Raw genomic sequence first — 57671 nt, 5'->3', positions numbered from 1 at the left:
AATACCTGCTGTAGTTTGTTGCGCACGTTAGACGTTTCCCATGTAATGCCGGGCGTCATCAAAAGCGGGGCAAAACAAACGTAGGTGGTTTCTAAGGGGGAAAAATGGGCGTCAATGGGAATGGTTTTAAGTTCGATACCAAGTTCAGGAAAGTCCTGTTGAGGCTTCGAACCTGCACTCGCGCCCAGCCACTTCTCTATCAGCATGCCTGGCCACCCCTTGTGACGTTGTAAATTGGCCGGAATGGCTACATTTGCCATGTCCGCAAGCTCTCCAAGCGTCAAGCCTGCTATCGCATGACAACGGGCTAAAAGGCTATCTGGAGATGACGGGGGAGACGCTGGAGGCTGCATAAATATGGCTAATTTCCTGTTTGAAAAGCGGGTACGAATATTAAGACTATGATTGGAGCATAGTTTGTGGAAGAATGAAAACATATAACAGTATAGTGTGCCCGGGAGTCTATGTGATAGATGCCGATGGATTCCGTGCGAATGTGGGCATAGTGATTTGCAACAAAATGGGTCAAGTATTTTGGGCAAGACGTTATGGTCAACATTCATGGCAGTTCCCTCAAGGCGGAATTGATGAAGGGGAATCTGCTGAACAAGCTATGTACCGCGAGCTTCACGAAGAAGTAGGGCTGACACCGAAAGATGTCACTATTTTAAGTGTTACCCGTAACTGGCTTAGATATAAGCTGCCGAAGCGATTAATTCGACAAGGCAGTAACCCTGTTTGTATAGGGCAAAAACAAAAATGGTTCTTGTTGCAGCTCGATTGTAACGAGCGAGACGTTAATGTACTTAAAACAGGTCATCCTGAATTCGATGACTGGAGGTGGGTAAGTTACTGGTATCCAATAAGAAACGTTGTATCGTTTAAGCGCGATGTATACAGACGAGTAATGAAAGAGTTCTCGCCTGTAGTTATGTCTGCGCAGCATCGGCCTCAACAGCGCCAAAACGCAGCGCCACATAAACGTGGCAAGAAACGCAGGCGTGGATAAGCGTATGCGAAGTTCAGGTACGCAAGAAAGAGGTGTGCAATATTGCGGTGTGCGGAGTAAGCAGCGAGTAAACTGCGAGTAAAAAAGGAAAAACCGGTGAGCCCTCAGAGCCAGCAAGGAACAATGTTAACCACGTTAAAGCGTATCGTGCAGGAAATGAATCAAATTCCTGCTCTCGATACGGCGTTGTTTAGGCTAGCCTCACGGGTTAAACAGACCCTAGATGTCGATTCATGCTCTATTTACCTTGCCGATTACGACACCCAAGAATTTATCCTTAAAGCCACTGACGGACTACATCCCGATGCAGTCGAGCAGGTACGCATTGGCTTCTCAGAAGGGCTTATCGGGCTAGTAGGTCAGCGGGAAGAGCCTCTTAATATCGTTAATGCTCATAGCCATCCTCGATTCAAACATTACCCCGAAGTTCAGGAAGAAAACTATAACGCCTTTTTAGGTACGCCTATTATCAACCAACGGCGTGTGCTTGGTGTTATTACCCTTCAGCAATCACAAATGCGCCGCTTCAGTGAAGACGAAGAAGCATTCTTAGTCACCCTTGCTGCGCAGCTCGCGTTAGAAATAACCAATGCTGATATTCGCGGGGCTTTGACGCTGTCAAATTCGAACGACAATACTGCGCGGCAAAAAAATGTGCGTGGTATTGCGGGTTCTCCAGGTCTTGCTATTGGCAAGGGAGTGTCTCCAGACAAATCTATTAACCTTAAAAACTGGGTCGTAAAGCGCACGCAATCTCCTCAAGATCAAATTCAACTCTATCGCAAAGGGGTTGAAGTTACGCGAGGTCATGTCGATGCGTTATCGAAGCGGTTAGATGACGGCATTCCCGACGATGTTAAATCCATTTTTCAGCTGTATCATCATCTGCTAGATGCCAACAGCCTTGGGCGGGAAGTAGAAGAAAAAATTCGCCAAGGTTGGGATGCGGCGTCTTCATTGAAAATGGTTGTAGAAAGCTATGCCGCGCGCTTTCAGGCAATGGACGACCCTTACATGCAAGAGCGCGCCATTGATATTGTCGATTTATCCGACCGTATTCTTGCCAACATTTTGTATGAAGCGAATGGCAAAAAGGTTACTGAAAAAACGATAACCGAAGCCAGTATTCTCGTAGCTGATGAAGTCTCAGCGCCTATGCTTGCCGAATTTCCAAGAGGTAAGCTAAAAGGCATTATTTCTATTCGCGGTTCAAATAACTCTCACGCGGCAATATTGGCTAGAGCCATGGGCGTGCCTGCAGTGATGGGCTGTCAAAACGTCACGCCAGCACTACTCGAAGACAAAGAGATTTTGCTTGATGGGTATTCAGGCGAGGTCATTGTATCGCCTGAACGTAACATCAAGTCTGAATTTATACAGCTCATTGAAGAAGAGTCGGCCATCGCAGAGAAAATTGACGCCGAGGCTGATAAACCTTGCGAAAGTGTTGATGGCTGTAGAATGTCTCTTTATATCAACGCTGGCCTTTCAGCTGAAGTCGAGCTAAACGCTGAACAAATTGGTGCGGGTGTAGGGCTTTATCGCACCGAGATCCCCTTTATGTTACGCGAGCGTTTTCCTTCAGAACAAGAGCAAGTAAAGCTGTACCGCCAAGTGCTTGAGGCCGCGCCTTCATTGCCTATCACTATGCGTACTCTCGACGTAGGAGGCGATAAGCCACTACCGTACTTCCCAATTAATGAAGAAAACCCATTTTTGGGGTGGCGAGGCATCCGCCTAACCCTTGATCATCCAGAAATTTTCTTGGTTCAGGTTCGCGCCATGCTGCGTGCAAGTGTAGGCCTAAGCAATTTGCAAATTATGCTGCCAATGATCTCCACCGTATCTGAAGTGCAGGAGTCTAAGCGACTAATTAATCAGGCATATTATGAAATTTGTGATGAGATTGCAGAGTCAGGACAAACGTTAACCAAGCCTAAGTTAGGTATTATGCTAGAAGTCCCGTCGGTACTTTATCAGCTACCTCAATTAGCAAAGCACGTGGATTTCTTTTCGGTAGGCAGTAACGACCTGACCCAATATCTGCTCGCGGTGGATAGAAACAATACGCGGGTGGCAGGGCTCTACAACAGCTATCATCCTGCGGTATTAGGGGCGCTTTACGATGTGGTTCAAAAAGCCAATCAAAATCAAGTGCCCGTGACTATCTGCGGTGAAATTGCAGGTGAGCCAGCTGGAGCATTACTGCTAATGGGAATGGGTTATCGCCGCCTAAGTATGAACGGCTTTAACTTAAGAAAAATAAACTGGCTTATTAGAAAAGTCACGCTGGATGAATGTAAGCAGTTACTGTCATTGGCGCTCACCTCTGTTAGCCAAGAAGAAGTTTTTGTGCACTTGAATCAATATCTTGAAACCAAGGGCCTGGGAGGCCTTATCCGAGCAGGTGCTTAAGGAATGGATCCGTTAGTTGTAATAGTTCTCAGCTGCCTTATTTTAGGTTCTGTGGTAGGTGTTCTGGCGGGTATGCTGGGCATTGGCGGTGGGCTTATCATCGTTCCTGTGTTGTCGTATTTGCTTATACATTTCATGGGAATGACCACTGAAACCGTAATGCCTGTCGCTATCGCTACCTCATTATCTACCATCATCTTCACAGGAATGTCGTCGGCCTTCGCGCATTACAAGCTGGGTAATATTCAAAGGCATGTTGTGCTTTACACAGGCTTAGGTATTGCTTTTGGCGCATTTGCCGGAGCTCAGGTAGCAAGCCATATTTCTGGTGAACTGCTTAAAGATGTGTTTGCGGTGCTGGTTATTTTAATTGCGATGCAGATGATATTTGGTAAGCAAAAAGCCTCAGAAAATGACGCATCAAAAGGTACGCTTGCGACTGTTGGTGGTGGAGCTGGCTTACTAAGTGCACTTATGGGGATTGGTGGCGGTGCATTATTGGTACCTGCGCTGGTATGGTTTCGTGTTAATGTACGCACGGCAATTGGCTGTGCTGCCTTTTGCGGACTTATTATTGCCGTTTTTGGTACCACGAGTTTTATTGTGGCCGGTTACAATGCGATAGATGTACCAGAACATAGTTTAGGTTATGTGTATTTACCTGCAACAGCTGGTATTGTTGCCACCTCTATGTTTACCGCAAACATAGGTGCAAAGCTTGGGCAGCGAGTAAATGTTCGTGTGTTAAAAGCGATGTTGGCGTGCTTACTCGTGTTGGTGAGCATTAGAATGATTTTAGGAATTGAATAAAGTAATGGAACAGAGCAGTTATCTGGTATTTCCCAGTATCGACCCCGTTATCTTCAGTGTCGGTCCGTTAAGTGTCCGCTGGTACGGCCTTATGTATTTGGTGGGCTTTATCGCCGCGTACCTATTGGCACAAAAGCGTCTTTCACAAACCAACTGGAGCCGTGAGCAGTTAAGCGACCTGCTTTTCTGGAGCTTCGTTGGCGTAATATTAGGCGGTCGAATAGGCTATGTGCTTTTCTACCAGTTTGGTATGTTTCTCGACGATCCCTTGTACTTATTCAAAATTTGGGCTGGTGGAATGTCCTTCCACGGCGGGCTTTTAGGGGTGCTAACAGCCTTATTCTGGCGCGCCAAGTGTATGAACACGACCTTCCTTCGACTAGGGGACTTTGTTGCCCCGTTAGTACCCATCGGCTTGGGTGCTGGACGCATAGGTAACTTCTTAAACGCTGAACTTTGGGGGCGTAGCACCGATGTGCCTTGGGCGGTCATTTTCCCCAACGCGGGTAATATCCCCCGTCACCCATCACAGCTTTACGAGTTTGCGCTTGAAGGCGTACTACTCTTTATTATCCTATGGCTATATTCTGCCAAAAAGCGTCCAGTAGGGGCGGTCAGCGGCTTGTTCTTACTTGGTTACGGCACCTTCCGATTTATCGTAGAATACTTCAGGGAACCCGACGCACATATTGGCTTATATCAAATGGGACTAAGCCAAGGGCAACTTCTTTGTTTACCTATGATAGCTTTAGGAATAGGATTAATAGCCCGTGCTTACATGCGCGGAAAAGACCATGTTGAACAGCAAAAAATATAAGAATAACGATGAAAGAATATCTCGCTCTAATGCGCCATGTACGTGATACGGGTGTGAAAAAGGAAGATCGAACTGGTACAGGTACGTTAAGTGTATTCGGCTATCAGATGCGTTTTAATTTACAGGAAGGTTTCCCCTTGGTGACAACAAAGAAGTGTCACCTTAAATCCATTATTCACGAATTGCTTTGGTTTCTTAAAGGCGAGACAAACATCGCTTATTTGAAAGAGCACGGGGTGAGTATTTGGGACGAGTGGGCTACCGAAGAAGGCGAACTTGGTCCGGTTTATGGACACCAGTGGCGCAGTTGGGATCGCGGTGATGGCACATCGGTGGACCAAATTGCCGAGGTAGTTGAGCAAATCAAAAACAACCCAGACTCCCGTCGTCTTATCGTTAGCGGCTGGAACCCTGCGGTACTCCCTGATACCAGTTATTCTCCTAAAGAAAATGCAGCGATGGGCAAGCAAGCACTGCCACCCTGCCATACACTTTTCCAGTTTTATGTATTAGACGGTAAGCTTAGCTGCCAGCTTTACCAGCGAAGCGGCGATATTTTCTTGGGCGTTCCGTTCAATATCGCAAGTTATGCTTTACTGACCATGATGATGGCGCAAGTGTGTGATTTAGAGCCCGGCGATTTTATTCATACGCTAGGCGATGCGCATTTGTATTCAAACCATCTTGAACAGGTAGAGCTACAGCTTAGTCGCGAACCGTTTGCGCGTCCAACTATGGAAATTAACCCAGAGGTTAAAGACATTTTTGGGTTCTCTTTCGACGATTTTACGCTTAAAAACTATCAGTCACACCCACACATTAAAGCCCCTGTAGCTATTTAAGGAGTTACCATGAGTACTCCGATATTGATTTGCGATGACTCAGGCTTCGCAAGGCGCCAGATGGCGCGCAGTTTACCTGATGGGTGGGACGTGGATATTTCGTTTGCCGAGAATGGTGAGCAAGCCCTCGCGCTTGTTCGCGAAGGCAAAGGCGATGTGGTGTTTCTCGACTTAAACATGCCGGTAATGGACGGTTATCAAACCATGGAAGCCATTCGCCAACAGGATCTTCCTTGCTTGGTGGTTGTCGTTTCCGGTGATGTACAAGCGCAAGCGCGAGAAAAAATGCTCGCTCTTGGTGCCCTGGATTTCATAAGAAAGCCAATTGATAACGAAAAACTCAGCCACATCCTAGCCTCTTACGGGATTTACAGTGGCGAGAGGCATTCTTCTGGCGCGAGCTTACAAAAAGCGCAAGACGATAGCGACTCAAATGCCGTTTTAGCCAAGCGCCAGATGAGTAAAGAAGATCAATTAGACGCATGCCGTGAAATGGTCAATATTGCCATGGGGCGTGCGGGTGAGAATCTTGCTCAACTGCTAGGTGAATTTATTGATTTGCCTATCCCAAACGTCAACTTAATTGAAAGCAACGAACTGTCTATGGCGGTTGCGGAAATTAATCGTAACGACAGTGTGTCGGCAGTTTCAAAAGGCTTTATTAGTGAAGGTATAAGCGGCGAAGCGCTGGTCATTTTTACCGACACAAATTCTCAAAACATCGTTGAACTATTAAAGTATCCGCCGTCAGCTTCCTCAGACCAACTAGCGCTAGAAGCACTAATGGATGTTTCCAATATTCTTATCGGGGCCTGTTTAAACGGTTTGTCAGAGCAGTTAAATGTCGCCTTTAGCCACACGCATCCGGTGCTACTGGGGCAGCACCAAGGACTATCAACGCTTTTAAGTGATAACGTGCAGCGATGGGGCAAGCTCATGGCTATCGAAATAGGTTATGCCATTAAGGCCAGAGATATTTCCTTTGACCTGCTGTTGCTATTTCCTGGTGACGCCATGAACCATATCTATTCTCGGCTGCTCGATGATGACGCTGTCACACAAGACAAGGAAAGTATATGAATGCATCAACAGACGCACTTTCCACCGGTGCTTTAGCTAATTCTTCTCAAGTACCCGCAGAGCTTCTCGATTCCATTGAAGTGGGCATTGCAGTGCTAGACCGCAACTTCAACGTTCAAGTGTGGAACAAGTTTCTTGAAAACCATGGTGCAAAGAAAGCGGAAGCAATCATTGGAGACAGTCTTTTTTCTCATTTCCCGGAAATAGAGGAAAAGTGGTTGAGAACCAAAGTCGACCCTGTGTTCAATTTGAAGAGCCCGGTGTTTATTATTTGGGAACAGCGCCCTTACTTGTTTAAGTTTGGTTGTAATCGTCCTGTAACCAGCGCTGCAGAGTTCATGTACCAAAATGTGACCATGTTCCCTATTGTTGATAAGCGCGGCAACGTAGAGCGGTTTTGTATGCTTGTTTACGATGTCACTGAGCAGGCGCTTGGTAAGCGTGGAATGGAGCATCTTAACGAAGAGTTGAAAACAGCGAGCCGCGTGGACGGTTTAACTGGGCTATATAATCGTCGCTACTGGCAGGAACGCTTTGATGAGATGCACAAACTTTGTGTGCGCCGAGAAAAGCCAAGTACTGCGCTTATGCTCGATATCGACCATTTTAAACGTATTAACGATACTTATGGTCATCAGGCTGGGGATAAGGTGATTAAGATGTTAGCAGCGCTAATTAAGCGCTGTGTGCGAGAAACCGACCTTGCAGGGCGCTACGGCGGAGAGGAATTTGCCATTATTCTGAATGACTCTTCGGTTGAAGATGCCAAGATAGTTGCCGAACGCATCAGACAATTAGCAAAGCGTTTAGTGGTAGAACACGAAGGTGAGTCAATAAGTTTCACTGTTAGTTTAGGTCTTGCACAATTCTCTCCTGACTTTAAAGGAGCGATGGCATGGCTTGAGTGTGCTGATCAGGCGCTTTATGAAGCAAAAGAAAACGGCCGAAATCAATATCGCATTTATGCAGCGCCTAGCGCATTATAGCGCTAGGCGTAGGGTGTTTTTGAGCTCTTGAAAGGTAACAGGCTTCACTAAGTGGTATCGAATACCTGCCTGCAGCGACGCTTCTTTATCGCTTCTGTGAGCATTCGCCGTAAGGGCGATGATTGGAAGGTCAGGGTGACCTTCTTTCATTATTTTAGCGACTTCCAAGCCATTGATATCTGGTAAGTTGATATCCAGCAGTACACAGTCAAACGCATTTTCACTCACTCTAATAATAGCGTCGTCACCGGTGTAACTCACGGTAACTTCGTGACCCATACATTGCAGCATATACCCCACCATTTCTGCATTAATGGGCTCGTCTTCTACCAGTAACACGTTGGCCTTTTTCGTTGTTTCAACAACTCTTGCGTTACTTGCTGTGAGGTGATGGAGCGCATCTACAAACCGGTTTCTATCTATGGGTTTTACAAAGCTTTGATAGATGGGGAGTTCACTGTTTGCAATAATGTTGGCAATATCTGGGGTTGCTGACAGCACAATAACGGGCGGTACCCGTTCACCAAAAATCGCCTTGAGCGTCCTCACTAGCTCAAGACCATTCATGCCCGGCATGTACAAATCTGCAATAATGCCTGAAAACTGAAGTATTTCTTCGTGCAGATTGAGCAAGTTCGCACCAGATGAAAACGTGCGTGCGCTAAAGCCCTCTTTGGTAATAATTGATTGTAAATGCAGCCTAGATATCTCTAAATCGTCAACTACGGCGAAGGTCGCATTAGACGGTGCTGAATTTGTAGCGGGAAGGTCCTCAATAGGTTTCAGAGGCAGTAAAATTTTAAACTCTGTACCAACTCCAACTGTACTGGTTACCTGTAGTGCACCGCCCAGCTTATCAACGCTGCGTTTAGCTACAGACAAGCCAATTCCTGCCCCCGGGAAGCGCTGACCAGTTGAGTGTTCACCGCGATAGAAGCGTTCAAACATGCGCTTTTGCGTCGCCTCATCAATTCCTATTCCAGTATCACTAATTATAATAACGAGAAAAATCCCTTGGTTTTTCACCAAGGTTGTAACGGTGACGTCGATCAGTCCATTAGCCGTAAATTTAACGGCGTTATCAAGAATGTTAACTACTACTTTAGAAAGGACGACAGGATCCGTTTCTGCGTAATGGGGCACACTGTGACTACAGTGCATATTAAATTCGATTTTTTTGTCTTTTACGCGTACAGAAAACGGCGAGATACATTCGTCGAGCAAGCTGATTAGGTCGACATCTGAAAAGTGCAAGTCGTCTTCAGTGTTATTGGTTAATACATCGGTAAGGTTGTTGGTAAGATTAAGAAGTCGATAGCTGGATTGTTCAGCCTGCTGAATTAGTCTGGTGCGCTCTTCTTCCATGTTAGGAATAAGTTCAAGAGCACTGATAATTGCACTTATTGGCGCTCTGAATTCATGACTAATCAGTTGCAAAAACTCTTTGTTTTGCAAATCTCTATCGTCATCCACAACGGCAAGTCTCAACTTCGATTTACCAAACTTTTTAGGCGACTTGTTTGCGTTACTTTTGTAAAAAAAACATGCAATAAAATACCAAAGTACAATGACGACTGCGCCCAAAATAGTAGTGAGAAGCATCTTATTGCGCAACGCCTGAATACGCAGTAACAACGCGTTTTCTTCCGCCTGCATGGCATTGACCATAGGCAGCAGGCTAAATTGCTGCTGAATACGTTGAGTTGCATCGTCTGTCGGCAACTCAATAAGAGTATAAAGTAAATCTAGTGTGGTTTGCGCGACCTGCCGTGCAGACGCGCTATTCAATCCTTCTTTTGCTATTGCAAAGTCTCTCTCGGATAAGACGGTGGGCGAGATAGCTTGACCTGCACTACTGCGAAGGTATTCTGATATACCTTGAACGGTGACCTGTAGCTCGCGCTTTAAAATAGTATAATTCGCGGGGCCAGAAAACGCGCTGCTCTCCACCTGAAACGTAAACTGATTGATACTAGACTCAGTGGCAAGAATATTGTCCTCTAAATAACTCTGCTGCTTTAAGGCTGCTATGAGAGCTTGTTGTTTGCTCATCAGCGCGATTAAAACCGCAATGACAACCATAGCGATCAACAGTGCTGTAACACTCACTTTTGAAAAAGTGAATGTCCGCGAAATTGATGATGATTTGCGCTGCGACTGGCCAGCCTGGTTTGAGCTCACGTTCATCCTTGCAAGTAATATGCGGTAGAGATACCTACCTTAAATGTAGGCAACTAACGCTAACTTGCAAGGAAGTAGAATAAAATTACGGTGACTCAACGCGCTTTATGTGGTGCCTAATTGAATACAAAAAGCAAAGGCTGGGAATTACCATGACTGCTGTGAGAATAAAGAACAAGCTCCAATTGCCTTCAAGACTATCTACAACAAAGCCGCTGCTAGAAGCGACCAAAGTTCTGCCTGCAACACTCAGGGAGGCCATGAGTGCGTATTGGGTTGCACTAAACGCCCGATTACACAATAGTGAGATAAACGCGACCATGGCAACGGTGCTCCAAGCCCCTGTAAAACCATCGACAATAACGGTTATGGCTAAAAGAGATGTGGAAGGGCCTGTTTGCGCGATCAGTGCAAATAATAAATTAGACGCGGCCATGGCCACACCCGCAATCATTAATCCGCGGTAAATACCGTAGCGAATGTTAACCAATCCACCTAACAGTGAAAACACGATGGTTACCCACCAGTTGAGCAATTTTGAGTAAGTAGCGATATCGCTATTAGAAAAGCCAATTTCTTTATAAAACACGATACTCATGCGGCCTAGAAAGGCTTCACCGATTTTAAATAGAAAGATAAACAGTAAAAACGACGCCGCTAATTTAACGCCATTTCGATTGAAAAATTCGGCGAATGGCGTGACCAGAGTAGTTTGTATCCAGTGAAAAACGGGAGACTGCTTTGTATCTTTGGCTGTTATCTTTTCAAGCAAGGCTTCGCGGTCAATTTGTGGCTCGTTCGCTAAATACGTGGCGCACATTAATAAAGCCATGAGAGCACCGAGTAAAAGATAAATGTTTGGCCAAGTCCAAGATGTCATGTCAGCCAAGAAGAACGGGATAGCACCAAGCCCGCCATAACCTGTCCACCAGCCAGCGGTGGCTACTGAAGACGCAGCTGACATGCCGTCTTTGTCGTCTTGGGCAATACAGTCAATGCGAAAACCATCGATGGCGATATCTTGCGTGGCTGAGGCAATAGCAATAAGCAAACCGACTAATGCAACATAAAACAAATCTTGGTCTGCAGTGAGTTGAGACATCACTAAACACAGCAAAACTACACAGCCTTGCATAGCGAAAATCCAACCTCGTCGTTGACCTAATAGTGGGGGCTTGATTTTGTCGACAAGCGGAGACCAGAGGAAATTAAAAGAGTATGTCGCGAAAATAATGCCGAATAAGCCGATGGCCGAGCGAGACAAACCTTCATCTTTGAGCCAAGCAGATAGCACTGAACCAATCATGATCCAAGGGAAGCCACTGGAAATGCCGAAAAGAAATATACTGAGGTATCGTTTGTCGTTAAACGTTTTTAAAGCGTTGAGCAAAACTGCGGCCTTAGGCAAGAATACAAAAGCATATTGAGCCATGAACCACAGTGAGAAGCAATAACGCGTTGAAGTGAAAGTTTTACTATGGACGAATGCCTACGCAGTCGAGTGGGCAATGACCCAAACCTTCAAGGAAATTCACGCAGTTATTTAGTTCATCTACAAGAAACTGGTCGTTAATTAGCTTATCTTCATTCCAATAATGCACTTGGTGAAGTAAATGCCAAAAAACTCGTTCTTTTTGTGTGTAGGGCTGCGTTAAGGTGTAATCAATTTGCCCCCATTCTTCCATACTATCCCAAAAGAATAGCTCGATCTCCTCGATAGGAAGCTCTCCTTGCCAAAATGCTCTCAAATAGAAACACAGCTGCTTTGCTTTGTTATCTACGAAATCTTGAACACTCACAAGTAACTCAACCGTTTATGTTTGCTAAAAGTATTATAGTTCATAACAATCTTACTGCTTAGGACAGAGGCTTGCTATTTACACCATTAAATTTAGGTAATTGTTTTGGATACTAATTTAGCGTAATCGGTAAATTATCGAATTACCAGCCTAGGTGGCGAGTCCAACCAATAGTACTATTTGCAACTATCTGAATATGAGGGGGTTTCTGAAACTCCTTTATACTAAAGGCTAATAAATTGCTGGGGATAATTATTTGCCGATAGTGCATTTTTAGTGCGTTTTTTGCGCTAATCTTTCGTTTTTGCGTGGTACTGTTCGCCCAATCGTTAAATCCACTTAGTGACAGATCCAATATTGGAAAGCTGGACTGCGCTATATTATCTATAACTAATGTATTCGTTGATTCTTCTGGCCAAAAAGGTGAAATGGCTACGAAAGTGTCTGGATGAAGTTGAGGCTGTTGCTCTACGACGGACAAGTAAGTTGTGGCCAGCATGCCTTGTGCAATGACCATACGGTAGCCTGAATTGTCTTGTAAATAATTATTCAATGCATTGAGTTGTAAACTCAGTGCTGAAGTTGCTGATTCGAAATTGAGATACTGCGTAAGTTGATTACTTCTGGGGTGGATATTTTGGGCTGACATAGACGTAGTTTCAGAGTCTGATATGTCGGTGTTTGTAGATTCAGCAGGTAGGTTCTGCTGGGAAGTGACATTGACCGGCAAATTAAACGGACTTATCACTACATTCCAGCCTTTTTCTGCAAGCATGTTGGCAAGGCTATTTCCCTGCGCGAGCGTAAGGCTAGAGGGAAAAGGCTCGGTGAGTATGATAGCCACACCCAAAGGTAATGGTGTTTGCGCTTCAATTTCAATAATTGGGGATTCAACTTCTCCAATCATCAAAGGTTTCACTTCTCCAGGCAGATAGGCGTGACTAACATCTGTGAAAAAGTCACAGTGAGCTGTCATAGGCAATAGCGAAACAATAACAGCAAATGTTAAAAGGAGAGCGTGCCTTTTCATAAAATGTGGTTTGCCTTTACCTTAATCTGGATCTATTCAGCTTTGACAGCATCAAATTAATTCGTACATCAAGCGTATACGAAGGTTATCGGCAGGGTGCGTTAAAACTAAAATGGAGTCTATTGATAAAGTTGAGTAGCGTTAGAACGCTACTCAATACTTTCTGAGAGCGGCTTTGGGCAAAACGGACTAAAAGGGATGGCGACATTAAAGTGCAGCCAATGCCCAAGTGTCGGGTGCGAAAGACTCAAGCTTTCAGCATGAAGCTGTAAACGAGGCGCCATGGATAACGCTTCTTCATGGGCATAGAGTCTATCTCCCAAAATAGGGTGACCCAAAGCAAGCATATGTACTCGCAGTTGGTGAGAGCGACCGGTAATAGGATAAAGGGCAACGAGAGAATAGGGTCGCTCTTTTTCATCCAGTGTGCGCTCAATGACGTCAAAGTGCGTTACGGCTTTTTTACCGCGCTCGAAGTCTACCATTTGCTTTGGCCTGTTTGGCCAGTCGCAAATAAGGGGAAGGTTAACCTCTCCGCTGTCTTGTTCTACATGCCCATGAACACGTGCGAAGTAGCGCTTTTTAGTTTGACGTAACTCAAACTGTTTCGAGATATGGCGATGGCTATCTTTATTAAGCGCCAGCACCAAAATACCCGAAGTCGCCATGTCTAAGCGATGCACTACTGTGGCGGTGGGGTACACACGGTTCACCCGGCTAATCAGCGAGTCGCGGTGCTCTAATGCTTTGCCCGGAACGCTCAATAGCCCGCTAGGTTTATGCGCAACCACCATGTCCTCATCTTGATACAAAATATCAAGATAAGGTGTCATCGGTGGGTTATAAACAAAACTTGGGTTCGCCATTATGTACTCGTTACTTCACAGTCGCTTTTGAATGTTTAACCTTTCGAGGTTACGGGTTATTTACCACAATACGAATGGCGTCCAGCTGAACATCTGCATCCTGAATTACTTTATCAAGGGCGCTCATTTGCGTTTCAATAAACTCTATTTCGCTGTCACGTACTGCAGGGTTACGTTTTTGAAGATCGCGTAAGCGCTGTATTTCTTCGTTAAGCGTGCTGTGCATGCTGTTAAGTGCGTCGTGTTGCTTTTGGTTGGCTTGCTGATGGGCAAGCTTACGCGCCTTTTCAATGGCAAGCTCAAGCGGCTGTTGCAAGGCTTTTAGAAGTTGAGCCGAGATCTTACGTCCAATTTTACGCTTAACGTCGAAGCTCAATTCAGACGGGTTTCCTTGCGCATCTAAACACACTCGCACGGGCGTTTGAGGTAAGAAGCGACCCAACTGAAGCGCTTTAGGCGCTTGCGCTTGCAGCACAAACAACGCCTCAACCCAATAAGCGCCTTTTGGCAAAGACGGCTCGGCAATGAAGCCCATGCTGCTCTTTCCGTGTACGTCGGTGAGTACTACGTCCATGGCGGTATGCACAAGTGGATGATCCCAGCTTAAAAACTGCACGTTTTCTAGCGTGGTGGCAACACGGCGCTTGTAAGTGACTGTCATGCCTTCTGGGTCAAGACCTGGAAGCTGGCTCACCATCGACTCGGTTGGCATAAGAATAAAGCAGTCATTGCCTTTTTCATCCTGCTGAACACCGATAGCATCGAAAACGCGACCCATAAAGCGCGACAAATCTTGTTCGCTATCAAGGGTAATAATGTCTTCAAGCAGTTGTTCTACGCGGCCTTCACCCGAGGCATTAAGCTCAAGAAGACGATCGCGACCGGCTTCAAGCTGCGCTACGAGCTGGCTATTAAGCGTAACACTCATGTTCACTAGCTCGTCACGCGCGCTCATATCGTCAGGGTGTAAGCACGCACCAATAAGCAGAGGCTTAACGTCGTCGAATACACCAGAGCCCGTGGGGCAGGTCTTTTCGAAGGCATTCAGCCCTTCGTGATACCAATCTAGTAATACGTGCTGCGCGGTTTTCGCTAAATACGGCACGTGAATTTGTACGGTTTGGGTTTGGCCAATACGGTCAAGACGACCAATACGTTGTTCAAGCAGATCTGGCGTGATAGGCAAATCGAACAGCACCAAATGATGAGCGAACTGGAAGTTACGACCTTCGCTACCAATTTCACTACACAGTAGAATTTGTGCGCCGTCTTCCTCATCAGCAAAATAATGAGCCGCTTTGTCGCGCTCCACAATGCTCATGCCTTCGTGGAATACACTGTGGCGAATACCGGTTTGCGTGCGAATAACCTCACCTAACTCTTGCGCTGTACGGGCGCTTGCGCAAATAAGCAGAATCTTTTCTGGCTTAACGCTTTGCATGAAATCAAGCAGCCATTCAACGCGCGGGTCTTGCTTGGTCCAGCTGTTAACCACGCTTGCCATACGTTCAGGATACAGTGAATAGGTTAAGTCGCCGCCGCTCACTGCATCTGAATAAACCTCAGGCAAAGCCAGTTCGTAAGCGCTTAATTTACGCATCGGAAAGCCTTCGATATTGGCGCGGCGGTTTCTAAACAGCATACGACCTGTGCCGTGACAGTCAATAAGTTGATGCAGCAACGCATGGCGATTGTCCGGCGAGCTTAAATCACCCGCATGTTCCATTACGTCAGGCGCGAACTCTGCGAGTTTGCTGCGTTGTTTGTCGTTAGGCTCGGCGTCTGAAAGTAATGGCGCTACCGCATCGGCCAGTTGGCTGTATTTCGATTCTTCATCTAAGAATGCATCGTAGCTATGGAAGCGAGCCGGGTCGAGCAGGCGCAAGCGGGCAAAGTGGCTTTCGTGACCAAGTTGATCAGGCGTTGCGGTAAGCAGTAATACGCCTGGCGTTTGGTTTGCCAGCGCTTCCACACACAAGTATTCGGCAGAGGGAGCCTCACTTGACCACGCAAGGTGATGGGCTTCATCGACAACCATTAAATCCCATCCTGCAGCTTGAATTTGCTGCTGGCGTTTTTCGCTCTTGCTTAGGAAGTCGATACTACAAAGTACTAGCTGGTCGTTTTCAAATGGATTCACAGCGCTCGCGTCAGATGTTTCGTCATCTTGTAAGCCTTCGCTCTTCTCTATAGCCTCGCAACGACTTTCATCGTAAATGGCAAAAGGAAGGTTAACGCGACGAAGCATTTCAACTAACCATTGGTGCATGAGCGAGTCTGGAACCAAAATAAGCACGCGCTCTGCGCGGCCTGTTTTAAGCTGCTGGTGAATAATCAACGCGGCTTCAATGGTTTTACCAAGACCTACTTCATCGGCAAGTAATACGCGAGGTGCGTGTCTGCCGCCTACCTCTGACGCAATGTGGAGTTGGTGCGGAATAAGCGATATGCGCGCACCTGCAAGACCAATGGTGTTTGAACGTAAGTAATCGTATTGATGATCTAAAGCACGCTCGCGCAAATCGAACCATTTAGGGTTGTCTAATTGCTGACTGAACAGGCGCTTTTCAGGTTGGTTCAAGCGAATATGGCTGTCTAGCATGGTTTCAGGTAATCGCGCTTGCGCTTTGGTGTCTTCGCGAAGCCCGTGATAGATGAAAAGATCTTGGCTTTCTTCTTTTTCAGTAATGGTCATTTCCCAGCCGTCTTGGCTTTTGACCGTTTCGCCAATTTCAAAAATTAGTCGCGTAAGCGGCGCATCTTGCTTAGTATACTTTCGCGCTTCGCCTGTTGCTGGATACAACACTTCGACAGAACGGAAGTCGCTACCAATAACGACACCTAACCCCAGCTCTATTTCTGTGTTGCTTAACCAACGCTGACCAACTGAAAATTGACTATCTGAACTCATAAATCACCAACCTATTTTTCGGGGGGCGGTATTGTACGCATTGCGTTGTGATAAGTCATTAATACTAGCTCATTTGATTTGCGGTTGCAGGTGGGGGGATTGAGTACCTATGCCCTGCGTTAACAAGACGATTAGCACTAGTAGGCCTTCTTTGCTTCACAACGAGAATGCTGGTAGCAAAAGAATAAGAACGTTAACGTGCCCATCAGGCTTGCTTTGTCACAGGGTTGGCGTAAAACTGTCGTATCACTGACCATGGATATTTCTTACTGTTAACCGCGTTACGTTTTTAACGTATGTGAAGCGCAGCTAACAGGAGGAAGCGCGAGATGGATATGAAAGTAGACAGTCAAAAGCTTATACAACTTCGCAATGCTAGGGCATGGAGTCAGCAGCATCTGGCAGATGTGTCTGGATTGAGTTTGCGTACTATTCAGCGAATTGAGAAAACACAATCTGCTTCACACGATTCAATAGGCGCACTTGCTTCAGTTTTCGAAACGACGCCCGATGCGCTTTTAATGGGTGAAACCCATGCCACTACAAGTCATGCTCAAGGGCAGCCAACCTCGCAAACTTCTACTGCGGGCGAGAATGCCGCAGCTCATCATTCAATTAAGCTGCAGGGTGACCGGCGAACGTCGTTGAATCCCCAACATGTTCTTTGGATCACGCTAGCGCTCGCCATCAGTTTGTTTGCTGCTATTTATTATGCGCAAACGGTCAATGCGAACAATGGTAGCAACCAAGTAATTGAAGCTGGCAAGCCAGTTAATGTCAGTAGCGAAGTCCTTGAAGGTGCAACAAGCTGGCTGGAACTTATCGACAGCGGAGAATATGAACAAAGCTGGAAAGAGAGTGGGGCTATTTTTAGAAGCGGTATTTCAATAGCTAAATGGACCGAGGCGATGCAGCTAGTCAGGGAGCCATTGGGGGCAGCCAAGTCGAGGGAAATTGCGTTAGCACAAGCGCCAACTTCACTGCCGGGATTGCCTAAAGGAAACTACTTAATTTTGTCGTTCACCACTGACTTTGATTCCCAGACCACAATGAAAGTAGAGACCCTTTCTATGGTGGAAGTTGATGGCGAATATAAAGCAATAGGCTACTTCATTAAGTAGCCTACTCAGGTAACTGGTACAAAGTTTCAATTCCTTGAATGGCTTTGAAAGCATGATCGCTCGTTGCATTGTTGATGGCTTTGATAAGTTCAGGTGCATTGTAGGGCTCTAACAAGGTTAGGAACGTCGCTGTGCCAGGTGGCATGCCACTATTCACTGCTTTTTGAAGTCGCTTCCATACGGTGAACAGCGACTCCTCACCTAACGTTTTTTGTTGCACCACGCTATCGATGGCGCGGTGCATTATCATCCCGCATGAATAATAAAGATTGAAGTGTCCGTTTTTATAAGCACGAGCCAGCGTTGTCTGCGCCAGCCCTTCAGTACAGCTCTCGAAAGCGCGGGTCATTCGGCTTTCAACATAGCTATTGGCGTCTTCGTAGAGGAAGTTCATGGCGATTGCCGCAAAGTAGTCGGCGTTGCCCTCGTGCAGCCAAGACTGCTCCTCGTTTTCTGATACACCTTCGGTACTGCCGGGCTGATATAAATGGGCGACTTCGTGAGCAAAGAACCAAAGTGTTTGGTTAACAAAGCTGCTGTTATTGGCCTGCTCATTTAAGTCTTGTCTGTTCCAATGCATAAATATCTGGTTAGGTAGTGTTCCACCTTGTGTAGAGTGATCGTCTACGTTTGCGTAAGAGGCAAATAACATGGGCTTTTCGCCCTTAAGAGGATTAAGAGAATGGGAGAAAAACGCCATCATGTTGGGTATATCTTCTTCTAGCGAAGCTTTAATGCTTTCAGGAAGCCCGGGATCAATTAGGGCAACCACATCATCGGTAATAATTGGCTGTTGCTTACCCACATACACGACTCTTCCATCATTGTTATCTGTCCACGACACGCTGCTTTTCATTACTTTGCCATTCAACACTATGTGTTCATCACTGGGAACATTGAGTGTCAGGTGCCATTTATTATCTTCTTCAGTACAGGCATTAGCACAAGCAAACAGTCGCCCAGAGTGAAAGGTATTTCCACCATCAGAAAAAGGAGAAAATGGTGCGTAATCTTTACCCAGATGTTTATAGGTGGGCGTCAGTAAAAATGACACGGTAGAGAGGGACTTGCCTGACTTCGAGCGCACAAGTTCTTGGTGTTTGGTGTCATCAAAGACGATTTCTATGTCGTTGTCTTGCGCGAACCAACGTGTTGTTCTTGATGTATCTGGGTTTCTAACAAAAGCCAGCGTTTTGGCTGGCGTAGTTAATGTGTAAGTGACTACCCATTTTTCAGACGTATCAGCCGTGCTTTTCTCAACCTTGATTAGAATAGTAGAAGGGGAAGAATCATTGAGCGCTTGGCTATTCGCCCATGCAATTTCAGCGTTAAAGCACGCCAGTAGCGCTAACGTCACGCTTATGGCCGTTTTTATTTTTGTGATGTTAAGCCAATTCATAGCTGATCTTTCCCTGAGTGTTATTAATTTAAACGCATCCACTTTATTGAGGTGTTGTGGCATTGGGTTAGCACCCGTGTTTAATTCACCGCTTCAACAAATACACCTTAGCCTATTTGGGTATTAAAAACGCAACTAAAGCTGCGCTAACTGTAGTTAAAGTGTGAGCATTTGTTACGAACCAAGTATGCCAGTTTCTTGTTAATGCAGAATGGGAGCGCTGTGCTATCTCATATTACGTGAAGGGACTGCTCTTCGCTTATCACTTGCTCTAACGAAAAATAAAAAAGAAAAAACAGTGCTAAATCTCAAAAACTGGATTATGGTGGAATTAAGGGTTCGCTAATTTAACAAACGAACCTTTGAGGCAGAAAGAGTAGTACTGCTTCTCAGTCGACGCGAGTAGGGGAAGAAGTCCTGTTTCGAGCGGCATTCTCCTACAACCGTAACTGTAGCTTGTTAGCGCGTGCGTTCATAAATGAACAATACGTCTAACCTGGCTTTATTTACCGGAGTGAAGGATGCCAAGAAAAAATTCTACCGATACTAAGATTTACGTCCTCGATACCAATATTCTGCTGCACGAACCTCACGCTTTTCTCTCCTTTAAAGAACATGACGTTGTTATTCCAATGACCGTATTGGAAGAGCTCGACTACATCAAAGACAGCAAAAAAGACGTGGCGCGTGATGCACGGGTATCCATTCGGGCTATGGAGGATTTACTCCACGACGCAACGCCAGAAGATATGCTAGCGGGTGTATCGATGGAAGGGTTGGGCGCGGGTCAAACGGCACCTACAGGGAGTCTATCTATATTCGCCGACCTCAACATGGTTGAGGCTCAGCAAGTGTTTACCAGCAACGAGAATGACAACCGCATTATTAACGTAGCGCTGCACTTGCAAAAGACGTTCGCGCCGCAAAAAGTGGTGTTGGTTACCAAAGACTTAAACATGCGCCTTAAAGCGAAAGGGGCAGGCCTCGCTCATGTTGAAGACTACCGCACCGACCAGCTAATTACTGACATCAAATATCTATCTCGCGGGTTTCATACCTTTGAAGGTAATTTTTGGGACAGCGTAAAAAGCGTGGATAGCCGCAGCGAAGGGCGCGACACCATTCACACTATCCCCAAGTCTATGTTGCCAGAAGCGTATGTAAACGAGTTTTTGCTCGACGAAACGAAACAGTTTGCAGGTTTAGTAGAAGAGATCACCGACGATCATTTAGAGGTGTTGGATTTAGGCTATGAACGCTTGATGGGTCGTCATGCCTGGGGCATCACACCCAAAAATATAGGGCAGGCCATGGCGCTTCATGCGCTGCTAGACCCACACATTGATATGGTTATTCTCACTGGCCCTGCCGGTAGTGGTAAAACGTTACTTGCGTTAGCGGCAGCCCTTGAAATGGTGGTAGAGCGTAACATGTATGACAAAATCATTGTCACGCGAAGCACGCCGGAAATTGCTGAGTCGATTGGTTTTTTACCGGGGACGGAAGAAGAAAAAATGTTGCCTTGGTTGGCAGCAATTACCGATTCTTTGGAAGTACTCCACAAGCACGACGAAAATACCAAAGGGTCTATGAATTACATCATGGAAAAAGCCAACATTCAGTATAAGTCGGTAAACTTTATGCGAGGCCGAAGTATTCAAAATGCGATTGTGATTTTGGATGAGTCGCAGAACTTAACCGCGTCACAGCTTAAAACGATCATCACACGTTGTGGTGAAGGAACGAAGCTGATAGTGGGCGGTAACTTGGCGCAGATAGACAGTAACTACCTGAGCGCAGTGACATCGGGGCTTACTTACTTGGTTGAGAAGTTTAAAGACTTCTCGGGCAGTGCCACCATAAACTTAGACGGCGTGGTAAGAAGTCGTCTTGCGAGTTTTGCTGAAGAGAATCTTTAACCTAAGATAACGCGTAAATTGGTAGTATTGTTTTTATAACAGAATACTGTCCTCACTGTTATACTCCGCTGGTGGGAACTATCGGAGTATAACGTGGCTAAATACGAAGTTTTAGCTCACCAACTTAAAGAGCAGATTGAGCGCGGCGTGTGGGTAGAAAATGAAAAGCTCCCATCGCTTCGCAAACAGGCAGCACAAACAGGCTTCAGCCTAATGACAGTGCTGCACGCCTATCAGATGTTAGAAAGCCAAGGCATAGTCAGCTCCCAAGAACGTTCTGGCTTTCTGGTAACAGCTAAAGCGAGCAATGCCTCAAAAGAGCGTGTACAGGCCACAGAAGCCGTCAGCATTAACGACTTTGTGTATGAAGTGCTGCAGGCCTCTCGCGACCCCCACATGTTCAGTTTAGGATTTGCTTACCCCGACCCAAGCCTTTATCCAAGGCAACATTTAAATAAGTCTATTGCAGCTGCCGCCCAGCAAATTTCCTTGACCAGCGCCATGGATAATTTGCCTCCAGGTAACCTGGACCTCAGAAAAATCATCGCTAAGCGCTATGCCGCCAAAGGCGTGAATATATCGCCTGATGAAATCATTATTACCGCTGGTGCGTTAGAGGCGCTGAACTTGAGTTTGCAGGCATGCACCACACCAGGAGACTGGGTGGTTGTCGAGTCGCCGGTGTTTTACGGAACGCTGCAGGCGCTTCAACGTTTAGGTCTAAAAGCGATTACTGTAACGGTATCACCCAACACTGGATTGGATGTAGCTGCACTTGAGCGCGCATTTAAAAATCATAATGTGAAAGCCTGCTGGCTTATGAGCAACTTTCAAAATCCTGTTGGATACTCATTGAGTGACGTTCAAAAACAGCAGGTGGCCGCGTTACTGGATAAGTATAATGTTGCCCTTATTGAAGATGATGTGTATGCCGAGCTCTATGCTGATAAGCGTCCACCTCTGCCAATTAAGCATTTTATGAAAGAGGGAGATAGTATGTTGTGTTCATCGTTCTCCAAGTCTTTAGTGGCAGGGTACAGAATAGGGTGGGTCGCCGCAGGTAAGCGTGCCCTTGAAATACAAAAACAGCAGCTTATGAGTACATTGGCAACCAGTGCGCCGATACAGCTTGCGCTTGTAGACTATTTATCCACAAAAAATTACGAGTCTCATTTAAAGCAGCTGCGAAAAAAACTCATCGCTCGTAAGAAGACGATAACGGCGCTGCTTACCGACCTTCTATCAGACGTTGCGACTATTCATACACATAGTGGCGGCTATTTTTTGTGGGTGGAAAGCCGGGGGCATGTTGATGCAATGGCTATTTATAAAGAAGCGTTGCGTTTACACATCACCATTGCGCCTGGAAAACTGTTTAGCTTAACCAATGAGTTTAACCATTGTTTTCGTTTAAATGCATCGTTTGCTCTGAATGAAGCGAAGCGCAATCAACTGCTTAAGCTTTCGTTATTTATAAAAAGTCTTTCATAAATAACGTGTTATCAATCTGCGTAACGCAAACCGTAGTTTTTGCACATTATGTATAGGGTGCAGGTTTGAAACAAGAAAAACATTCACCTTAAAAATCTGCGACTTCAAAGCCTACGCCTTAAATATCTGCGCCTTAAAATCTATTGCAACTGATCTATAAAGAAACCCCTAATCTGTTTCTATTTTAACGGCCTTAAATCCCTACCATTAGCGCAAAATTTTCGGAGAAAGCTAATGACGGCAGTTAAAATTCGGCAAGAAGACATCATTGCTTGTACACCCGTAGAAAGCAAAAAAATCTATATCCGTGAGGAAACCGGGCACTTTCAAAAAATACGTCGATACTTGAATGTAGTATTAGTGACGCTGTTTGTTGCGCTCCCCTTTATTCAATACCAAGGACAGCAGGCGATTTTGTTTGACGTGGGGCGTCAAACCCTCACGCTTTTTACATGGGTGTTGTATCCACAAGACCTCATGATTTTTGCCTTTCTGTTTATTCTTGCGGCTTTTGTTTTGTTTTTAGTCACCCGTCATTACGGGCGAGTATGGTGTGGCTTTACTTGCCCTCAAACCGTATGGACTCTCGCTTTCAATTGGGTAGAGCGCCGTATTGAAGGTACGCACAATCAAAGCAAGGCTTTAGATAAGCAGCCTAGCTCACTAACAAAAGTAGTCGTAAAGGGGGCAAAACACAGTGCATGGTTGGCATTAAGCCTTATTACTGCGCTGGTTTTTATGTCTTACTTCTATCCGGCATCTCGTCTATATACGGAGTTTTTCACTTTCTCTGCGCCTGCGTTAATTTCAGGCTGGACAATGTTCTTTGCCGTTTGCACTTATGCCAATGCCGGTTGGCTTCGAGAGAAAATGTGCACGCACATGTGCCCCTATTCTCGCTTTCAAGCTGCGATGTTTGATAACAGTACGTCATTGGTTACTTACAACGAAACCAGAGGAGAAAGTCGCGGACCAAGGAAGCGTTTTTCACAGCACAAAGACTTGGGCGATTGTGTCGATTGTAATTTATGCGTTCAAGTCTGCCCAGCAGGCATCGATATTCGTGAAGGAATTCAGTACGAGTGCATTAACTGTGGCCTGTGTATTGACGCATGCGACAAGGTCATGGCCAAATTTGGCTATCCGCTCAAACTTATCAATTTTTCGCGAGCCGGCAGGAATTCTGGGCGTAAAATCACTAACTATCTTTACGGCGCCGCAATCATTGCCATACTGCTCGCAATGGGCGAGTGGGCTATCGACAGGCAGGACTTCGAAGCTTCAATTAGCCGTGACCGCAACGCGCTTTACAGAGAGAACAACGCGGGACACATTGAAAACACTTATACGTTAACCGTTTTAAATAAATCCCGCGTGGCCAAAACCTATGAAATTGCTATAGAAACGCCATCAGATATGCAGCTTATTAACGTACCGACTATAAACGTAGCACCAGGCGAAAAGCGAAATGTGCCGTTTTCAGTTGAAGCATTGTCGCCAATGGCTAATACCATGCAATCTGTTAGCTTTGTTATTATCGATAAATCTACCAACAGTGTGATTGGCAATGAAGTGATGTTCTATTCAGGGAATAACAGGCAAATGTAGATGAAACTTAATCTACTACTTCCACTTGGTAGCGCCCGGTCACAATGTTGCGCTCTGTATCTTCGGATACTTGCCCGAAAGGAATGAGTGCCGGACCCGTAGGATCATAGAGCACGTAAACGTCGCCATCGTGCTCTATGGTTCGGTCATCTGCCATGGGGGTTAATGCAATTCCAAGCAAGGCATGGTTGGGCAGATAAAGCACAATCATCTTTGTAGTAGGTAAAAAAGCTCTTACCATTGAAGACGCTAATACTGCTTTACTGTCACAGTCCCCTAGGTTCTGCATAAGCACACTTATGGGCGGCGCATACCCAGAGCCATTACTCACTACTCTATCTTCTAACGTGTCGTAAGGGATGCTTTGCAGCCAACTGAGAATTAAAGAAAAATAGGCTCTAGAATCTGACTCAGACGCGACTTTCTCGTAAAACGCTTGAGAAACGGACACCAAAGGTTTTACTGACTCAGAGATGTAACGCAGGTGATCTGGCTTTATGGCACTTTGGTTAAATATGGTCGTAAAGCGCGTGAAGTAATGTTCACGCAAGTAGCTATCGTAAGCGTTTTGCTGTACGTCACGTAAATGCGCTTGAACGTCTTCTATTTTCTCTTCGTCAGTCCCCGACACTTTAATATTAATGGCTTCTCTCAAGGGCTTGATTGTTATTTTTGCGTCCTTGGGGTCGATAGCCTTTGCTGCTTTGGTCAATGCAACAGTCACGTGTCGCTGTGCTATTTTGGGCTTGTAATTTGTCTGCCTGAGCGGCAAATCTTCAATTGACTCAAAGGGAATTTCAAACCTGAGGTTATGTCGCTGCTTCGCACCGTCAATCCATTCGTAATAGAACTGAATGCCGGTATCAGTCTTCTTTCTTTTGAACTCGAGTTGTTCAGAGAGCGCATGCTGAACATGGAAAACCACTAGGATCGTAGCGAGACCAAGGTATCTCGTTACCTTACTAATAAAGCGCCAAATGTTCTTTTTTTTCGAGTTAGTGTGAAGCTTCATTGTTATCGTTGGGGTAACTCAATAATTGATCACTCATTTTGTGAGTATGCGCGTGAAAATGAAAAAAACAAGGTAAAGGCTATTTTGAAGCCTTTGCCTTGGGTCGTGCCAGCCCATTACCCTAGCAAAGGGCAGTGGCCGTTAATAATGCATTGAGAGACCTTGGGATTGTGCTACTTGATTCAAAAACTGTCGATTAGTGGGTAAACCACTGAGTTGTTGCTGAATACTTTGTACATGTTTTGCGTAGGCCTGCCGACGTTCTTAAGCGGAAAGCTGGTACAGAGCCCCTTTATTTACACAAAGGGGCAGGAAGGGATTATTGGTACCAGTTTAGTTCGTCACGTAAACTAACAACTGAACCGACGATAATAAGTGTAGGAGGCTGTAATTGCGCCTCTTCTTGCTTAGCCACAATATTACTCAGCGTGCCTGTTAGTACCGCCTGCTTTTCGGTAGTCGCCGATTGAACTAAAGCGATAGGCGTATTGGCATCAAGACCGTGTTCAATGAGCTTTTCGCAGATAATCGGCAAGCCTGTCAAACCCATATAAAACACAGCGGTTTGATTCTTCTGTGCAAGGGCAGGCCAGTTGAGGTCGATAGTGCCATTTTTTAGGTGACCAGTGGCGAATACCACAGACTGGGCGTGATCGCGATGAGTAAGTGGAATGCCAGCATAGCTAGACGCCCCGCTTGCGGCGGTAATGCCGGGAACTACCTGAAAGTCGATGCCGTGCTTAATGAGGGTTTGAATTTCTTCTCCACCGCGTCCAAATATGAATGGGTCGCCGCCTTTTAGGCGCACTACGCGATTGCCTTTTTTGGCCTCATCAACCATTAGCTGGTTAATGTCGTCTTGAGGAAGCGTGTGATTGCTTTTGGCCTTACCCACGTAGATTTTCTCAGCGTCACGGCGTACAAGCTCAAGAATTTGCGGCGATACTAAGCGATCATAGACTACCACGTCGGCCTTTTGCATTAAGCGCAAGGCGCGAAAGGTAAGAAGATCGGGGTCGCCAGGACCTGCTCCCACCAAATACACTTGCCCTTCTACTTTTTTGTCCTGAGCCGCGGCTTGCAGTGCTAATTCGAATGCATCATCGGCTTTGCTGTCTTGGCCCTTTTCTACCATTTCAGCAATGTCACCATCGAGCACGTCTTCCCAAAAGTATCGACGAGCGGTAACGCCATTAAGCGTTTGTTTTACTTTTTCGCGGAATTTTTCAGAAAATGCGCCAAGTCGACTTAAGTTAGCAGGCAGTACAGTTTCTAACTTTTGACGTAAATATCGAAGCAAAACAGGCGCTACACCACCACTACTCATAGCAATAACGATAGGAGAGCGGTCAACAATAGAGGGGGTGATGAATTGGCAAAGCGGCGTATTGTCCACCACGTTCACCAACACTTTGTTAGCGCGCGCTAAGTCGTGAATATGTTGATTAACATCGCCTTTATCGGTGGCAATGAAGACCATATCTTTATGGGTGAGATCACTATTTTCAAACTCGCGTTCAATAAGTGTCACTTTCTCATTTTGCACCAATTGCTTCACCGTATCGCAAACCCAAGGCGCCACTACAGTGATGGTCGCAGGTGTCTTCATAATAAGCTCTAGCTTACGGGCAGCAACTTCACCAGCCCCAACAATTAGAACATTGAGTTTTCTGGCGTCTAGGAATAACGGAAAGTAATCCATAAAGGTTTTCTTAGCTTCAAATACAAAAAAAGAACTGACACTATTTTGCGCCAATTCTTTTTAATTAGAAAACAACGAAAACAGCCTTTATATTGCTATTAGTTATATAAAGGCTGAATGTATTGCTATTTAGTTCTTACGCTTACGGTTTTCGCGATCTCCGCGATTAGGACGGTCTTCACGATTGCCGCGAGGCGCTCTGTCACCACGGTTACCACGATCGCCACGACCTTTAGCCGGCGGTGTATCTGACCATTCGCGAATATTCAAACGCTGACCAGCAACACGGGTGCCCTGTAGCGTATCGCGCGTTTCCTTAGGCATACCTTCAGGAAGGTCTACCGTGCTGAAGTTGTCATAAATTTCGATAGCGCCAATGTGCTTCGAATTTATGTTTGCTTCATTAGCAATAGCGCCAACGATATTTCCAGGCTTCGCACCATGTACGTGACCTACTTCAATGCGGAAGCGCTGCATGCCTTCTTCAGGCTTGCGGTTTCCACGAGGTATTCTTGGCTTTCTCTCACGACCATCACGGTCACGAGAGTTTCTCTCGCGGCTGTCGCGCTGAGGCTTGCTGTTAATATCTGGACGATCTGATTCTTTAAGTATTAACGGTTCGTCGCCCTGCGCAATTTTAAGCAGGGCTGCCATCAATACTTCAGGAGACGCTTCGTTTTCTTCTTTAATCATCTCAACAATAGGCATTAGTGATTCAATGCTATCGTCTTGGGTTGCTTCGGCAACTGATTGTTTGAAGCGGCTTAAACGTGTTTCATTAATTTCGCTAATTGAAGGAATTGGCATTGCTTCAATAGGCTGCTTGGTGGTTTTCTCAATAGAGAACAACAAGCGCTTTTCGCGATGAGAGATAAATAGGATCGCATCACCTTGACGACCAGCACGACCTGTACGACCAATACGGTGTACGTAAGATTCGCTGTCGTACGGGATATCGTAGTTGATAACGTGGCTTACACGCTCAACGTCAAGACCACGGGCTACAACGTCAGTAGCGACAAGGATATCAATTTTACCCTGTTTAAGTTTTTCAACAGTGCGCTCACGAGCAGCCTGAGGAATATCACCGTTTAGTGGTTCTACGTCGTAACCACGAGCAGAGAGTTTATCTGCTAGTTCAACCGTAGCGGTTTTCGTACGTACGAATATGATCATACCGTCGAACACTTCCACTTCCATGATACGCGTTAGCGCTTCAAGCTTGTGGTGTGGTGCAATTTGGCAATAGCGCTGGCGAATAGTGCTAGCCGTACTTACCTTAGACGCAATTTTAACGTGCTTAGGGTCTTTCAAATAACGCTGAGTAATTTTCTTAATTGGGCCAGGCATAGTAGCCGAGAACAGTGCGGTTTGACGCTCTTCTGGTGCGTGGCTAAGAATAAGTTCAACGTCATCGATAAAGCCCATACGAAGCATTTCGTCAGCTTCGTCTAGCACTAGGAACTTAAGTTCGCTTAAGTCTAGCGTTTTGCGCTTAATGTGGTCGATGATACGGCCTGGTGTACCTACAACAACCTGAACGCCGCGCTTAAGCTGGCGAATTTGGTTGTCGTACGACTGACCGCCGTATACTGGAAGTACTTTAATTTTTTGACTAAAGCTCGCATAAACCTGAAACGCCTCTGCAACCTGAATAGCTAGTTCACGGGTTGGGGCCAATACCAGTAATTGCGGCTTACGTTCTTCAGGATCGATATTTGCCAACATGGGCAGGGCAAACGCAGCGGTTTTTCCTGTCCCTGTCTGTGCCTGACCGAGTAAATCGTGCCCTTCAAGTAAAAGAGGAATACTCTCAGCTTGAATAGGAGACGGTTTCTCGTAGCCAACTTTTTCAAGGGCTTGTAAGATAGGTTCTGGTAAATTGAGGTCTTTAAATGTCATGTCGACAGTTGTGGTCATTAAGGATCCTGGTGCATTAAGTAAGGAGGGTGCGGCATACGATTAAACCGTACTTTTTCGGTTTATTATCGCAAGACGCTATACAGCGATGAACTGGCCTTTCGGGCGAGTTTATGAAGCGTATTCGTAGCGTATTTCGCGATATGCTTGCCAGCAGTGTTGCAAAAAACCATATTATATTCGAATAATGGCAAGGTTGCCACGAAATTGCACAGTTTAGATGAAATAATAGACAGTACACCATGCGCTATTTTCAATGTGTAGCGATGTGACAATAAAAAGTTGAGGTAGGGCAAGGAATTACAATGACAAAAATGAAACCCAATACATTACTTAAAAGCACAACGTTAGCGGTGATGCTGACCAGCGCGCTTTTATCTGGATGTAGTGAAAAATCAATGGAAAGCCATTTAGCAGATGCAAGGAACTACGCCTCTTCTCAACAAATCGACGCCGCCATTGTTGAATATAAAAATGCCATTCAAAAAGCGCCCGATGCCGCAGCACCGCGCTTCGAACTTGGCAAGCTGTACTTGCAGGAAAGTAATTTTTCAGCTGCTGAAAAAGAACTCAACAAGGCAATGGAACTTGGGCATCCTGTTAGCCAAGTCATTCCTCTATTGTCGGTCGCTTACCAACAGTCAGGCGCAGAAAATGCGCTGGCCGAAGTAGATTATCGCGCAGAAGGGATGTCAGCAGTTGAATCAGCCGAGGTGGGTTTTTATAAGCTACAGGCTTTAATGCAGCTAGGTAAAAACGAAGAAGCTCAAACGCTACTGGCTGATTTATCAACCCTAGATACGAGCTCAGTCTATAAAGGCCTTATTGACAGTTATGCCTTTGTTTTAGAGAACGACATGGATGGAGCGCTAGCCGCCACCGAGAAGCTGCGAGAACAAGCCCCCACCAATAAAGACGTGCTACAACAGTTAGCAAAAATTTATCTTCAAAAAGGTGAGCCGAGTAAAGCTGCCGAAGTCTACGGCGTGTATGTGAGTCAGTATCCTGACGACGTAACCAGCAAATTTGCCTATGCAGCGCTACTGATTGAAATAAGAGAGCTCGACAAAGCAGAACCTATTGTAGATGACTTGTTGACCTTAAATGAAAACCATCCGCTGCTTAATACCTTTAAAGGCATCATTGAGTCGGCCAACGAAAATTATGCTAAGGCCCTCGAGCACTTGGAAATTGCCGTTCAAAATGGAAGAAGTGATCAGGTCGTGCGTTTGGTTGCGGGCTTCAGTGCATATCAAATTCAAGACTTTGAAGCGGCACAGCGTCACCTGACAATGGTGGCTTCTAGTCTTCCTGATAATCACCCTGGTCTTCGTATGCTGGCAGACAGCATGCTGCAGCTCGGTGAAAATGATGAAGCGCTTGAAGTATTAGCGAGGGTAGAAGGCGAGCAAGGTATTGATGCCGCACTATTCTCTAAGGCAAGTTATCAGCTTTTAAAAGACGGTAACGTAGTCGGTGCACAGCAAATGGTGGCAAAGTCTGAAGCGGTGAGTACCACGGCAGAAGACTTATCTCGCTTAGGTGTTTTGCAGTTATCACTAAATGATATTGATGGCTTAGTTAATCTTGAACAAGCCGTAGAGCAGTCGCCAGAGTCTGTGACGTCACAGGCTACATTACTTCGCGCCTACATTGCTACTAGTCAGCTTGAAAAAGCAAAAAGTGCGGCGAAAGAGTGGCATGAACAGTCACCTGAAACTGCAGCTCCGCTTATTTACCTAGGGAATATTGCGACGGCAGAGGGAGCCTACCAAGAGGCCGCCCAATATCTAGATAAAGCTAGCGAGTTAGAAGGTGCAAAGAATGAGGTGTTTTACTCTCGCGCTAAATTACTGGTAGCCGAAGGTAAAAACGATAACGCGATTTCCTTTGTTCGCGCCTTTATTGATAAGAACCCCGCCGATGTACAGGCGCTAGCGCTATGGTTTGCCCTCGCAATGGAAAAGGGGAACGCACAGGACGTTATCAAGCATACTCAAACACAGTTCAACACCAATAAAACAAATCTGAACTTAAGACTTCTTCTTGCAAGAATGTACTCGTTGAACAGTCAGCTTGATAAAACGGTTTCGCTTTTGTCAGATGTCGAAGGTAATGAAGCGTCGCCACAAGCGTTTTGGAACTTAAAGGGTCAAGCGCTTATTGCCACCAACAATGTAGAAGACGCGACAGCGTTTTTTGATCGTTGGCTATCGTTTTACCCGCAAGATAAAAATGCGGTATTGGGTAAGTTGTTGATTGTCGACTCTCAAAAGCAATTTGATCAGGGGCTGACGTTAACCAATAAGGTGTTGGCTAAACGTCCAGATGCACAGTTAACCTTATTGAAAGCTTACTTTCACAGCCGACTTGGGCAGGCTAAACCTGCATGGGAAATCATTAATAGCACGGCCGATGATGTTAAGGCTCTGCCTTTCGTTAGAGGCGTAATAGCGCGCTTACATCTTATCGATAAAGCGCCTGAGCAAGCTGTAGAGCATGCCAAAGCCGCCTATGACGCTACGCCTAACTCAGACAACGCTTTGTTGTTGATAGCGGCGCTTGAGATGTCGGGTAAAAAAGCTCAGGCATTTACGTTTCTTGAAAAACACGTTCAGGCGCACAGTAACGACATTCCAAGTGCCATGCTGTTAGCAGAGCGTCAAATCGGCAAAGACAGAGCAGCAGCCATTAAAACCTATGAGCAGGTGCTAACTAAAACACCGGATAACTTTGTTGTCTTAAACAACTTAGCGTATTTGGCGTTTGAAGATAAAAACCTTACTCGAGCTGAAGAACTCGCTAAAAAAGCCGTATCACTGCAACGTGAGAACGCTGACGCAGTAGATACGCTAGCGCAAATTTATGTGGCTAAAGGTGATAAAGCCGCAGCCCTGAAACTGTATGAAGAAGTTTCTGCACGTCCTATTGCGAACGACGATGTGTATTTAAATCACGTGAGTGTGTTGCTTGAACTCGATAAAAAAGCGCTTGCCTCGCGCAAGCTAGCAAGTCGAGAGTTTAAATCTGAAGCTGCAAAACAAAGGGCTGAGTCGCTTAAGCAGCAGTACGGGCTTTAGGCTCGTATAGCTTACTTATACCTTAGCTTAAATCTAAACATTCCATTTGCGAGAAACGAAAAAGGCCACATCAATGTGGCCTTTTTCAATCATGCTATTGGAGCAAAACGCGCCTAGCTGGTTTTGCTTACCGTGCTATGCTCGTTATTAGCAGTAATCTGCGCCTTTAGCTCTCGTAGTTCTTTCATTACATCTTGAAGGGTTGGCTCTACGTTTCCTTGTGCAATTTGCTCTTCAAGTAAAGCGGCTTCTTTTTCTGCTCGTGCTTTTTCGTTTTCTCTTTCCATCACGTTAACCACGATCCCAATCACCATGTTCAAGAACGCGAACGCAGTAAAGAAAATAAAGGTAAGGTAGAAAATCCAGCTTAGCGAGTAAACCTCCTGAGTCTCGTACATTACATCGGTCCAATCTTCGAATGTCATAATTCTAAAGAGCGTTAGCATCGAGATAGTGATATCGCCCCACAGCACGGGATTGATGGTTTCGAATAAAGTACTACCTATAGCTGCGTATATGTAGAAAATGATAAACATCAACAGCATGACATATGCTAATTGGGGCAGTGCTTTAACCAAAGAAACTAATAAGATCCTGAGCTCGGGAATGATCGAAATCATACGCAATACGCGGAACACACGCACCAAACGGGCGATGAGTGCCAGTTCGGTATCGTCTGCCGGAATGAGACTAATAACCACAATCAGTGTGTCAAACCAGTTCCAAAAGCTCTTGAAAAAGTAGCGTTTACGTTTTTCAGCCAAAAATCGTATGGTGATCTCTGTCAGGAAGAATGCACTGATAAACCAATCTAAGAATAACGTGACGGATGACATGCCTGCTGGCAATTCATAGGTTTTGGCACCTACGAGAAGCGCTGAAATAACGATAACGCTAATTACAAAGGCTTCGAACCATTTATTGGCTCGAATGCGCTCAAATTTATTTTGAAGTTCAGAGGCTTGCATTTCTATTTATCACTCAAAGAAAAACCATATAACCAAAGGGCTTGTGGTAAGCGCGATTGGCGGTATACTAAATAATCAGTAGTGCTGAATAAAGGCACTTATTGCTTACAAATGTAGGGGCACAAAAGGCGTTTTAAAACCTGTGTCGCCACACGTGACCTAAACGTTTATCTAGCCAAATACATAGGCTTAAAAATAAAGGGCATAATCATGGATGATGAATTACAGTTGTTGCAAGAGAAATTGCATATCGTGGCTGAACGCCTATCTAATTTCGCGCCAACAAAACAAAATGCTGAAGCCTTGCGCGCAGAATATCGCCAACTGCTCAGTGCACTAAAAAGATTTACGCCCGCGGCGTAGCATTCCTTTCTCATCACCGTTTGGATAGAGCCTGCTTTTGCTATTAACTAAGTAAAACTAGTAGGCATAAAAAAGGGCAGCATAGGCTACCCTTTCATTCTTTTGACAGCGCTTGGCGCAATCAACTACTCAATGTTAGCCATTGGTTTTGGTTTCTGCTGGCTTAAGACCACGGTTGATCATAGCCACATCTTCACCTGTCAATGTACCTGCCGCTTGCTTAAGCGTAACCACTGACTGAATAAAGTCATAGCGTGCGCCCGCAAGGTTACGACGTGCATCAAACAAGTTACGGGTGCTGTCCAATACGTCAACAATAGTACGAGTACCTACATCAAAGCCCGCTTCTGTGGCCTTAAGTGCGCTATCTGCAGACACCACTGACTGCTCAAGAGCGCGAATAGTAGAGATAGACGCTTTTACGTTATTAAACGAGCTGCGAACTGACTGTACCGTTTGACGATACGTCTGCTCTGCAGCTTGGCTGGCCGCTACGTAGTTGTACTTCGCTTGCGACGTTTGCGCGCTTACGCTACCGCCTTGATAGATTGGAACGCTGAGCGTTACACCTATTGACTTACTATCAAGGTACGGTGTGTCGTAAGCAATGGGTGCGGTTTGACCATCATCAGTAATAAACTCACCTTCAACATCGTCTTTCGAGCGGCCATATCGACCCGACAATGCCAAGGTTGGTAAGTGGCCTGAACGTGCAATGGCGATGTCCTCTTTTGCCACGTCCATGGCCAAACGGTCAACTAATAATGCAAGGTTTTTGTCTTGTGCGGTTTCTAACCAGCTGTCAACGGTTGCTGGAACCGGCATAGTCGCAGAAAAGTTTTCTGTATTTAAGCCGAATAGACGATCGTGGTATTTTCCGGTAATTACACGAAGTGCTTCAAGGGCAAACTCAAGCTGATTTTTTGCCTGTATTTCCTGTGCTACTGTACTGTCGTAATTTGCTTGTGCTTCATGCACGTCAGTAATGGCTGTTAAACCCACTTCGAAGCGCTGGCGTGTTTGTTCAAGCTGTCGCTCAATAGCGCGTTTCTCTGACCCTACGAACTCCACATTGTCACGGGCGCGTAATACGTCAAAGTAAGCTGTAACGGTACGCACTATGACGTCTTGCATACTAGCGGCAAGTTGTGCGTCGCTTTGCTCTGCCACTTTCTCTGCTCGGTCTAAACCCAACCAGTTCGCGTGGTCATACAAAGACATTGATAAGGAAATTCCGTAATCAATAGTGTCGACAGTGGTATCAGTTGTAAAGATTGTATCTGGCCCAAGTTGCTGAAAACGTTCAGACTCCGAGTGCGTATAACCCACTGAGCCAGAAATTTGGGGTAGTAGGCTTGCGCGGCTAAGACTGATTCCTTCGAACGCAGCATCACGTTGCGCTTTCGCCTGGTTTACCAATGGATCGTTCGCCAGTGCTTGTTGATATACCTGCATTAGGTCATCGGCTAGTGCACCAGTTGTCATCGAAACACCGATAACTAGCGACAGAAGTGTTCGTTTCATGCTTACGTCTTCCTGTTGTGTTCAAGTTGCGTCGTCGTTTATTCGTTGAGACGACTTATTAAAACCAAGTGTATGAAAATTCAACCACAAACCGAAAGTCCAAACTCGTAACAGTATTCGATTAACTGTAACAGAATATGTGATCTACCCACGCAATTATTATAGTAATAGACGACTTGTAATATGAGTTTTCTGTTATTCGCTCACACGCCGTATCGCATTTTTCATGCGTATACATGGTTGGTGTGTAAATGTACTATGTATGATAAATCTATTTGAACCATAAGTGTCAGCAAATGAGCAAGGAATTCCTTTCATTTACCTCAAATGACGTCGAAATCACCGACATTAAGCCAGTGTATCGTGGTTTCTTTACCATGAATCAGTATCAATTTAAGCACAAGTGTTTTAATGGAGAATGGAGCGATACGGTCACGCGAGAAATATTTGAACGTGGTCATGCGGTGGGGGTCTTACCCTACGATCCTGAACTCCAAGAGTTTGTGCTCATTGAGCAAGTTAGAATTGGGGCATTAGCCACATCTTCAAGCCCTTGGTTAATAGAAATTATCGCGGGCATGATCGACCAAGGAGAAACACCGGAGTCCGTATGTCATAGAGAGTCGATGGAAGAGGCAGGTATTACCCTAGATAAATTAACCAAAGCGCTGAGTTATTTATCGAGCCCGGGCGGCACGACCGAAAGATTACACATTTTTATAGCAAAGACTGATGCTAGCCAAGCGCAAGGCATTCACGGCTTAGAAAGCGAGTCTGAAGACATTAAAGTACACCGAATAAAAGAAAACACCGCCCTTGAATGGTTGGAAAATGGCCATATTGACAACGCCGCAGCGGTAATTGCGCTACAATGGTTCTTTATGCACAAAACACAACTTCTGGAGCAGTGGCAGACATCGTGACACAACGTAATCAACGAAAATACGTACCTCATCTTCCTTCAATGCAGGCGCTTTGCGAACTGAACTACTCCCATGTTCTGAGAATTTTGCCTGATTGCGATACGGAAGATTTGAGCTATGAATTTTCGGTTGGTGTCGGTCTGTCCTATGAAATACGTATTGTGGAGTCTGCTCGCTACACCAGTACGTTAAGCATTAAGCAAACCACTAAAGACATGCCCTCATATTTAACGCCCAGCATGACGGTGCGCTTATATCACGATGCGCGTATGGCAGAGGTTATTAATAGCCAAAATACGGGAGCGCTTGAACCGTCTTACGAGTATCCGAATTTAAAAATGCGCCAGCGTAATGAAAAGCACATGGTGAATATCTTTTTAGCTGAATGGCTAAACTTCTGTTTGCAACATTCCTCAAGCGTTACCTCTGAAGCGTGATAACACTCATACAGTTAAGTGACTGCCACTTACTAAAAGACAAAGATAAGACGGGCTATGCGGGCATCGCGCCCTATGATTCACTAGCACGCGTGCTTTCTGATATCCAAAATTACATTGCTCAAGATGTTGGCAGTCAGCCAGAACAGTGCGCAAAGCACCAAGTAGTTGTGCTGGTTACTGGGGATATTAGCGGCGATAGTTCCCCTGAGAGCTATCAGCATTTTATTGCATTGATGGAGCAACATATTGAGCCAGCAAATATAGAATGGTTTGTGCTGGCAGGAAACCATGACAATAACCCGTACTTCGAAAAGTACATTGGCGGTCGGCACCTACAAAGCAATGACTCGTTAAGCTTGTGCAATTGGCAAATACACGGCATGGATACCCGCGCTACAAGTAACATGCATACGGCAGCGGGAGAAGTAAAAGAAAGCGATATACAGGCGCTAGAGCAATCGTTAAGGATGTCGCAGCAGACAAATCATCTTGTTGCGCTTCATCATCACATATTGCCTTCAAACAGTTGGATGGATAAGCACTCTTTGGTTGATGCTCAGCGGTTAGTATCGCTTACAGATGAATATCCGCAAATAAAAGCCTTACTACACGGACACGTACATTCGCCGTTGCGCCAGCAGATAGGAGTGAACAAAACGCTTTCTTACGCAAGCCCATCTACCTGTTGGCAATGGGAAATGCGTCCCGAATTCGGTGTTAGCAATGAAGCGCCAGGGTATCAGGTGATGAGCTTAATGGATGGTGGCTCGGTGGGCGTTAAGGTTGTTCGGGTTTAGCTTTCGCGCTCTTTGCTTAAGCGTGGCTGTTTTGGAAGTATTTGGCGTTAAGAACAGTTTTGAACTCTCATCGAGTCCATATTAAATATAGAAACAGAGAACACAGAATAGAGAAAAACATGCAGCACATTTTATATCTTCACGGCTTTTTAAGTTCGCCGAAATCCATTAAGGCGCAAGCCACAAAAGCGTATTTTGAGCAGCATCACGCAAACGTTACCCTACATATTCCAGAGCTGTCTAATTTCCCCAGTAAAGTAGAAGGCCAGCTAATTTCACTTATTGAGAACACTCCAGCTCTGCTTGAAAACGGGCTGAAGCTTATAGGTAGTTCAATGGGGGGCTATCTCTCTACGTTTTTGCTTGAAAAATTTGGAGGCAAAGCGGTGTTAATTAACCCTGCAGTTCGCCCCTACGAGCTGTTGCAAGGCTTTATCGGCACTCATGAAAATCCTTACAGCAAGGAAAAGTTTGAAATAGTTGAAAGCGATATAGGGGTAATTCAAGCGTTAGAGGCAGCGTCAATCAAAGAACCAAACAGTTACAAAGTGTTGCTTCAGACAGAAGATGAAACGTTGGATTACCGTTTGGCTGAAGAAAAGTACGCGCAAAGTCACCTGGTTATTGAAGAGGGTGGCGATCACAGCTTTGTAGGCTACGAAAATCACTTGCCTGCTATTGCCGAGTTTTTGCTGAAATAAGCGCATTGCCAGTCTTTACTAGCCCTGCTAACATCAAACATATTGCTGTGCGGCGCTATACTATATAGCTAACCTTAGTGCTGCGTATCTCTTTCTTTGTCGCTGGCTTAAATAACAACCATAACTATGTCAAATCAATACAATTCAGATGCTATCGAGGTTTTAAACGGCCTCGACCCCGTAAAACGCCGCCCTGGTATGTATACCGACACTACCCGCCCGAATCATTTGGGTCAGGAAGTCATCGATAACAGTGTGGATGAAGCGCTTGCTGGGCATGCCTCTAATATCAAAGTAATTTTGCATGAAGACCAATCGTTAGAAGTTATCGACGATGGTCGTGGTATGCCGGTAGATATTCACCCTGAAGAGGGAATATCAGGCGTAGAGCTTATTCTATGTAAACTTCACGCAGGTGGTAAGTTTTCAAACAAAAACTATGCCTTTTCTGGTGGTCTTCACGGGGTAGGGATCTCGGTAGTTAACGCGCTTTCAACCCGCGTAGAAGTGACTATTCGACGAGACAGTAACGTATACCAAATTGCCTTTGAAAACGGCGACAAAGTCGAAGACTTACAAGTAATCGATACCTGCGGTAAACGCAATACAGGAACCCGTGTTCACTTCTGGCCTGACCCGCAATATTTCGACTCGGCAAAATTCTCAGCCAGCCGACTTGTGCACAACTTGCGCGCTAAAGCGGTGTTAAGCCCGGGTCTGCGCATTCGTTTCGACAACAAGATTACCAAAGAAAGCCAAGAGTGGTATTACGAAGATGGCCTTAAAGACTACCTCTACCAAGCGGTAGAAGAGTTTGAAACCTTACCGTCTGACACGCCGTTTGTGGGTACATTCAGCGGCAATACAGAAGCCGCCGATTGGGCTGTAATGTGGTTGCCTGAAGGTGGAGATTTGGTAACGGAAAGCTACGTTAACCTTATTCCTACAGCGCAAGGCGGTACACACGTCAATGGGTTGCGCCAAGGCTTACTGGAGTCAATGCGCGAATTCTGCGAATTTAGAAACTTAATGCCCCGTGGTGTTAAATTATCGCCTGATGATATTTGGGACCGCTGTGCCTATATCCTGTCGACCAAGATGCAGGACCCACAGTTTGCCGGGCAGACTAAAGAACGCCTGTCTTCACGTCAGGCCAGCGCGTTTGTGTCAGGCGTGGTGAAAGACGCATTCAGCCTTTGGTTAAATCAGCATACGGAAATTGCTGAAGCGCTTGCTGAAATGTGTATCAACAATGCACAGCGCCGCCTTCGTCAAACCAAAAAGGTTGCGCGTAAAAAGGTCACTCAAGGGCCGGCACTACCAGGTAAACTGACCGACTGCTCATCACAAGATATTTCTTACTCTGAACTGTTTTTAGTAGAGGGTGACTCGGCGGGGGGCTCGGCCAAGCAAGCGCGAGACCGAGAGTTTCAGGCAATTATGCCGCTGCGCGGTAAAATCTTAAATAGCTGGGAAGTTGACTCTTCTCAGGTACTGGCATCCCAGGAGATTCACGATATTTCAGTTGCGCTGGGTATCGACCCAGACTCGACGGACCTATCTGGTTTGCGCTACGGTAAAATATGTATTCTTGCCGATGCTGACTCCGATGGGCTACACATTGCAACGTTGCTATGTGCGCTCTTTGTTCGTCACTTCAGAACCTTGGTAGAACAAGGTCATGTGTATGTCGCTATGCCGCCGCTTTTTAGAATAGATGTAGGCAAAGAGGTGTATTACGCGCTAGATGAAGGCGAGAAGCAGGGCATTCTTGACCGAATTGAAGCGGAAAAGAAACGCGGTAAAGTCAACGTACAGCGCTTTAAAGGCTTGGGTGAAATGAACCCGCTACAGCTTCGCGAAACAACCATGGACCCGAACACCCGTCGCCTTGTTCAGTTGACCATTGAAGACGCGGAAGAAATGATGGAGTTGATGGACATGCTACTTGCTAAGAAGCGTTCTGGCGACCGTAAAACATGGCTTGAAAGCAAAGGTAATATGGCCGAAGTGGCGTTGTAGATTGCAGAAACGCGCCGCTTTTGTGCTTATTTATAGAAGCTTGTATCGATAACGCTGTTCAAACAAGCGACCGCTAGACAAGCAACCTTAACGCTACACTAAACAACGTAGAAACGCCGAGAAACTATCCTGATACGGAAATTTCTCGGCGTTTTAGTTTGTGCATCTGCAATAAAATACTGCCACGCATAATTACGCTGGTGCCGTTTAGGATAAGTAGCGGCCAGCTTTGGCTTAATGGCATTGTTAGGCCAAACAATAAAGTGCTAACGTCTTTTATCAATATATTGCGAAACAGCGCAAATGACAGCGATCCCACTTTTTGTCTGCGCTGCAGTACAAACCACTGGTGCAGTGAACCTTGAAATAAGATAACGGTAACGACCAGCATTAAGGTATTTGCGCCAAGCTGTGCAAGCGTTGGGAATGGCCGAAAAGCAATGGAAAGTGTGCCACCAATAAGGGCTAGCAAGGCAATAGCGGCAACATAGCCTGAAATTGAAGTGCGCCTGTGTTGCCATATTTTCCAAATGATAATGAGCGTAAGTACGAGCGCGCCAAATCGTGTCCACACCAAGTAATGGTTGAAAGGCTCTACCGAAATGCCAAAGAGGAAAATTGAGAAAAAGGCAAAATAGCTAGAGCCAAACTGGTTAAGTGACAGACTGTGGTTAGCATCGTCACTTTCGCTAGAAACGGGCACTTGAAAGCGCGTCATGGCCTTAATTTGTGACCATAATCCTAACCATGTCAGTAAAAACAGCGCGGCACTGGCAAAGCCTAAAATGTGGTAAAGCACCCAATTTGCTCCACGTTGAAAATGTCCTAGCTCGTGAAAGCCACAGTGTACCACAGCACTGGCACTGTTCTGGCATGTTCTGACATATGGCATGAAAACAATCACCATTAACAAAGCACTGCACCAGGATCTAAAGGTGTTATCGTTTTTTCGGTATCGATGACACCCAATATATTTTCACAACCGGTATTGAACTAGCAAGGAGGTTTATTTTGGCATTGCACTCATTTTCTTCATCAACCCGCCAGTTAGCGGTAAGCGATAAAACCACAACGCTGTTATTTGATCACGACGGTACCCTTATTGACTCAGAATCCGTACATTTTGACCTGTGGAAAGACATTTTGCTGGGGTACGATGTTGAATTAAGCGAGGATTTTTATTGTGAAGTGATGGCGGGTATTCCAGTAAAGCAAAATGCTGTCGATCTCGTCGAACATTTTAATATTGATATAGCGCCGCAGCAGCTAGCAGAGCAAAAACACAAAAGCATTAGCGACTACTTAGATAAGCAAGCTTTTCCCTTAATGCCGTTTGCTAAAGAAACCATTGAACAATGTGCAAACAAAGGTTACACCATTGGCATTGTGACTGGGGGAAGTAAAAAGTCGGTGGAAAAAACCTTATCTCAGTATGGTTTAAGTGCTTATATTTCTTGTGTGGTTGCCGTGGAAGATGTCGAAAACAGCAAACCAGCACCTGATTGTTACGCGCTTGCAATGGACAAGCTAGGAAAAATACCCGGTGAATGTGTGGCAATTGAAGATACGCAAACCGGGATGACAGCGGCACTTGCTGCAAACCTAGCCTGCGTTGTGATACCCACGGAATTGTCGAAACATCATAATTTGTCTGGTGCCACAGCGCGGTATACAAGCTTGAAAGACTGGGTGGACTGCGAACTCGTTTTTTAGCGAATGCGGTGGAGGCTAATAGCCGACTTGTCGTGCCACTTGTCACTGGTGGCGCGAAAATAGATAACGTAGTATAACCAGCACGTTAGGGCGTAACTTTCTTTGTTTTACAGCAAAGAACGCCAGAGGCGCTAACTTATTTTTTATTCATTGTTATGACAGGTACAGCTGATTTCTCATGATTTTGCGTAGCGTAAAATGGCTTTTGATTACTTTTGCCATCATTGTTGTTCTGCTTGTAGTAAGCGTTGCTACGATTACGGTTATGGCTGTGCAAAAAGCGCCATTAGTCGCATCGACAGCGCCCACACAGCTAGATGGTGCTGATAGCGTTAACGAACTCCTCGGTCAGCTGCAACAGGCGTTTTCCCGCCGAGAAGAGGGGCATCAAGTTACGCTCACCGAAACCCAAGTCGAAAGCTTAGTGGGTGTGTTACAGCGTGCATTACCTGACTTTAAGGGCGTAGTGAATATCACGCCGTTGGCGGGAACCATTAACGTCACTTACGCTATCAACAATACGGGGTATTATGTAAATGCGTCAGCGCTAGTACTGCCTGGAGATAGCTTGCGTATAGAGCAAGTCCAAGTTGGCGACTTAACCATTCCGGGTCGTTTTTTACTTGGGTTTTTAGAGCGTACGGTGAACTCTTATACGCAATCAGAAATAGCCACCATTGCGTTATCGCGGGTTGAACGTGTGATCATGAGAAGCGGTGAGCTTACCCTTGATGTTGGGCGTTTAGATGAGCTGCTAAGCGAGTTAAACGTGGTGGCGTCGAACATGTCGGTAAGCGAACAGACCGAGCTTCAGCAGTTATCTGCGTACTATTTACGTTATTTGTCTGGTAGAGAAATAGCCTTATCAAATAAACCGGTATCCCTTATTGAATACTTGCGCGAAGGGATGGCGCGGGCGAGAGAGCAAAGCCAAACCCCTGAAGAAGCAGTACTGCATAATAATGCGGTAATCCTCGCTTTAGCGGTTTACGTTGGGCATCATCGTGTTGGGACTCTGGTGGGCGACATACAACCAGATTCCGAAAAAGCGCTAAAGCCTCGCAGAGGTGCTGTGCTGCACAAGCGCAACGATTTGGCTCGTCACTTTATCATTTCTGCTGCATTAGAGTTAATGGCAGAACAAGGTATGTCCCTAGCAATTGGTGAGTTTAAAGAGCTAATGGACCGGGGCAACGGTGGTTCGGGCTATAGCTTTGTAGACTTAGCGGCAGACATGTCGGGTACTGAGTTTGCAAAGGTTGCTACCCATCCAAATACTGCGATGGAAGTGCAAAATGCGATTGCGCGCATTCAAAGTGAACTTGAAATCATCCCGCCTATTGAAGGCCTGCCCGAAGGCTTAAGTAAGCAAGCGTTTACTGAGCAATATCAGCGGGTAGACAGCAAAGCGTACTTAAAAGAAGTGCAGGAAATTAATCGGAGAATTGCCTTGCTGCCGCTTTACCAAAAATAAGTGGTAAGGCGCGTGAGAGTGCGCCGAAAGTAAGAAGCCAACCTATAAAAAGCCCGCTATGAAAGCGGGCTTTGTTTTATTCATTTGCAGTTCTACACTACTTTTGGGATAGAGACTGCTGAAATTGCGCAATGGTCACCAGCGCCAACTCTATTTTTTTAACCAAAGGCGCAAGTGCCTGCTTAGCGTCATCATCATCCAGTTCCTTTAGCGACTGCCAGTCGTTCGCTATCTCTTGTACATAGGGGCCAAAGCGTTTTGCTGATGTGCTAAACCCACTGTCGTCAGCGAATACTGCTGCAAACTTACCTTTTTGATCGCGCTGTAAACTATCCAGTATTTGGTCGGCATCAACGGCTTTGCGGTGTAGCGTTTGAAGTGTTTCTTGAAGTTGTTGATGGACAGCTTGCATCTCTTGGCTCTGTTGCATAGTCACGCCTTTATTTCTAATGTGATTAGGAGTGCGTACTACCTGCACACCTAAGTTTATATGAGTTGCGTCGCAATTATTTTTTGCCACGCCAAATGTATTACGGTAAATAATGGTTAAAGTTTCGCCTTTCAAGGCCGATAACTTAACGATGTTGTAAATTACAAAGCTTGCGGTTCACTAACGAATTTGCTGATTACGTAACACTCAACACATCGTAAGGGTGGGCAATTCTGCCCATTTTTTTACTTTGCTACAAGCAACAAAGGAAAATGGTATGGATCTACAAGGTGCTAGTGCCTCTGGAACGTCCGGTGCGTCACTTGAGTTGGCCTCTCTTAAGTTGGCAAAAAGCCAGCAAGAGCAAGAGGGAAAAGCGTCGCTTCAGCTGCTGGAATCAGCCGCTGACGTACCAAAAACGTCATCTTCAAACCCCGCGTTAGGCGCCAACATTGATACCTACGCGTAAGTTACGGATGCAAATGTAAGTCGATAGGCGTTTTGCCGGGTTGACCGCCAATTTCTCTCACCAGTTTTGGCACCAAGAAGCCCGGCAGGCGCTTTATCACTTCTTTCATGATTCGACGACCTTCATCGTCGCTGACATAAAAATGACTTGCACCCTGCACTTTATCTAATACGTGCAAGTAATAGGGCAGTACACCAGCCTCAAACAGCGTTTCACTTAAGTCACTTATGGCATCGCCGGAATCGTTTACGCCTTTTAGCAATACCGACTGATTGAGCAGGATCACACCTCTCTCTCGTAATGTGTTTAATCGGGATTTTAGCGTTTCTGACATCTCATTCGCGTGGTTTGCATGCAGCACCAATACTTTCTGAAGCGGCAAGGCCGTAAACCATTCAACAAAGTCATGGCTAATTCGTTCTGGTAGCACTACCGGCAGACGGCTATGAATACGTAGGCGCTTTATATGGGGAATAGCGGCAATTTCGTTGGCTAACCACGACAAATGATCATCTTTCGCCATCAGTGGGTCGCCACCTGAAAAAATCACCTCATTAATTTTGTTATTACTGCGAAGATATTCAAGCACATCAAGCCATTGGTGCTTACTTACCGCATTGTCGGCGTAAGGAAAATGGCGACGAAAACAGTAACGGCAGTTTACTGCACAGCCGGTGCGAACCATTAACAACACGCGAGAATCGTATTTGTGCAGTATGCCTTTGCCTGCGGTGTCGTGCTCGTCTAACGGATCTTTGCTATAACCGGGTGATGTTAGGAATTCATCGCTGAGCGGCATGACCTGCAAAAACAGCGGGTCGTTGGGATTTTCTTTTTCCATAAGATCCACAAAGTGTCGTGGAACACGCATAGGAAAAAGACGACGTGCTTTGATGTGTTGTGCGTATTTTTCTTGGTCTAAACCTAAGTGTTGCAATAGCTTTGCAGGATCAGTAAAGCTACTTGCTAATTCTTTTTGCCAGTTATGCTCTACAGAAATCGGTTTTTTAGGTATTATTTGTTCCACGAAACTTTTTGTACCTTATGTTTAGACAGAGGAATTATGGCTAATTACAGCACTAACGAGTTCAAAGGCGGCCTGAAAATCATGCTGGACGGCGAACCTTGCAACATTCTAGAAAACGAATACGTAAAGCCGGGTAAGGGCCAAGCGTTTAACCGTGTAAAAATCCGCAAGCTTATTTCAGGTAAAGTTTTAGAAAAAACTTTCCGCTCAGGTGAATCAGTAGAAGGCGCTGACGTAATGGATACGGAGCTTGCCTACTTGTACACCGACGGCGAATTCTACCACTTTATGAACAACGATACATTCGAACAAATCGCTGCAGACGAAAAAGCAGTGGGTGAGAATAAAAAGTGGCTGGTAGAAAACGACGTTTGCACCATTACACTGTGGAACGGTTCACCTATCACAGTAACGCCACCAAACTTCGTTGAGCTTGAAATCACTGAAACTGATCCTGGTCTTAAAGGTGATACAGCAGGTACTGGCGGTAAGCCAGCAACGCTTAGCACGGGTGCAGTTGTTCGCGTTCCTCTATTCGTTCAAACAGGCGAAGTTATCCGTGTAGATACGCGCTCTGATCAAGGTGACACAACAAAGAGTACGGACATTTTAAACTCGCCCTTCGGGAAGGTCTGGCAAGCTTCCTAGCTTCATTCTGGGAATTTGAAAGGGAACACATTCCTGCATTCCCACGCTTCGCTATGAAGCTTGCCAGCGCCTTCTGAGTGGGCAATGATCTATGCGGATTGGTATTAAGCGCATATCGCGCATTCTGTTTATGTGTAAAGCCGGTGCCTTTGTGTACCGGTTTTTTGTTTTAGCTATTCTTTTTAGGTTTGAATACATGCAATCTTGGCAGCCTACTACCACTCATGAAGCCCGTGTTGCGCGAGCAGAATTACTCAGAACAATCCGTGAGTTTTTTTACGCAAGAAACGTGTTAGAGGTCGATACGCCTTTACTTTCAAACGGTACGGTTACCGATGAGCATTTAGATGCGTTTGATACCCAATTCAATTTTGCCTCATCCGGTAAGCCAACGACGCTGTATCTTCAAACTTCCCCTGAATATGCCATGAAGCGGTTACTGTGCGCTGACAGCGGTAGTATTTTTCAGGTGTGTAAAGCGTTTCGCCATGAAGGTGAAGGGCGCTGGCACAACCCAGAGTTCACCATGCTAGAGTGGTACCGCTTAGATTTTGACCATTTTGCGCTAATGGACGAGGTTGACGCCTTGCTGCAAGAAACCTTAAACACAGCTTCGGCTGATAAGATGACGTATCAGCAAGCTTTTCAAACCTATTTAAATATTGACCCGTTAAGTGCTGATGGCGACGTTTTGCTAAAGGCAATGGAAGAGCAGAACATAGATATTCACGCGCCGCAAAATCTAAGCTATGACAGCAAGTTACAACTGTTGTTCAGCTATGTAATCGAACCTGAAATCGGTAACGAAAAACCGTGCTTCATCTACGATTTCCCTGCTTCTCAGGCGGCGCTTGCCAAACTAAGCCCAGTTGATGAACGGGTTGCCGAACGCTTTGAGGTGTATTACCAAGGCGCTGAACTTGCTAACGGTTTTCATGAGTTAAGTGCAGCAAAAGAGCAGCGACTGCGTTTTGAAACTGATAACGAGAAACGCAGAGAACATGGCCTTCCCACTAAGCCCATTGATGAAAACTTTCTAAGTGCGCTTGACGCAGGTTTGCCACCGTGTGCGGGTGTGGCGCTGGGCATCGATCGTTTGCTTATGCTTAAAACCAACGCGAAGCATATTCAAGGAGTGATCAATTTCACAGTGAGTAGGGCTTAGTACCTTCGTGCCCAATTAGCTATGAATTGCTTAAACCTTGGGTTTCAGTAGGCGCGTCCGATTGAATTGCAAAAACATAAGATTAAGTGAGTAAAGCAGCGGTTGACAAGCAATGGGCAATGGATAAAATGTTATAACATCACTAAATAATGTTATAACATCCACAGAGGGATACCCATGAAAATGCGTTCGCTGCTAAGTTTATCCATAGCAGGGCTGTTAAGTGCGCCTGTGCATGCCACCACAGTAACGGGAAAAGTCACCGACACGGCAGGGCAACCTGTTGCAGGGGCTGAAGTAAAAATCGAAGGCAGCCGCCGTGTAGCATACACCGATGCAAATGGTATTTACCGTTTTGACGATGTAAAGCAGCCACATATTCATTTACATGTTTATTCTTCAAACTACATTCATGGTGATAACGACTTAGGCGACGTAAATACGGATCAAAATGTAGACTTCGTTTTAAAGCCTGCATCCGTCGAAAATATCGTGGTTACCGCCAATGCGCTTCAATCATCAGTACTGGAATCTGTTACGCCAGTGACCGTAATTGGTGCTGAAAAATTACGTAAAATAGAAGCGCCAACCTTAGGGGAAACCCTAAAAAACGCGCCTGGTGTGCACAGCACTTATTTTGGCCCGGTTTCAAGCAGCCCAGTTATTCGCGGTAATGATGGCCCGCGCGTAAAGATTGTTCAAAACGGTTTGGATGTATCTGATGTATCTCGAGTAGGTCCAGATCACAATGTTGCCACCACACTTTCAAGTGCAACGCAGGTGGAAGTACTTCGCGGTCCTGCAACGCTTCAATACGGTAGTGGCGCTATTGGTGGTGTGGTGAACGTGGTTGACAAACGTATTCCTCAGTATCAGATAGACGGCGTAGAAGGCGAAGCTGAAACTAGCTATAGCACAGTGAATAACGGCTCGTATACCCGTGCAGATGTAACGGGTGGCAGTGGCAATATTGCATGGCATGTCGACGGGTTTTATCGCGATACAGACAACGCGGATATTCCGGGCTTTGCGTCTATCGATCCCGATGAAGATGAACCAAACGGTGTGCTAGAAAGCAGCGCAATGGAGACGCGTAACGTCGTTGCAGGTTTATCTTACGTGGCCGAAGAAGGCTACTTCGGTTTCGCTGTGGAACAACTCGACAACAAATATGGCGTACCTGGTCATAGCCATGCTCATGGTGAGGAAGAGCATGAGGGCGAAGACCACGATCTTGAAGAACATGATCATGAAGAACACGCTGAAGAAGGCGTGTTACTTGATGTAGATATGACCCGTTATCAAGCAGCCGGTGAGTGGCACTCTCCGGTACGTGGACTTACAAACCTTAAATTTGCCGCAGCTTACACCGATTACGAACATGCTGAAATTGAAGACGGTGAACCAGGCACGGTATTCACAAACGAATCGAGCGACATTCGCTTGTCTGCCTACCACGAAGAAGTGAACGGCTGGCACGGCGTATTCGGGCTACAGTTTAATCATAGCGATTACAATGCCGTGGGCGAAGAAGCCTTTACCCCAGCTAATACCACATCAAGCTACGCACTTTATCTAATAGAACAAAAGAAAGTAGGTGATGTAACCTTTGAGCTTGGTGGCCGACTAGAGCGAACGACATTAGACGCTGATGCCAGCGAAGTGGAACTTGACGTATTGCATGATGAGCATGAAGGCGAGGAGCACGATGAGGAACATGAGGGTGAAGAACACGAAGAGCATGCCGTTGCTTTCAACTTCCCTGACTACGACTTTACCAGTCTATCGCTTTCAGCGGGCGCCAACTGGGAATACCAGGAGGGTTACTCGGTTGCCGTTACGTTGTCACGCAGTGAGCGTGCGCCTAGTCAGCAAGAACTTTTCTCTGCTGGCCAGCATTTAGCAACACAAAGCTATGAAGTGGGTCTAGTTTTCGACATGGACGAGGAAGGTCATATTGAGGAAACGCTTAAAGGTGTTAAAGAAGAAGTAAGTACAAACTTAGACATTACTTTCCGTAAATTTACCGGCAGCTGGGGCTATAGTGCGTCTTTCTTCTACAATCAGGCAGATGACTATGTCTTCCAAACAAGCACAGGCTTAATTGCGCTCAGCGAACACGAAGAGCATGGACATGATGAACACGGCGATGAAGAAGGCTTGCCAATTTATTATTTCCAACAGGCTGACGCTGACATCTGGGGCTTCGAAGCAGAAACTTACGTTGATTTATCAGACACGCTACGCTTAACCGTATTTGGTGACTATATCCGCGCAGAAATTGAAGACGACAACCTTCCGCGCACGCCGCCTATGCGCTTTGGTAGTGAATTAAGCTACGTGAACGATGGTTTAAGTGCTGACGTGGGCTTTACGTGGTACGACGACCAAAATGAAGTTGCGTCATTTGAGACTGCAACCGACGGTTACACCTTGGTTAACGCAAGCGTGCAATATGAATTTGGCACACAGGGCATTGACTGGGTAGTGTTTGCGCGCGGTGAAAACCTAACTGACGAGGAAGCCCGTGTTCATACATCTTTCTTAAAAGACCAAGCACCGCTTCCAGGTAGAAACTTTACTATGGGTGTGAGAGCGTTGTTTTAATTAAACAACTCCACTGCGGTATACAAGGCGATGTATTGGGGCTCTCAGTACATCGCCTTTTTTTATACTAGGGGAAAGTGGTCAGTACGATTTTTTCCAGTTGAATAAACTGCAAAGATAAACATGCTTAAGATGGTAAACGTCGAGCGGTTGTGAAGTAGAGGTGAAAATGAATGACATAGCGAATTGGTTAAGTACGCAAACCGAAAAACACATGGTGTTAGGTTATGGAAGCTTACTTAGCAAAGACAGCCGAGAGCGCTACTCCAACATTTTTACACCAGGGATCTCTGTGACGGTTTCAGGCTTCGAAAGGGCATGGGTGACGCGTAGTCTTCATGAAAAACAGACTTACGTTGGCGCCGTGGCCAATGCGCATTGCAAATTAAACGCCCAGCTTATCCCAACACAAATTAACCCTGCCTTACAGGAGAGAGAAAAAGACTATCGGTTTGTCGAAGTAAGCGCTAAAGCACTCAACTTTCATCAACACAAGGGTTCTGCGTCTCTAGACGATGTGCTTGCACAATTTACCTTTTGGATTTGCGAAACACTCGACTGTACACAGGCAAATGACGCCTATCCCGTACATCAAACGTACGTAGATACATGCTTGAGTGGATGCTTAGAGCACGGTGGTATAGAGGAAGCCGAGCGATTTATCGTCCATACATCGTTGTGGGAGCACCCAAGAGTAAACGACAGAGCGAACCCAAAGTACCCCCGCGCGGCAGTGGTCAACCCAGACCACTTTGAGCACATAGACAGGCTTCTATCAAAGAGATAGTGTTTGCCTTAGGTCTTACTTCTAGTTATACGTTCAAATGTAGAGGTACAAAAGCGAGTACTACATGCGCGTCATAAAAACTTTGCTAAAAGGATTAGTGTGAACACAAACACCGCTATTTTTACAAACGATAAAATAACGCTACGGCCGCTTACTTTTGATGATAAACACTGGGTACTTGCGCTGCAGCAGGACCCGCTATGGCTTAGATACATTGGAAGTAAAAATGTCCATACAGTAGACGATGCGTGTGACTACATTGGCAAAACAAATGCGCAGCGCGAAGAGTGGGGATATGGCCTGCTGGCTGTCGAATTAACCGAAACCAAACAACCGTTAGGGGTTTGTGGTCTCTTCAATCGCTTTGCATTTGAATGTCCAGATTTAGGCTTTGCCATGCTGCCTGAAGCAAGAGGCAAGGGTATATGTTATGAGGCATGTCAGTGTGTTATAGCGTGGTCTGCCTCTGAGGGCTATCGTTTTTTAACAGCCATGACGCACCCAGAAAATATGGCGTCGCAGAAGCTTTTACAGCGCTTAGGATTTAACAAGCAGGGCTTTTACTTCGACAAAACGTTCCCAAAACAGCATTTGTTCAGGTTGGAATTACAGCCATAAAGCATTGCTCTTTATGGCTGTTTGTTTCTGTTAATCGCTATAAGGGCGGTAACACGGTCATCTTTTTAATAATAATCGGCTCAATGGGTACGTTATTCGCGTTAAGGCGAATCGAATATTCAGTTTCTACTTCCGACATGGCATCAACAATATCTTCGCCTTCAACAATTACGCCAAAAACCGCGTAGCCCCAGTCTCTTCCGGGGTTTAAGCTGCTGTTGTCATTCACGTTGAAGAAAAATTGTCGGTTTGCGGTATGCGGGTCACCTTGTCTTGCCATTGCAATAGTGTGCAGGTCGTTAGTCAAACCGTTACCAGACTCATTGAAGATATCTGGAAAGTTCGACTTGCCGTTGAAGTCTGCCGTATAACCACCACCTTGCACAACAAAACCAGGCACGATGCGGTGAAAAATGGTGTCTTCGTAGGCGCGCTTATCAACATAACGAAGAAAGTTATTTACGGTAATTGGCGCACGTCTTCTGTCCAGTTCAACCACAATATCGCCCATGGTGGTTTCTATTTTCACCCGAGGGTAATAGTTATCTGGCTGAACCTGAGACCCATCGTCTTTCTTGGCCATAACGGGTGAACTGCTGCCTATTAGCATGATAGCGGTCAGCAGTGATAAAAGTATTTTCTTCATAAAAATGCCTTTAAATGTTTTCCTTAATTCGCGCATGTTTTTTGATCGCTTATCGTTTTGCAGTGCCTAAGATAACGAACTTTTTGTCACTCGCAAGTACCTTAGCGGCACCAAACAACTTTTTAAGTTTAATGTGATAGTCGAGGTGCCGGTTACCAACCACCACTAAGTGACCGCTTTTAATAAGTACGTCCCGGGAATCAGTGAACATTTGCCATGCAATATGGTCAGTGATTGCGTTTTGTTGATGAAACGGTGGGTTACACAGAATTTTGGTAACAGCAGGTTTATTCTCTCTATTGATTAATGTTTCAAGGCAATTACTTGCAACAAACTCACATTGATCAATTTTATCCGGGAAGTTGTTGAGCACATTGAGTCTGGCACTTTCTAATGCCATATAGGACTCATCCACAAATATTACTTTGGCATCAGGGGCAAGAGAAAGGGCATTAACCCCCAGTACTCCGTTGCCGCAGCCTAAATCTACCACCACATCATTAGCGCTCACCGTCATATGTTCAAGCATAATGCGAGCGCCTATATCTAATGACTGTCGGGAAAACGTATTCGCCAGATTGTCTATAGTTAACGCCGTTCCCATCGTACTTTTACACTGCCAGCGCGTCGGATAGGGCGAGTCAGATAGTTTTATTGACTCACGAGGCGAAGCGAACACAAGCCGCGATTTCTTCTTGGCAAGGGACGTGGTGGTGGGGCCAATATATCGTTCAAATAGGTTGAGTACGGATTTTGTGATGGTCTTCACTTTACCGGTTGCGATAACACGCGTGTCAGGTGTTATATATTTTTGTAAATCAATAAGCTGCTGTTCAAGAAGTGCAAGGGCGCGGGGGACCTTCAGCACAACAAGACTCGGCGCCTTTTCTGGCTTAAACGTTAAGCTTTGCACGCTAGTCAAGGTTTTCAGCGGCGCGGTTAGCAGGCCGTTTTTATTGCTCGTTTCTGCATTACCCAGTAAATGATTGGCTTTTAAATTCTCAGAGAGTGATCGCAAAGATATGTAGGAGTCAGATACCCAGTAAGGTGCTAAGTGCGAAAACCAACAACCTAACGCGCCGAAATCGTCGTTAAAAATCATCATTGAGCCATCATTGTCACCACTGCCAATTGAAAGCGACGCTTCACTTAATAAGTTCTCAATGTGCTCAATAACGAGTTCATCAGCGCTATCCCATGCTTGAAGGCTTATGTGCTGGTGCTTTTCAGGGTAGCGAATAAGCGAAAATTGTCGGTCGGCAAAAATAAATTCTGTATTCATTGGAGTCTGTTTTCAGAGATGGCTCAAAGCACTCACATACTTTTGGGAATGCCTATTTGGTTTATGTACGCGCTGCCTATCTTATCATATCAGCCACGCGGCTCTAACCAATAACGTGTCATTCTTATGCCGTGCAATGTTGATGGTGACAATGTAATGGTGAAAGAATCACTTTTATAGCTCGCAGAAAAATCCACATTAGCAATGCATGCGTAATTAAGGTGTAATTAGGGGAACTTCAAAGGTGTGTTTAAGCACTTTTGAGATCAAGTGCCCATAGCCAAAATTAAAAATCACCGGAAATATCATAGTTACGCATGCAGTTTTCTCTTTTCGAGACCCCAGAAAATAATAGCTCATCTCATAAGCTCCCGCTGTCAGAGGGCGATGTCACTTATTTTCCTCACGCGCTATCAAAAAATGATGCAGATACTTTTTTTGAGTTACTGAAGGCCGAGTTACCCTGGCGTCAGGACTCGATCAGATTGTTTGGCAAGCCGGTAAAAATTCCCCGCCTTCAGAGCTGGCACGGCGATGACGATTGCACCTATACCTATTCGAATTTAACCATGTCGCCAAATCCGTGGACGAACAGCCTTTTAAGCATTAAGGATTGTTGTGAAGCGTTATGTGCTGCAACCCAAAATACAAAGTTCAACAGTGTGTTAGCGAATTGGTATCGTGACGGACAAGATAGCATGAGCTTTCATTCAGATGATGAGCCTGAGTTGGGTATAAACCCGGTTATTGCATCCGTCACCTTAGGTGAAGCAAGGCCCTTTGTTTTTAAGCACAAAGAAACAAAGGAAAAGTATACACAGGTGCTTGAGCACGGCAGTGTATTAATTATGGCAGGAACAACACAAAGTCATTATGCGCACGGTATTGCGAAGACGGCTAAGCCTATCGGTGGTAGAATTAATCTTACATTCCGACATCTTATTCACAGAACAAGGTAAGCCAAATGCAAGTAAAAGCGTTTCTGGAAACTACGATTGAAGCTGCACTTAACCCGAGTTTTCTCGAGGTTGTAGATGAGAGTTTTATGCACAATGTTCCAGAAGGGGCTCAGAGTCATTTCAAAGTAACGGTAGTGAGTGATGCTTTTGAGGGTAAGCGCTTAATAGCGAGACACAGAGAAATTAACGGTCTTGCGGCTGAAGCGCTGCAGGGGCCTGTTCATGCGTTGGCACTTCACACGTATACGCCGACAGAGTGGGAAGCTCGAGGTGGGCAATCTATGGTATCGCCAAACTGCCTAGGTGGTAGCAAGCACGACCAATAACGCTCTTTTTGTACTAAATGGAAGTAGATTTATGACAAGCAGTGAAACGAAAAACAGCGGCGCGCTAGCCTCTTACTTAGACATCATTAAAACACCCTCTATTCAGGTGTTACTACTTGGCACCGGTTTTTTGCTTATGATGTTGTTTGTCTACATGGGCGTGCTGACTACGTTTGACGATGCGTTATTCAATGTAATTAGTGAAGCAGGCAATGTATCGGGTTGGAAAGAAGACGCGCTTCGCGATATCACCGCGTTAGGCAGTAATACGGCACTTATCTTTGTCACGATTTCAGTTGCCGGAGCCTTGGCGATGGCCGGTGAAAAGAAAAAGGCACTGACTTTTTTGATTGCTGTTGCCGTGGGGATCGCAACGACTTTCTTACTCAAAGCTGGCATCGACAGGCCTCGTCCTCCGCTGCCCATGCAGGATGTAAGTGTGTATACACAAAGCTTCCCCTCTGCACATGCTACCTTATCTACGCTTGTTTATTTCTATATCGCCTATTTGTTAACGTACTTCACGCAAAACGCTTCAGTAAAAGTGTGGATCTACATGGCAGCCACCTTTCTTGTATTTTGTATTGGCTTAAGCCGCATTTTATTGGGCGTGCATTGGCCTAGCGACATTATTGCAGGGTGGTTTGCTGGTGGCAGTATGGCTGCCTTTTGCTTTTATATCATCAAGTGGAAACGCAAACTGCGTATAAAAGGCGAAGGTTAAACGTGCAAGATCTCAAACGGCTAGGCGAGATTATTAAGCGGGATCCTTTTCGCATGCGTTGCCTTCGCGCTTTGAGAGCGCTCGATTTACCGCAAGGGTACATTGGTGCTGGATTTGTTCGAAATGCCATTTGGGATGAGTTACACGCAAGAGCGACACCAACTCCGCTTAACGATATTGATGTGATTTACTTTAGTGGTGAAATTAATCCGCCGCTAAGTGTTGCGAGTGCCGATAATACATTGGAATCAGTACCTCAACCGCAAGCTTACTCACCAAATTCTGCAGCTGCTAAACCAGGGCTGAAAGCACAAGAACAAGCCATAGAACGCGAGCTAGCGCGTATGGTTCCTCAAGCTAATTGGCAAGTTAAAAACCAAGCGCGTATGCACGTAGCTCACGAGCACGCTCCCTATCAAAATTGCCACGACGCTATTTCTTATTGGATAGAACGAGAAACCTGTGTTGCGGTTCGTCTTTTAGCCAATGATGATTTAGACATACTCGCGCCATTTGGCTTGGAAGCAAACTTCGCCGGCACCATAAGTATTAACCCAAAATATCCAAGGCCCGAAGTTTTTAAACAGCGACTAGCTACTAAGAATTGGCTTACTGTTTGGCCTTTGTTGACTTTAGTTTCTCCTTAAGAGCTAGAACGCGCTTAATTAAACTAGAAGTGACTCAATTGAGAGTAGCTACCTTTGAGCAGTAGTCTTTGTTGTAATATTTACTATCTTAGCGGCAATAGCCGCTATGGTCGTATTTTCGCTCATAGCTTGTTTTTGCAGTCGACGATACGCGTTATTTTCGCTTAATCCGAATTGCTCCATTACTACCAGTTTTGCTCGCCCAATCAGTTTTTGTTCCTGTATTGCACGCTTGGCCTCTTCGAGCTCCCGACCCATATTTTCTATGTGTTGGGCCTGTGAACGCAGTAAATCATAAAAAGAGCGGTGAGCAGATAAAGTCTTCGTTTGCTCGTTAAGTGATAGCGTTTTGATTTCGTCTTCTTTGGTGTCTTCCGCGAGTCCAGGCATACTTGGATCGAACAATAAGGTGAGCGGTGAGCCATCAGTAGCGTGTTCATCATTGAAGCGCGTAAGCAACTGCTGATGATTGGCCATCTCATTTTTTGCATTGGCGACTTTACTGTTAGCTTGCTGAGTAAGGGCCTCAGTGAGCGCCACTTCGATAGTCTGCATTGCATCCATTCGACGTGTTGCTACATCAAACCAAACTTCCGATATTTCTCCGGCAATCGGACTGCCGTCACCAAGCTGTGCAATCATATTTCTAAGCTGTGTAATATCGATTGCAGCAGGGCTTTTGTTCAACGCGTCTAATGCATCTTTATGCGGCTTACAGCTAAACTCACAGAATATACTGAAGTGATGTTCTTGGGCATGCTGAAGCGCGGCCAGCTTTTCACAAAGGCGAACATCGAAATGAGTTTCTGCGAAACCAATAGCGCCCCACGCCCGCTCCTGCCCAGCGTATTCTTTTGCCTGCATAAAATTGAACAGTGCAACCAATAAGCGAGTGATTGTTGGGTCGCTTGCAATATCTGCCGCTTCAAAAATAACCGTAAGCAAACTGGCAACTAGACGACTATATGCTCGTGTAGATTCCAGTGGTGTCAGCAGCTGCTTGCTTACTTGTTCTCTCAGTCTGGGCAGGTAGTCCGTCGCCTGCATAGCAAGTGTAATGCTGCTCAACAACCGCGGGTTACCCGTGGTGATCTCATCTGTCAGGTAGAGAGATTTCAAGTGGCTTTTCAACATTGACTCCGCTTGCTCGCTAGCACTGACGTACTGCATTCGCTCAGCGGCATAACGCTCGCCTTTTGAAGCAAGAAAGATATTGCTGGCCCCACGCTCTTTTTGCAGTTCATGAATAAGTTCTCGAACGGCAATTACAATTCGACAATTACTAGATAGTTGCTCAAGCACGGTTATTTCGGCGTGCTTGGCCGCTAGCAAAAAGCGCTTAGTGGCGTCGCTACAAAGCGCAATGGTCTGTTCTGGTTCATGAAGCATGTAAAGGCCTGCTAATCTTCGGTACACACGTTTCGAATTTTCTATTGATGAGTGCATCTATTGGCGAAACGTTTTTTGAAACTCTTTGCTCTTAGTCCCCTGCACTCAGCAGAGCAATACGTGTACCAAGCAACACTTATGCCCTGTTTATTAGAATTAATGAAGATAAGCGTTAGAGTGAACAAAAACGCCCGGAGTGCTGACATTTAGCGGCATGTGGTTCGGCTGGAATTTTAACTTAAGGTGACTTTATAAGGGGGACGGGAAGGTTAGCGGCATTAAGAGGGAAGTTGAGAGGGAAGAAGCTGCGCCAAAATGGTGCAGCCTCGCAAACTATGTGGTTTTGCTTTCCGGATTAGTTTCTGACTACGCGAAGAAACCAACCTACAAACAGTGAAATTAAGAAACCGAAGAAGGCAATCATTGTGGTGATAGTTAACATTTGCCCAGAAAAGTCAGCATTCTCGCCAGTGTGCTCGCTAACCAGCATTCCTGATGCTTTAAATATAAACAATGCCGCTACAGAAAATAGTAAAATAACGGCGGTCGACATGATAGTGGCTTTCCAATAAGCCTTCGGCGACATCCAATGAATAGCGCCTGCTACTAGCACGCACAAAATAGTCAGAATATAAGGTACCACTTTAACTCCTCGTTGAATAAGACTTGTGCCTTATTGCGACGTCTTACCGTAGCCCCGTATTAGAAATCGAAGCGCATTGAACGACGCGGTTAATAAAAACCATTATACGATGCCATGTACGATGCAATTTGTCAGCATTCGCTATTAAATTAAGCCCTGAGACCGTACATGAAAAATTGACAAGCTCACAGCATTAGGAAAGGGGCAAAGAGCCCTGCGCTTATCACGTAAGCGCCAAGTAGTTCGGACTGGAGCCTGTTGATCTTTGCTGCACATCAACGTTCAACGATGGAATGGTCTCCCCCCTCAAACGGCATCGCAATGTGCCAAACTTGGAATTAAACAATCAAGTTAACAAGGTGAGGAGACCAAAATGAATAT

General features: G+C 45.6%; 50 protein-coding genes (1 of these 50 running past the window's edge). 30 read left to right on the top strand and 20 right to left on the bottom strand.

The window, feature by feature from the left end:
* Positions 1–353: the 5' portion of a DNA mismatch repair endonuclease MutH gene (gene mutH / locus MHM99_RS02405; protein WP_039224444.1), read on the bottom strand. 325 nt of this gene lie to the left of the window's left edge; 353 of the gene's 678 nt are visible here — the first part of the coding sequence; its start codon is at positions 351–353; its stop codon lies beyond the left edge, outside the window.
* Positions 354–466: 113 nt separating this feature from the next.
* On the opposite strand from mutH, the gene rppH reads away from it, so the two are divergent.
* The 7 genes from rppH to MHM99_RS02370 all read left to right on the top strand — a co-directional run bounded on the left by rppH (position 467) and on the right by MHM99_RS02370 (position 7959).
* Positions 467–1009: an RNA pyrophosphohydrolase gene (gene rppH, locus MHM99_RS02400; protein WP_014948179.1), complete on the top strand. Its 543-nt coding sequence runs from the start codon at positions 467–469 to the stop codon at positions 1007–1009.
* 123 nt (positions 1010–1132) lie between these two features.
* Positions 1133–3424: a phosphoenolpyruvate--protein phosphotransferase gene (ptsP, locus tag MHM99_RS02395; RefSeq protein WP_039224899.1), complete on the top strand. Its 2292-nt coding sequence runs from the start codon at positions 1133–1135 to the stop codon at positions 3422–3424.
* 3 nt (positions 3425–3427) lie between these two features.
* Positions 3428–4234 (top strand): sulfite exporter TauE/SafE family protein, encoded by an 807-nt coding sequence (locus tag MHM99_RS02390; protein ID WP_239218003.1) that lies wholly within the window; start codon positions 3428–3430, stop codon positions 4232–4234.
* A 4-nt stretch (positions 4235–4238) separates the two neighbouring features.
* Positions 4239–5051 (top strand): prolipoprotein diacylglyceryl transferase, encoded by an 813-nt coding sequence (lgt, locus tag MHM99_RS02385; protein WP_069943708.1) that lies wholly within the window; start codon positions 4239–4241, stop codon positions 5049–5051.
* Between the two features lie 8 nt (positions 5052–5059).
* Entirely contained in the window at positions 5060–5893 is an 834-nt protein-coding gene (locus MHM99_RS02380) for a thymidylate synthase (RefSeq protein WP_061094162.1), read from the top strand.
* Between the two features lie 9 nt (positions 5894–5902).
* Positions 5903–6973 carry a response regulator gene (locus MHM99_RS02375; RefSeq protein WP_061094163.1) on the top strand — a complete coding sequence of 357 codons (1071 nt, stop codon included), beginning with the start codon at positions 5903–5905 and terminating at the stop codon, positions 6971–6973.
* On the top strand, positions 6970–7959 hold the full coding sequence (locus MHM99_RS02370; RefSeq protein ID WP_081099330.1) for a sensor domain-containing diguanylate cyclase: 990 nt from the start codon (positions 6970–6972) through the stop codon (positions 7957–7959). The genes MHM99_RS02375 and MHM99_RS02370 overlap by 4 nt, the downstream gene beginning before the upstream one ends.
* Here the strand turns inward: MHM99_RS02370 and MHM99_RS02365 are convergent.
* The 6 genes from MHM99_RS02365 to rapA form a co-directional block, all read right to left on the bottom strand.
* Positions 7954–10146: a response regulator gene (locus MHM99_RS02365; RefSeq protein WP_239218001.1), complete on the bottom strand. Its 2193-nt coding sequence runs from the start codon at positions 10144–10146 to the stop codon at positions 7954–7956. The genes MHM99_RS02370 and MHM99_RS02365 overlap by 6 nt on opposite strands.
* A 79-nt stretch (positions 10147–10225) precedes the next feature.
* On the bottom strand, positions 10226–11572 hold the full coding sequence (locus MHM99_RS02360) for an MFS transporter (protein ID WP_171337546.1): 1347 nt from the start codon (positions 11570–11572) through the stop codon (positions 10226–10228).
* A gap of 43 nt (positions 11573–11615) precedes the next feature.
* The gene (locus MHM99_RS02355; RefSeq protein WP_014948188.1) at positions 11616–11939 is read right to left on the bottom strand and encodes a hypothetical protein; all 324 of its coding nucleotides are present in this window, start codon (positions 11937–11939) and stop codon (positions 11616–11618) included.
* A gap of 142 nt (positions 11940–12081) precedes the next feature.
* On the bottom strand, positions 12082–12969 hold the full coding sequence (locus MHM99_RS02350) for a DUF3530 family protein (RefSeq protein WP_187447288.1): 888 nt from the start codon (positions 12967–12969) through the stop codon (positions 12082–12084).
* 149 nt (positions 12970–13118) lie between these two features.
* Entirely contained in the window at positions 13119–13835 is a 717-nt protein-coding gene (rluA, locus tag MHM99_RS02345; RefSeq protein WP_014975619.1) for a bifunctional tRNA pseudouridine(32) synthase/23S rRNA pseudouridine(746) synthase RluA, read from the bottom strand.
* 49 nt (positions 13836–13884) lie between these two features.
* Positions 13885–16746, bottom strand: coding sequence for an RNA polymerase-associated protein RapA (gene rapA / locus MHM99_RS02340; RefSeq protein ID WP_239217999.1), 2862 nt, complete (start codon positions 16744–16746; stop codon positions 13885–13887).
* Between the two features lie 329 nt (positions 16747–17075).
* On the opposite strand from rapA, the gene MHM99_RS02335 reads away from it, so the two are divergent.
* Positions 17076–17867, top strand: coding sequence for a DUF4019 domain-containing protein (locus MHM99_RS02335; RefSeq protein ID WP_239217997.1), 792 nt, complete (start codon positions 17076–17078; stop codon positions 17865–17867).
* A 1-nt stretch (position 17868) separates the two neighbouring features.
* On the opposite strand, the gene MHM99_RS02330 is transcribed toward MHM99_RS02335, so the two are convergent.
* Positions 17869–19266 (bottom strand): hypothetical protein, encoded by a 1398-nt coding sequence (locus tag MHM99_RS02330; RefSeq protein ID WP_239217995.1) that lies wholly within the window; start codon positions 19264–19266, stop codon positions 17869–17871.
* Between the two features lie 521 nt (positions 19267–19787).
* Between MHM99_RS02330 and MHM99_RS02325 the strand changes: the two genes are divergently transcribed.
* The 3 genes from MHM99_RS02325 to ccoG all read left to right on the top strand — a co-directional run bounded on the left by MHM99_RS02325 (position 19788) and on the right by ccoG (position 24284).
* Positions 19788–21185 (top strand): PhoH family protein, encoded by a 1398-nt coding sequence (locus MHM99_RS02325; protein ID WP_014978266.1) that lies wholly within the window; start codon positions 19788–19790, stop codon positions 21183–21185.
* A 93-nt stretch (positions 21186–21278) separates the two neighbouring features.
* The gene (locus MHM99_RS02320) at positions 21279–22676 is read left to right on the top strand and encodes a PLP-dependent aminotransferase family protein (protein WP_239217993.1); all 1398 of its coding nucleotides are present in this window, start codon (positions 21279–21281) and stop codon (positions 22674–22676) included.
* Positions 22677–22910: 234 nt separating this feature from the next.
* On the top strand, positions 22911–24284 hold the full coding sequence (gene ccoG / locus MHM99_RS02315; protein ID WP_168462863.1) for a cytochrome c oxidase accessory protein CcoG: 1374 nt from the start codon (positions 22911–22913) through the stop codon (positions 24282–24284).
* A gap of 7 nt (positions 24285–24291) precedes the next feature.
* On the opposite strand, the gene MHM99_RS02310 is transcribed toward ccoG, so the two are convergent.
* The 3 genes from MHM99_RS02310 to MHM99_RS02300 all read right to left on the bottom strand — a co-directional run bounded on the left by MHM99_RS02310 (position 24292) and on the right by MHM99_RS02300 (position 28918).
* Positions 24292–25296 carry a hypothetical protein gene (locus MHM99_RS02310; RefSeq protein WP_239217991.1) on the bottom strand — a complete coding sequence of 335 codons (1005 nt, stop codon included), beginning with the start codon at positions 25294–25296 and terminating at the stop codon, positions 24292–24294.
* Between the two features lie 319 nt (positions 25297–25615).
* Positions 25616–26998, bottom strand: a complete 1383-nt coding sequence (gene cysG, locus MHM99_RS02305) for a siroheme synthase CysG (protein ID WP_239217989.1) — start codon at positions 26996–26998, stop codon at positions 25616–25618.
* A 129-nt stretch (positions 26999–27127) separates the two neighbouring features.
* On the bottom strand, positions 27128–28918 hold the full coding sequence (locus tag MHM99_RS02300; protein ID WP_239217987.1) for a DEAD/DEAH box helicase: 1791 nt from the start codon (positions 28916–28918) through the stop codon (positions 27128–27130).
* Between the two features lie 305 nt (positions 28919–29223).
* Between MHM99_RS02300 and prsT the strand changes: the two genes are divergently transcribed.
* A complete protein-coding gene (gene prsT, locus MHM99_RS02295; RefSeq protein ID WP_239217985.1) occupies positions 29224–31998 on the top strand; it encodes an XrtA/PEP-CTERM system TPR-repeat protein PrsT in 2775 nt (924 codons plus the stop codon).
* 113 nt (positions 31999–32111) lie between these two features.
* On the opposite strand, the gene MHM99_RS02290 is transcribed toward prsT, so the two are convergent.
* Positions 32112–32966 (bottom strand): ion transporter, encoded by an 855-nt coding sequence (locus MHM99_RS02290; protein ID WP_014948203.1) that lies wholly within the window; start codon positions 32964–32966, stop codon positions 32112–32114.
* 210 nt (positions 32967–33176) lie between these two features.
* Here MHM99_RS02290 and MHM99_RS02285 point away from each other — a divergent pair, with 210 nt between their 5' ends.
* Positions 33177–33329: a hypothetical protein gene (locus MHM99_RS02285; protein WP_014978274.1), complete on the top strand. Its 153-nt coding sequence runs from the start codon at positions 33177–33179 to the stop codon at positions 33327–33329.
* A gap of 135 nt (positions 33330–33464) precedes the next feature.
* Here MHM99_RS02285 and tolC read toward each other — a convergent pair whose 3' ends face one another.
* Positions 33465–34853, bottom strand: a complete 1389-nt coding sequence (gene tolC / locus MHM99_RS02280) for an outer membrane channel protein TolC (protein ID WP_239217984.1) — start codon at positions 34851–34853, stop codon at positions 33465–33467.
* A gap of 296 nt (positions 34854–35149) precedes the next feature.
* Between tolC and nudF the strand changes: the two genes are divergently transcribed.
* From nudF to parE, 5 genes are all read left to right on the top strand, one after another.
* Positions 35150–35776, top strand: a complete 627-nt coding sequence (nudF, locus tag MHM99_RS02275) for an ADP-ribose diphosphatase (RefSeq protein WP_187447277.1) — start codon at positions 35150–35152, stop codon at positions 35774–35776.
* A gap of 41 nt (positions 35777–35817) precedes the next feature.
* Complete coding sequence (locus tag MHM99_RS02270) at positions 35818–36213, top strand: DUF1249 domain-containing protein (protein WP_197047988.1); 396 nt, start codon at positions 35818–35820, stop codon at positions 36211–36213.
* Positions 36210–37013 (top strand): metallophosphoesterase, encoded by an 804-nt coding sequence (locus tag MHM99_RS02265; RefSeq protein WP_239217982.1) that lies wholly within the window; start codon positions 36210–36212, stop codon positions 37011–37013. Before MHM99_RS02270 ends, MHM99_RS02265 begins: the two co-directional genes overlap by 4 nt.
* A gap of 119 nt (positions 37014–37132) precedes the next feature.
* Positions 37133–37714, top strand: a complete 582-nt coding sequence (locus MHM99_RS02260; RefSeq protein WP_168477079.1) for a YqiA/YcfP family alpha/beta fold hydrolase — start codon at positions 37133–37135, stop codon at positions 37712–37714.
* A 126-nt stretch (positions 37715–37840) separates the two neighbouring features.
* Positions 37841–39736: a DNA topoisomerase IV subunit B gene (parE, locus tag MHM99_RS02255; RefSeq protein WP_014975634.1), complete on the top strand. Its 1896-nt coding sequence runs from the start codon at positions 37841–37843 to the stop codon at positions 39734–39736.
* A gap of 124 nt (positions 39737–39860) precedes the next feature.
* Here parE and MHM99_RS02250 read toward each other — a convergent pair whose 3' ends face one another.
* Positions 39861–40535, bottom strand: coding sequence for a hypothetical protein (locus MHM99_RS02250; protein ID WP_239218091.1), 675 nt, complete (start codon positions 40533–40535; stop codon positions 39861–39863).
* Positions 40536–40747: 212 nt separating this feature from the next.
* Here MHM99_RS02250 and MHM99_RS02245 point away from each other — a divergent pair, with 212 nt between their 5' ends.
* Positions 40748–41449, top strand: a complete 702-nt coding sequence (locus MHM99_RS02245) for an HAD family phosphatase (protein WP_061439484.1) — start codon at positions 40748–40750, stop codon at positions 41447–41449.
* Positions 41450–41627: 178 nt separating this feature from the next.
* A complete protein-coding gene (locus MHM99_RS02240) occupies positions 41628–42923 on the top strand; it encodes a hypothetical protein (protein ID WP_239217980.1) in 1296 nt (431 codons plus the stop codon).
* Positions 42924–43020: 97 nt separating this feature from the next.
* Here MHM99_RS02240 and MHM99_RS02235 read toward each other — a convergent pair whose 3' ends face one another.
* Positions 43021–43353 carry a hypothetical protein gene (locus MHM99_RS02235; protein WP_187447272.1) on the bottom strand — a complete coding sequence of 111 codons (333 nt, stop codon included), beginning with the start codon at positions 43351–43353 and terminating at the stop codon, positions 43021–43023.
* A gap of 277 nt (positions 43354–43630) precedes the next feature.
* Between MHM99_RS02235 and MHM99_RS02230 the strand changes: the two genes are divergently transcribed.
* Positions 43631–43822 carry a hypothetical protein gene (locus MHM99_RS02230; RefSeq protein ID WP_014978283.1) on the top strand — a complete coding sequence of 64 codons (192 nt, stop codon included), beginning with the start codon at positions 43631–43633 and terminating at the stop codon, positions 43820–43822.
* Position 43823: 1 nt separating this feature from the next.
* Here MHM99_RS02230 and epmB read toward each other — a convergent pair whose 3' ends face one another.
* A complete protein-coding gene (epmB, locus tag MHM99_RS02225; protein ID WP_187447271.1) occupies positions 43824–44849 on the bottom strand; it encodes an EF-P beta-lysylation protein EpmB in 1026 nt (341 codons plus the stop codon).
* 36 nt (positions 44850–44885) lie between these two features.
* Between epmB and efp the strand changes: the two genes are divergently transcribed.
* The 5 genes from efp to MHM99_RS02200 all read left to right on the top strand — a co-directional run bounded on the left by efp (position 44886) and on the right by MHM99_RS02200 (position 50674).
* Positions 44886–45497: an elongation factor P gene (efp, locus tag MHM99_RS02220; RefSeq protein WP_239217979.1), complete on the top strand. Its 612-nt coding sequence runs from the start codon at positions 44886–44888 to the stop codon at positions 45495–45497.
* A gap of 196 nt (positions 45498–45693) precedes the next feature.
* Positions 45694–46662, top strand: coding sequence for an elongation factor P--(R)-beta-lysine ligase (epmA, locus tag MHM99_RS02215; RefSeq protein WP_187446220.1), 969 nt, complete (start codon positions 45694–45696; stop codon positions 46660–46662).
* A gap of 177 nt (positions 46663–46839) precedes the next feature.
* Positions 46840–49269, top strand: a complete 2430-nt coding sequence (locus MHM99_RS02210) for a TonB-dependent receptor (RefSeq protein WP_239217977.1) — start codon at positions 46840–46842, stop codon at positions 49267–49269.
* Between the two features lie 169 nt (positions 49270–49438).
* The gene (locus tag MHM99_RS02205; RefSeq protein ID WP_061439494.1) at positions 49439–50056 is read left to right on the top strand and encodes a hypothetical protein; all 618 of its coding nucleotides are present in this window, start codon (positions 49439–49441) and stop codon (positions 50054–50056) included.
* 99 nt (positions 50057–50155) lie between these two features.
* Positions 50156–50674: a GNAT family N-acetyltransferase gene (locus MHM99_RS02200; protein ID WP_061439496.1), complete on the top strand. Its 519-nt coding sequence runs from the start codon at positions 50156–50158 to the stop codon at positions 50672–50674.
* Between the two features lie 37 nt (positions 50675–50711).
* Here MHM99_RS02200 and MHM99_RS02195 read toward each other — a convergent pair whose 3' ends face one another.
* Positions 50712–51320 carry a peptidylprolyl isomerase gene (locus MHM99_RS02195; protein ID WP_014975652.1) on the bottom strand — a complete coding sequence of 203 codons (609 nt, stop codon included), beginning with the start codon at positions 51318–51320 and terminating at the stop codon, positions 50712–50714.
* A gap of 49 nt (positions 51321–51369) precedes the next feature.
* Positions 51370–52602, bottom strand: a complete 1233-nt coding sequence (locus MHM99_RS02190; protein WP_239217976.1) for a methyltransferase — start codon at positions 52600–52602, stop codon at positions 51370–51372.
* Positions 52603–52919: 317 nt separating this feature from the next.
* Here MHM99_RS02190 and MHM99_RS02185 point away from each other — a divergent pair, with 317 nt between their 5' ends.
* Genes MHM99_RS02185 through MHM99_RS02170 form a run of 4 tightly spaced genes read left to right on the top strand, consistent with a single transcriptional unit; the run spans position 52920 to position 55258 of the window.
* Entirely contained in the window at positions 52920–53561 is a 642-nt protein-coding gene (locus MHM99_RS02185; RefSeq protein WP_239217974.1) for an alpha-ketoglutarate-dependent dioxygenase AlkB, read from the top strand.
* A 5-nt stretch (positions 53562–53566) separates the two neighbouring features.
* Entirely contained in the window at positions 53567–53887 is a 321-nt protein-coding gene (locus MHM99_RS02180) for a BolA/IbaG family iron-sulfur metabolism protein (RefSeq protein WP_014948226.1), read from the top strand.
* Positions 53888–53918: 31 nt separating this feature from the next.
* Positions 53919–54611, top strand: a complete 693-nt coding sequence (locus MHM99_RS02175) for a phosphatase PAP2 family protein (RefSeq protein WP_014948227.1) — start codon at positions 53919–53921, stop codon at positions 54609–54611.
* 2 nt (positions 54612–54613) lie between these two features.
* Entirely contained in the window at positions 54614–55258 is a 645-nt protein-coding gene (locus tag MHM99_RS02170) for a nucleotidyltransferase family protein (RefSeq protein ID WP_239217973.1), read from the top strand.
* Positions 55259–55306: 48 nt separating this feature from the next.
* On the opposite strand, the gene MHM99_RS02165 is transcribed toward MHM99_RS02170, so the two are convergent.
* Together MHM99_RS02165 and MHM99_RS02160 are read right to left on the bottom strand one after the other, a co-directional pair.
* Positions 55307–56647: a nitrate regulatory protein gene (locus MHM99_RS02165; protein WP_049589111.1), complete on the bottom strand. Its 1341-nt coding sequence runs from the start codon at positions 56645–56647 to the stop codon at positions 55307–55309.
* Positions 56648–57002: 355 nt separating this feature from the next.
* Positions 57003–57290 carry a hypothetical protein gene (locus MHM99_RS02160; RefSeq protein ID WP_014948232.1) on the bottom strand — a complete coding sequence of 96 codons (288 nt, stop codon included), beginning with the start codon at positions 57288–57290 and terminating at the stop codon, positions 57003–57005.
* Positions 57291–57671: the final 381 nt, after the last annotated feature.

The organism is Alteromonas sp. MmMcT2-2, from assembly GCF_022348305.1.
GTDB classification, from domain to species: domain Bacteria; phylum Pseudomonadota; class Gammaproteobacteria; order Enterobacterales; family Alteromonadaceae; genus Alteromonas; species Alteromonas macleodii.
This window is presented reverse-complemented; position numbering and strand designations above follow the sequence as displayed.

Bases quoted from the DNA above. Each gene is read 5' to 3' on its own strand.
- ptsP (WP_039224899.1), top strand. From the start codon at position 1,133: ATGTTAACCACGTTAAAGCGTATCGTGCAGGAAATGAATCAAATTCCT.
- MHM99_RS02390 (WP_239218003.1), top strand. From the start codon at position 3,428: ATGGATCCGTTAGTTGTAATAGTTCTCAGCTGCCTTATTTTAGGTTCT.
- lgt (WP_069943708.1), top strand. From the start codon at position 4,239: ATGGAACAGAGCAGTTATCTGGTATTTCCCAGTATCGACCCCGTTATC.
- MHM99_RS02380 (WP_061094162.1), top strand. From the start codon at position 5,060: ATGAAAGAATATCTCGCTCTAATGCGCCATGTACGTGATACGGGTGTG.
- MHM99_RS02375 (WP_061094163.1), top strand. From the start codon at position 5,903: ATGAGTACTCCGATATTGATTTGCGATGACTCAGGCTTCGCAAGGCGC.
- MHM99_RS02370 (WP_081099330.1), top strand. From the start codon at position 6,970: ATGAATGCATCAACAGACGCACTTTCCACCGGTGCTTTAGCTAATTCT.
- MHM99_RS02365 (WP_239218001.1), bottom strand. From the start codon at position 10,146: ATGAACGTGAGCTCAAACCAGGCTGGCCAGTCGCAGCGCAAATCATCA.
- MHM99_RS02360 (WP_171337546.1), bottom strand. From the start codon at position 11,572: ATGGCTCAATATGCTTTTGTATTCTTGCCTAAGGCCGCAGTTTTGCTC.
- MHM99_RS02350 (WP_187447288.1), bottom strand. From the start codon at position 12,969: ATGAAAAGGCACGCTCTCCTTTTAACATTTGCTGTTATTGTTTCGCTA.
- rluA (WP_014975619.1), bottom strand. From the start codon at position 13,835: ATGGCGAACCCAAGTTTTGTTTATAACCCACCGATGACACCTTATCTT.
- rapA (WP_239217999.1), bottom strand. From the start codon at position 16,746: ATGAGTTCAGATAGTCAATTTTCAGTTGGTCAGCGTTGGTTAAGCAAC.
- MHM99_RS02335 (WP_239217997.1), top strand. From the start codon at position 17,076: ATGGATATGAAAGTAGACAGTCAAAAGCTTATACAACTTCGCAATGCT.
- MHM99_RS02330 (WP_239217995.1), bottom strand. From the start codon at position 19,266: ATGAATTGGCTTAACATCACAAAAATAAAAACGGCCATAAGCGTGACG.
- MHM99_RS02325 (WP_014978266.1), top strand. From the start codon at position 19,788: ATGCCAAGAAAAAATTCTACCGATACTAAGATTTACGTCCTCGATACC.
- ccoG (WP_168462863.1), top strand. From the start codon at position 22,911: ATGACGGCAGTTAAAATTCGGCAAGAAGACATCATTGCTTGTACACCC.
- MHM99_RS02310 (WP_239217991.1), bottom strand. From the start codon at position 25,296: ATGAAGCTTCACACTAACTCGAAAAAAAAGAACATTTGGCGCTTTATT.
- cysG (WP_239217989.1), bottom strand. From the start codon at position 26,998: ATGGATTACTTTCCGTTATTCCTAGACGCCAGAAAACTCAATGTTCTA.
- MHM99_RS02300 (WP_239217987.1), bottom strand. From the start codon at position 28,918: ATGACCACAACTGTCGACATGACATTTAAAGACCTCAATTTACCAGAA.
- prsT (WP_239217985.1), top strand. From the start codon at position 29,224: ATGACAAAAATGAAACCCAATACATTACTTAAAAGCACAACGTTAGCG.
- MHM99_RS02290 (WP_014948203.1), bottom strand. From the start codon at position 32,966: ATGCAAGCCTCTGAACTTCAAAATAAATTTGAGCGCATTCGAGCCAAT.
- MHM99_RS02285 (WP_014978274.1), top strand. From the start codon at position 33,177: ATGGATGATGAATTACAGTTGTTGCAAGAGAAATTGCATATCGTGGCT.
- tolC (WP_239217984.1), bottom strand. From the start codon at position 34,853: ATGAAACGAACACTTCTGTCGCTAGTTATCGGTGTTTCGATGACAACT.
- nudF (WP_187447277.1), top strand. From the start codon at position 35,150: ATGAGCAAGGAATTCCTTTCATTTACCTCAAATGACGTCGAAATCACC.
- MHM99_RS02270 (WP_197047988.1), top strand. From the start codon at position 35,818: ATGCAGGCGCTTTGCGAACTGAACTACTCCCATGTTCTGAGAATTTTG.
- MHM99_RS02260 (WP_168477079.1), top strand. From the start codon at position 37,133: ATGCAGCACATTTTATATCTTCACGGCTTTTTAAGTTCGCCGAAATCC.
- parE (WP_014975634.1), top strand. From the start codon at position 37,841: ATGTCAAATCAATACAATTCAGATGCTATCGAGGTTTTAAACGGCCTC.
- MHM99_RS02240 (WP_239217980.1), top strand. From the start codon at position 41,628: ATGATTTTGCGTAGCGTAAAATGGCTTTTGATTACTTTTGCCATCATT.
- MHM99_RS02235 (WP_187447272.1), bottom strand. From the start codon at position 43,353: ATGCAACAGAGCCAAGAGATGCAAGCTGTCCATCAACAACTTCAAGAA.
- MHM99_RS02230 (WP_014978283.1), top strand. From the start codon at position 43,631: ATGGATCTACAAGGTGCTAGTGCCTCTGGAACGTCCGGTGCGTCACTT.
- efp (WP_239217979.1), top strand. From the start codon at position 44,886: ATGGCTAATTACAGCACTAACGAGTTCAAAGGCGGCCTGAAAATCATG.
- epmA (WP_187446220.1), top strand. From the start codon at position 45,694: ATGCAATCTTGGCAGCCTACTACCACTCATGAAGCCCGTGTTGCGCGA.
- MHM99_RS02210 (WP_239217977.1), top strand. From the start codon at position 46,840: ATGAAAATGCGTTCGCTGCTAAGTTTATCCATAGCAGGGCTGTTAAGT.
- MHM99_RS02205 (WP_061439494.1), top strand. From the start codon at position 49,439: ATGAATGACATAGCGAATTGGTTAAGTACGCAAACCGAAAAACACATG.
- MHM99_RS02195 (WP_014975652.1), bottom strand. From the start codon at position 51,320: ATGAAGAAAATACTTTTATCACTGCTGACCGCTATCATGCTAATAGGC.
- MHM99_RS02190 (WP_239217976.1), bottom strand. From the start codon at position 52,602: ATGAATACAGAATTTATTTTTGCCGACCGACAATTTTCGCTTATTCGC.
- MHM99_RS02185 (WP_239217974.1), top strand. From the start codon at position 52,920: ATGCAGTTTTCTCTTTTCGAGACCCCAGAAAATAATAGCTCATCTCAT.
- MHM99_RS02180 (WP_014948226.1), top strand. From the start codon at position 53,567: ATGCAAGTAAAAGCGTTTCTGGAAACTACGATTGAAGCTGCACTTAAC.
- MHM99_RS02175 (WP_014948227.1), top strand. From the start codon at position 53,919: ATGACAAGCAGTGAAACGAAAAACAGCGGCGCGCTAGCCTCTTACTTA.
- MHM99_RS02165 (WP_049589111.1), bottom strand. From the start codon at position 56,647: ATGCTTCATGAACCAGAACAGACCATTGCGCTTTGTAGCGACGCCACT.